The sequence below is a fragment of the uncultured Bradyrhizobium sp. genome (assembly GCF_936943645.1).
Lineage (GTDB): Bacteria > Pseudomonadota > Alphaproteobacteria > Rhizobiales > Xanthobacteraceae > Bradyrhizobium.
This window is the reverse complement of the sequence record NZ_CAKZJO010000056.1, coordinates 166082-223752: the sequence shown is the minus strand read 5'-3', so window position 1 is coordinate 223752 and position 57671 is coordinate 166082. Positions and strand designations below refer to the sequence as shown.

Annotated in this window: 47 protein-coding genes (2 of these 47 running past the window's edge); 31 read left to right on the top strand and 16 right to left on the bottom strand. The window is 64.5% G+C overall.

Annotation, left to right across the window (positions count from 1 at the left end; all coding sequences use genetic code 11):
• Positions 1 to 500 carry the beginning of an MFS transporter gene (locus Q0743_RS16295; RefSeq protein ID WP_298242529.1) on the bottom strand. The gene continues 688 nt to the left of window position 1, outside the view, so 500 of the gene's 1188 nt are visible here — the first part of the coding sequence; the start codon lies at positions 498 to 500; its stop codon lies off the left edge, out of view.
• A 52-nt stretch (positions 501 to 552) separates the two neighbouring features.
• On the opposite strand from Q0743_RS16295, the gene Q0743_RS16290 reads away from it, so the two are divergent.
• Positions 553 to 1392 (top strand): helix-turn-helix transcriptional regulator, encoded by an 840-nt coding sequence (locus Q0743_RS16290; RefSeq protein ID WP_298242528.1) that lies wholly within the window; start codon positions 553 to 555, stop codon positions 1390 to 1392.
• A 281-nt stretch (positions 1393 to 1673) separates the two neighbouring features.
• Complete coding sequence (locus Q0743_RS16285) at positions 1674 to 3026, top strand: malonyl-CoA decarboxylase (RefSeq protein ID WP_298242527.1); 1353 nt, start codon at positions 1674 to 1676, stop codon at positions 3024 to 3026.
• 212 nt (positions 3027 to 3238) lie between these two features.
• Here the strand turns inward: Q0743_RS16285 and tarD are convergent, their stop codons facing one another.
• The 5 genes from tarD to Q0743_RS16260 form a co-directional block, all read right to left on the bottom strand.
• The gene (gene tarD / locus Q0743_RS16280; RefSeq protein ID WP_298242526.1) at positions 3239 to 4408 is read right to left on the bottom strand and encodes a D(-)-tartrate dehydratase; all 1170 of its coding nucleotides are present in this window, start codon (positions 4406 to 4408) and stop codon (positions 3239 to 3241) included.
• Positions 4409 to 4634: 226 nt separating this feature from the next.
• Positions 4635 to 4877 (bottom strand): DUF3297 family protein, encoded by a 243-nt coding sequence (locus tag Q0743_RS16275; protein ID WP_008559805.1) that lies wholly within the window; start codon positions 4875 to 4877, stop codon positions 4635 to 4637.
• Between the two features lie 11 nt (positions 4878 to 4888).
• Complete coding sequence (locus Q0743_RS16270; protein ID WP_298242525.1) at positions 4889 to 5365, bottom strand: glutathione peroxidase; 477 nt, start codon at positions 5363 to 5365, stop codon at positions 4889 to 4891.
• A gap of 2 nt (positions 5366 to 5367) precedes the next feature.
• Positions 5368 to 6768 (bottom strand): amidase family protein, encoded by a 1401-nt coding sequence (locus Q0743_RS16265; protein ID WP_298242524.1) that lies wholly within the window; start codon positions 6766 to 6768, stop codon positions 5368 to 5370.
• Between the two features lie 238 nt (positions 6769 to 7006).
• Positions 7007 to 7264: a hypothetical protein gene (locus tag Q0743_RS16260; RefSeq protein WP_298242523.1), complete on the bottom strand. Its 258-nt coding sequence runs from the start codon at positions 7262 to 7264 to the stop codon at positions 7007 to 7009.
• 255 nt (positions 7265 to 7519) lie between these two features.
• Between Q0743_RS16260 and pqqA the strand changes: the two genes are divergently transcribed.
• The 10 genes from pqqA (at position 7520) to Q0743_RS16210 (ending at position 17593) form a co-directional block, all read left to right on the top strand.
• Positions 7520 to 7600, top strand: coding sequence for a pyrroloquinoline quinone precursor peptide PqqA (pqqA, locus tag Q0743_RS16255; protein WP_007595659.1), 81 nt, complete (start codon positions 7520 to 7522; stop codon positions 7598 to 7600).
• 103 nt (positions 7601 to 7703) lie between these two features.
• A complete protein-coding gene (gene pqqB, locus Q0743_RS16250; RefSeq protein WP_298242522.1) occupies positions 7704 to 8633 on the top strand; it encodes a pyrroloquinoline quinone biosynthesis protein PqqB in 930 nt (309 codons plus the stop codon).
• Positions 8630 to 9409: a pyrroloquinoline-quinone synthase PqqC gene (pqqC, locus tag Q0743_RS16245; protein ID WP_298242521.1), complete on the top strand. Its 780-nt coding sequence runs from the start codon at positions 8630 to 8632 to the stop codon at positions 9407 to 9409. The genes pqqB and pqqC overlap by 4 nt, the downstream gene beginning before the upstream one ends.
• A gap of 12 nt (positions 9410 to 9421) precedes the next feature.
• A complete protein-coding gene (gene pqqD, locus Q0743_RS16240; RefSeq protein ID WP_298242520.1) occupies positions 9422 to 9733 on the top strand; it encodes a pyrroloquinoline quinone biosynthesis peptide chaperone PqqD in 312 nt (103 codons plus the stop codon).
• Complete coding sequence (pqqE, locus tag Q0743_RS16235; RefSeq protein WP_298242519.1) at positions 9730 to 10923, top strand: pyrroloquinoline quinone biosynthesis protein PqqE; 1194 nt, start codon at positions 9730 to 9732, stop codon at positions 10921 to 10923. The genes pqqD and pqqE overlap by 4 nt, the downstream gene beginning before the upstream one ends.
• Positions 10913 to 11896, top strand: a complete 984-nt coding sequence (gene pip / locus Q0743_RS16230; RefSeq protein WP_298242518.1) for a prolyl aminopeptidase — start codon at positions 10913 to 10915, stop codon at positions 11894 to 11896. Before pqqE ends, pip begins: the two co-directional genes overlap by 11 nt.
• Before the next feature lie 25 nt (positions 11897 to 11921).
• Positions 11922 to 12599, top strand: a complete 678-nt coding sequence (locus tag Q0743_RS16225) for a DUF4286 family protein (RefSeq protein WP_298242517.1) — start codon at positions 11922 to 11924, stop codon at positions 12597 to 12599.
• A 325-nt stretch (positions 12600 to 12924) separates the two neighbouring features.
• Complete coding sequence (locus Q0743_RS16220) at positions 12925 to 14724, top strand: FAD-dependent oxidoreductase (RefSeq protein ID WP_298242516.1); 1800 nt, start codon at positions 12925 to 12927, stop codon at positions 14722 to 14724.
• On the top strand, positions 14694 to 16541 hold the full coding sequence (locus Q0743_RS16215; protein WP_298242515.1) for a 2-oxoacid:acceptor oxidoreductase subunit alpha: 1848 nt from the start codon (positions 14694 to 14696) through the stop codon (positions 16539 to 16541). Before Q0743_RS16220 ends, Q0743_RS16215 begins: the two co-directional genes overlap by 31 nt.
• Entirely contained in the window at positions 16538 to 17593 is a 1056-nt protein-coding gene (locus Q0743_RS16210) for a 2-oxoacid:ferredoxin oxidoreductase subunit beta (RefSeq protein WP_298242514.1), read from the top strand. Before Q0743_RS16215 ends, Q0743_RS16210 begins: the two co-directional genes overlap by 4 nt.
• A gap of 117 nt (positions 17594 to 17710) precedes the next feature.
• On the opposite strand, the gene Q0743_RS16205 is transcribed toward Q0743_RS16210, so the two are convergent.
• Complete coding sequence (locus Q0743_RS16205) at positions 17711 to 18283, bottom strand: STM3941 family protein (RefSeq protein WP_298242513.1); 573 nt, start codon at positions 18281 to 18283, stop codon at positions 17711 to 17713.
• A gap of 204 nt (positions 18284 to 18487) precedes the next feature.
• Here Q0743_RS16205 and Q0743_RS16200 point away from each other — a divergent pair, with 204 nt between their 5' ends.
• The 6 genes from Q0743_RS16200 to Q0743_RS16175 all read left to right on the top strand — a co-directional run bounded on the left by Q0743_RS16200 (position 18488) and on the right by Q0743_RS16175 (position 21172).
• The gene (locus tag Q0743_RS16200) at positions 18488 to 19108 is read left to right on the top strand and encodes a hypothetical protein (protein ID WP_298242512.1); all 621 of its coding nucleotides are present in this window, start codon (positions 18488 to 18490) and stop codon (positions 19106 to 19108) included.
• A 40-nt stretch (positions 19109 to 19148) separates the two neighbouring features.
• Entirely contained in the window at positions 19149 to 19622 is a 474-nt protein-coding gene (locus Q0743_RS16195) for a DsrE family protein (protein ID WP_298242511.1), read from the top strand.
• A gap of 129 nt (positions 19623 to 19751) precedes the next feature.
• Positions 19752 to 20075 (top strand): helix-turn-helix transcriptional regulator, encoded by a 324-nt coding sequence (locus Q0743_RS16190; RefSeq protein ID WP_298242510.1) that lies wholly within the window; start codon positions 19752 to 19754, stop codon positions 20073 to 20075.
• Positions 20072 to 20503 carry an SRPBCC domain-containing protein gene (locus tag Q0743_RS16185; protein WP_298242509.1) on the top strand — a complete coding sequence of 144 codons (432 nt, stop codon included), beginning with the start codon at positions 20072 to 20074 and terminating at the stop codon, positions 20501 to 20503. Before Q0743_RS16190 ends, Q0743_RS16185 begins: the two co-directional genes overlap by 4 nt.
• Before the next feature lie 40 nt (positions 20504 to 20543).
• Positions 20544 to 20744, top strand: a complete 201-nt coding sequence (locus tag Q0743_RS16180) for a hypothetical protein (protein ID WP_298242508.1) — start codon at positions 20544 to 20546, stop codon at positions 20742 to 20744.
• Positions 20741 to 21172, top strand: coding sequence for a DUF1801 domain-containing protein (locus Q0743_RS16175; RefSeq protein ID WP_298242507.1), 432 nt, complete (start codon positions 20741 to 20743; stop codon positions 21170 to 21172). Before Q0743_RS16180 ends, Q0743_RS16175 begins: the two co-directional genes overlap by 4 nt.
• Before the next feature lie 181 nt (positions 21173 to 21353).
• Here Q0743_RS16175 and Q0743_RS16170 read toward each other — a convergent pair whose 3' ends face one another.
• From Q0743_RS16170 to Q0743_RS16150, 5 genes are all read right to left on the bottom strand, one after another.
• Complete coding sequence (locus tag Q0743_RS16170; protein ID WP_298242506.1) at positions 21354 to 22664, bottom strand: IS4 family transposase; 1311 nt, start codon at positions 22662 to 22664, stop codon at positions 21354 to 21356.
• 207 nt (positions 22665 to 22871) lie between these two features.
• Positions 22872 to 24410 carry a SpoVR family protein gene (locus tag Q0743_RS16165; RefSeq protein WP_298242505.1) on the bottom strand — a complete coding sequence of 513 codons (1539 nt, stop codon included), beginning with the start codon at positions 24408 to 24410 and terminating at the stop codon, positions 22872 to 22874.
• Positions 24407 to 25684 carry a YeaH/YhbH family protein gene (locus Q0743_RS16160; RefSeq protein ID WP_298242551.1) on the bottom strand — a complete coding sequence of 426 codons (1278 nt, stop codon included), beginning with the start codon at positions 25682 to 25684 and terminating at the stop codon, positions 24407 to 24409. Before Q0743_RS16160 ends, Q0743_RS16165 begins: the two co-directional genes overlap by 4 nt.
• A 31-nt stretch (positions 25685 to 25715) precedes the next feature.
• Positions 25716 to 27659 (bottom strand): PrkA family serine protein kinase, encoded by a 1944-nt coding sequence (locus Q0743_RS16155; RefSeq protein ID WP_194404070.1) that lies wholly within the window; start codon positions 27657 to 27659, stop codon positions 25716 to 25718.
• A 301-nt stretch (positions 27660 to 27960) separates the two neighbouring features.
• Positions 27961 to 28611, bottom strand: coding sequence for an STM3941 family protein (locus Q0743_RS16150; protein ID WP_298242504.1), 651 nt, complete (start codon positions 28609 to 28611; stop codon positions 27961 to 27963).
• Positions 28612 to 28917: 306 nt separating this feature from the next.
• Between Q0743_RS16150 and Q0743_RS16145 the strand changes: the two genes are divergently transcribed.
• Genes Q0743_RS16145 through Q0743_RS16120 form a run of 6 tightly spaced genes read left to right on the top strand, consistent with a single transcriptional unit; the run spans position 28918 to position 36418 of the window.
• Entirely contained in the window at positions 28918 to 31767 is a 2850-nt protein-coding gene (locus Q0743_RS16145; protein ID WP_298242503.1) for a bifunctional transaldolase/phosoglucose isomerase, read from the top strand.
• A 12-nt stretch (positions 31768 to 31779) separates the two neighbouring features.
• Positions 31780 to 32778, top strand: coding sequence for a phosphogluconate dehydrogenase (NAD(+)-dependent, decarboxylating) (gene gnd / locus Q0743_RS16140; RefSeq protein WP_298242502.1), 999 nt, complete (start codon positions 31780 to 31782; stop codon positions 32776 to 32778).
• A gap of 27 nt (positions 32779 to 32805) precedes the next feature.
• Positions 32806 to 34317, top strand: a complete 1512-nt coding sequence (gene zwf / locus Q0743_RS16135; protein WP_298242501.1) for a glucose-6-phosphate dehydrogenase — start codon at positions 32806 to 32808, stop codon at positions 34315 to 34317.
• On the top strand, positions 34317 to 35066 hold the full coding sequence (gene pgl, locus Q0743_RS16130; protein ID WP_298242550.1) for a 6-phosphogluconolactonase: 750 nt from the start codon (positions 34317 to 34319) through the stop codon (positions 35064 to 35066). The genes zwf and pgl overlap by 1 nt, the downstream gene beginning before the upstream one ends.
• Entirely contained in the window at positions 35053 to 35583 is a 531-nt protein-coding gene (locus tag Q0743_RS16125; RefSeq protein ID WP_298242500.1) for a gluconokinase, read from the top strand. The genes pgl and Q0743_RS16125 overlap by 14 nt, the downstream gene beginning before the upstream one ends.
• A 22-nt stretch (positions 35584 to 35605) precedes the next feature.
• Positions 35606 to 36418 carry an HAD family hydrolase gene (locus Q0743_RS16120; protein ID WP_298242499.1) on the top strand — a complete coding sequence of 271 codons (813 nt, stop codon included), beginning with the start codon at positions 35606 to 35608 and terminating at the stop codon, positions 36416 to 36418.
• A 229-nt stretch (positions 36419 to 36647) separates the two neighbouring features.
• On the opposite strand, the gene Q0743_RS16115 is transcribed toward Q0743_RS16120, so the two are convergent.
• Together Q0743_RS16115 and malQ are read right to left on the bottom strand one after the other, a co-directional pair.
• Positions 36648 to 38447 carry a glycoside hydrolase family 15 protein gene (locus tag Q0743_RS16115; protein ID WP_298242498.1) on the bottom strand — a complete coding sequence of 600 codons (1800 nt, stop codon included), beginning with the start codon at positions 38445 to 38447 and terminating at the stop codon, positions 36648 to 36650.
• A gap of 31 nt (positions 38448 to 38478) precedes the next feature.
• Positions 38479 to 40440, bottom strand: coding sequence for a 4-alpha-glucanotransferase (gene malQ, locus Q0743_RS16110; RefSeq protein ID WP_298242497.1), 1962 nt, complete (start codon positions 40438 to 40440; stop codon positions 38479 to 38481).
• A 205-nt stretch (positions 40441 to 40645) separates the two neighbouring features.
• Between malQ and Q0743_RS16105 the strand changes: the two genes are divergently transcribed.
• From Q0743_RS16105 to treY, 6 genes are read left to right on the top strand one after another with little or no spacing between them, the layout of a single operon-like run.
• The gene (locus Q0743_RS16105; protein ID WP_298242496.1) at positions 40646 to 42592 is read left to right on the top strand and encodes a maltotransferase domain-containing protein; all 1947 of its coding nucleotides are present in this window, start codon (positions 40646 to 40648) and stop codon (positions 42590 to 42592) included.
• 11 nt (positions 42593 to 42603) lie between these two features.
• Entirely contained in the window at positions 42604 to 45897 is a 3294-nt protein-coding gene (gene treS, locus Q0743_RS16100) for a maltose alpha-D-glucosyltransferase (protein ID WP_298242495.1), read from the top strand.
• Entirely contained in the window at positions 45890 to 48037 is a 2148-nt protein-coding gene (gene glgB / locus Q0743_RS16095; RefSeq protein WP_298242494.1) for a 1,4-alpha-glucan branching protein GlgB, read from the top strand. Before treS ends, glgB begins: the two co-directional genes overlap by 8 nt.
• Before the next feature lie 3 nt (positions 48038 to 48040).
• Positions 48041 to 50119 carry a glycogen debranching protein GlgX gene (gene glgX, locus Q0743_RS16090; RefSeq protein ID WP_298242493.1) on the top strand — a complete coding sequence of 693 codons (2079 nt, stop codon included), beginning with the start codon at positions 48041 to 48043 and terminating at the stop codon, positions 50117 to 50119.
• Positions 50116 to 51870, top strand: a complete 1755-nt coding sequence (gene treZ, locus Q0743_RS16085) for a malto-oligosyltrehalose trehalohydrolase (RefSeq protein ID WP_298242492.1) — start codon at positions 50116 to 50118, stop codon at positions 51868 to 51870. Before glgX ends, treZ begins: the two co-directional genes overlap by 4 nt.
• Position 51871: 1 nt before the next feature.
• Positions 51872 to 54658, top strand: coding sequence for a malto-oligosyltrehalose synthase (treY, locus tag Q0743_RS16080; protein ID WP_298242491.1), 2787 nt, complete (start codon positions 51872 to 51874; stop codon positions 54656 to 54658).
• Positions 54659 to 54660: 2 nt separating this feature from the next.
• Here the strand turns inward: treY and Q0743_RS16075 are convergent, their stop codons facing one another.
• Positions 54661 to 54978 carry a polyhydroxyalkanoic acid system family protein gene (locus tag Q0743_RS16075; protein ID WP_298242490.1) on the bottom strand — a complete coding sequence of 106 codons (318 nt, stop codon included), beginning with the start codon at positions 54976 to 54978 and terminating at the stop codon, positions 54661 to 54663.
• A gap of 182 nt (positions 54979 to 55160) precedes the next feature.
• On the opposite strand from Q0743_RS16075, the gene Q0743_RS16070 reads away from it, so the two are divergent.
• Positions 55161 to 55325, top strand: a complete 165-nt coding sequence (locus Q0743_RS16070) for a DUF3309 family protein (protein ID WP_007595743.1) — start codon at positions 55161 to 55163, stop codon at positions 55323 to 55325.
• Positions 55326 to 55447: 122 nt separating this feature from the next.
• Here the strand turns inward: Q0743_RS16070 and ligD are convergent, their stop codons facing one another.
• Positions 55448 to 57671, bottom strand: partial view of a DNA ligase D gene (gene ligD / locus Q0743_RS16065; RefSeq protein ID WP_298242489.1) — the 3' portion only. Its footprint extends 455 nt past the window's final position; 2224 of the gene's 2679 nt are visible here — the last part of the coding sequence; its start codon lies beyond the right edge, outside the window; it ends in the stop codon at positions 55448 to 55450.

Below are 57671 nucleotides of genomic sequence, written 5' to 3'. Positions count from 1 at the left end.
ATGAAGGCAAAGCGCCAGCCGAGATATTGGCCGATCACGCCTGTGGCCAGCGCCGAGGAGGCAACCCCGAGATTGCCCCAGACGCCGTTGATGCCCATCTCGCGGCCGAGCCTCTCGGCGTAGGAGACGATCATGGCGGTGCCGACGGGATGGTAGATCGAGGCGAAGATGCCGATCGACAGCAAGGCGGCGCCGAGCTGCGCCGGGGTCTGGACGAGGCCGACCGAGATCATGGACGCCCCGATGCCGACGAAGAAGATCAGCATCATGTGGCGGCGGCTCCAGCGGTCGCCGAGCCATCCGGTCAGCAGCGAGCCGGCGCCGAAGGCCACGAAGCCCGGCGTCGCATACGGCAAGAGTTCCGAATAAGCCATGCCGAGTGCCGGGCCCATGATGATGACGGCCGCGGCGAAGATCAGCATCGAATAATGGTCGATGAAATGGCCTGCGTTGACGAAACTGATCACCCGGCTTGGACTGTTAAGACCTGGGCTGTTCATTCCCGAATCCTCTCCTGCTCCGAAATGAGTTATATGTCCTCCCCATGACGGGATGCTGCCAATGACTGTCTTGGAAACGCCAATCTTGGAAACGCCAAACTTGGACACGCCAATCCTGCGGGAGGTCCGCAGCAACCACCGCTCGCCCGCAGGCGTACATCTGGTGGCGCGCGACTATCCGAGAGGCATGCGGATCGAGCCGCACCTGCACCGCGAGGCGCAGCTGATCTATGCGGCGAAGGGCACCATGCAGGTGACGACGCCCGAGGGCCGCTGGCTGGTGCCGCCGGACCGGGCCGTCTGGGTGCCGGCCGGGCTCGAGCACGCCCTCGACCTGCTCGCCGACATCGAGATGCGCACGCTGTATTTCGACCTCGCCTGGCTGAAACGCGAGCAGCGCTACGAGGGGCTGACCAAAGAATTCGTGGTGCGGGTCTCGCCGCTGCTCAATCAGGCGATCCTCGCGCTGTTCGACGCGCGCAATACCGAGGAACGCACCGAGCTATTGGTGCGCCTCGTGATGCTGGAATTGCACCAGGCCGAGGATTCCGCGACCTTCGTGCCGCTGCCGCACGAGCCGCGCTGCCGCCGCGCCGCGCTGATCGTGCTGGACGATCCCACCGGCCTGCACGACATCGACACGCTGGCGCGCGAGGTCGGAACGTCGGCGCGGACGCTGTCGCGGCTGTTCTCGAGCGAAACGCAACTCAGCTTCAAGAGCTGGTGCCAGCGCGCGCGAATTGCGGCTGCAATCCAGCGGCTGTCCACGGATGCCAATGTCTCGGTGAAGCAGCTCGCGACCCAGCTCGGTTATGCCAGCGTGCCCGCCTTCTCGGCCGCGTTCCGTCAGGTGACGGGGCGGACGCCGACGGAGTTTGCGGGGAAAGCATAGCTCGTCGATACGAGCGCAGAACTCGTAGGGTGGGCAAAGCGAAGCGTGCCCACGCATTTTTTGTCATCGAGAGAGATCGTGGGCACGGCGCAAGGAGCGCCTTTGCCCACCCTATGGCAGCGGGGCGCTCGGAGACATCGTCCGCATCCAACGGCATGCCGGCATTCGCCAAACGCACGGCCCGACTAAAGTTGCCGCATTCCTCCGCTTGATTGTGATCGGCTTCCGCCCAAATCGCGTGTAAGCTTCCGCAGCGCACAAACCTTGACACGAAAGTCCCGATGGCCAACGCCTTCTTCTCCGACCTGCTCGCCACGATCTCCGAGCGCGGCCGCACGCTGCTTCGTCGCGGCGATTCCGCCGACACCAGACCGGATGCCGACGGGCTGCTCGAGCTCTGCGACGCGCTGCTGTCGGGCCGGGGCGAAGCATCGGGTATCGCCATCGCGCGCGAGGTGCTCGACATCTACCGGGAGCTGGATGCGGCGGGACGCCGCGCCTTCTTCGACGGATTGGTGCGCGATTTCGGCCCGGACCGGGAGCGCCTGTCCAAGGCCATCGAGACATGGCGCGCGGCGCCCAGCGACGAGGACGCGAGCTCCTTGCATTTCGCCTCGGAGCCGCGGCGGCAGGAGCTGATCCGCCGCCTCAACCGTGCCCCCGGCGGCACCGGCGACCTCGTCAACATGCGCGCCGATCTGCTCGGCATGATGAATGGACACACCGATCTCGCCGCGCTCGATCGCGACGTCTCGCATCTTCTCTCTTCGTGGTTCAACAGGGGGTTTCTCGTGCTGCGCAGGATCGACTGGTCGACCCCGGCCAACATCCTCGAAAAGATCATCCGTTACGAGGCCGTGCACGAAATCTCCGACTGGGACGATCTGCGCCGCCGCATCGATCCGGTTGACCGCCGCTGCTACGCCTTCTTCCACCCTGCGATGGTGGACGAGCCCCTGATCTTCGTCGAGGTGGCGCTGACCGAGACCATTCCCGGCGCGATCGCCCCGCTGCTTGCGGTCGATCGCCAGCATCTTCCGATCGACCGCGCGCGCACCGCCGTGTTCTATTCGATCTCCAACACCCAGCGCGGGCTGGGCGGCATCTCCTTCGGCAGCTTCCTGATCAAGCAGGTGGTGGAAGAGCTGCGTCGCGAAACGCCGAAGCTCGACACTTTCGTGACGCTGTCGCCGGTGCCGGGCTTCATGGCCTGGGTGAGGCAGGACAAGGATCTGCCGCTGTCGGACGAGGACCGCGAGACGCTGAAGCGCCTCGATGATCCCAAATGGTTCGAGAGCCCCGAAACGACCGCGTTGCTTCGCGGCGTGATCGAGCCGCTGGCCGCGCACTATTTCCTCAAGGCGCGCACGCCGAAGGGCAAGCTGATCGACTCCGTCGCCCGCTTCCATCTCGGCAACGGCGCAAGGCTCGAGCGCATCAACTGGCTCGGCGACCTCTCGCCGAAGGGGCTACGCGAATCCGCCGGCGTGATGGTCAACTACCTCTACCGCCTCGACGACATCGAGAAGAACCACGAGGCCTATGCCAATGACGGCGAGGTCGTGGCGTCGAGTGCGGTGAAGAAGCTGCTGAAGGGCGAGGGCCGGCGGCTACTGGATATGCGGTTGTCGTAGCGGCACGCTCGGGCCTCACACTCGGTCGTCGTCCCGGACAAGCGTAGCGAAGCGAAGCGCTGATCCGGGACCCATAGCCACAGGGTTGGCTTTGGCGAAGAGCCGGAGTGACCAGCTCGCGCCGTAACATCTCCCTGGGTTATGGGTCCCCGCCTTCGCGGGGACGACACCGAGTAAAGAGCGCCGCCGGTGCGCACCAAATCACTCAGCCCCTACTCCGCCAGCGCCTTCATCTCCTTGTAGAGATCGGACTTGCCTTCAAAGCCGATGCCGGCCAGCTCGGGCATGGTGATGTGGCCGTTCTCGACGCTGACGCCGTCCGGGAAGCCGCCGTAGGGCTGGAACAGGTCGGGGTAGCTTTCGTTACCGCCGAGCCCGAGGCCTGCTGCGATGTTGAGCGACATCTGGTGGCCGCCATGCGGGATGCAGCGGCTGGGGGACCAGCCGTAGGTCTTCAGGACTTCCAGCGTGCGCTGGTATTCGCACAGGCCGTAGGACAGCGCGCAGTCGAATTGCAGCCAGTCGCGGTCGGGGCGCATGCCGCCGTAGCGGATCAGATTGCGGGCGTCCTGGTGGCTGAAGAGATTTTCGCCCGTGGCCATCGGGCCGGGATAGAACTCGGCGAGCGCGGCCTGCAGTGCGTAGTCGAGGGGATCGCCGACCTCCTCGTACCAGAACAAGGGATAGTCGCGCAGCATCTTGGCGTAGGCGATGCCGGTCTCGAGGTTGAAGCGGCCGTTGGCGTCGACGGCGAGCTGCGCGTCCTTGCCGATCTCCTTGAGCACCGCCTCGATGCGGGTGCGGTCCTCTTCGATCGGCGCGCCGCCGATCTTCATCTTCACGACGTTGTAGCCGCGGTCGAGATAGCCGCGCATCTCCCCGCGCAGCATAGAGAGATCCTTGCCGGGATAATAATAGCCGCCGGCGGCGTAGACGAACACGCGCGGATTGGCGGTGAGACCGTGACGTTCGGCGAGCAGGCGGAACAGCGGCTTGCCGGCGATCTTCGCCACCGCATCCCACACCGCCATGTCGATGGTGCCGACGGCGACCGAGCGCTCGCCATGGCCGCCCGGCTTCTCGTTGGTCATCATCGCGCTCCAGACCTTGTCGGGGTCTAAATTGTCACCGGCCGCGTTGAGCAGCGACTTCGGATCGGCCTCCGTGATGCGCGCGGCGAAACGTTCGCGGATCAACCCACCCTGCCCGTAACGACCGTTCGAGTTGAAGCCGTAGCCGACGACGCGCTTGCCGTCGCGCACCACGTCGGTGACGACGGCAACGAGGCTCGTCGTCATCTTGGTGAAGTCGATATAGGCGTTGCGGATCGGCGATGAGATCGGCTTGGTGATCTCGCGGACGTCGACGATGCGGACGGACATGGGCGTGGCCTTTGGTGTTAAGAGGAAGTTCGTCGGACTGTCATTCCGTCATCCTGAGGTGCGAGTGGCGCGATGCAAAGCATCGCGCCGGGAGCCTCGAAGGATGAACGGCCGAGGTGCAGCCGGGCTGTCGCCCTTCGAGGGCCGCTGAAGGAGCGGCCACCTCAGGGTGACGATTTTGCATTTGGATGTGCCGCGCTCGTTCACTGCAATGACGGCTTCGCCGTCACTTCTTATCCCTGAAATACGGCTCCACCGGCCCGTGCACCTTGATGGTCAGCGGGTTGCCGTGGCGGTCCTTGGCGTTGCCGGCGGTGACGCGGACCCAGCCTTCGCTGATGCAGTACTCCTCGACATTGGTCTTCTCGATGCCCTTGAAGCGGATGCCGACGTCGCGCGACAGGATGTCCGCGTTGTAATAGGGGCTGTTCGGATCGACCGACAGACGGTCCGGAAATTCGTCGCTCATGATTATCTCGCTCACAACAGTGTTTCGATTTGATTGCGCAATCCTTCGGGCCGTGCGGTCGGCGCGTAACGCGCGATCACCTTGCCGGCACGGTCCACCAGGAATTTGGTGAAATTCCATTTGATGGAGGCGCCGAGAAGCCCGGATTGCTGCCGTTTCAGGTACTCATACAGGGGATGCGCATTGGCGCCGTTGACGTCGATCTTCTCGAACAGCGGAAAAGTGACGTCGTAGTTCGTCGAGCAGAACGCCTGGATTTCGTCCGCCTGTCCCGGCTCCTGCGCGCCGAACTGGTTGCAGGGAAAGCCGAGCACGGAGAAGCCGCGCGGCGAGAGATCGCGGTGCAAATCCTCCAGCCCGCGATATTGCGGCGTGAAGCCGCATTTGCTCGCGGTGTTGACGATCAACAGCACCTGCCCTTCGAAACGTTTCAGGGCAACCTCCTCGCCCGCAAGCGAGTTGGCCTTGAAGTCGTAGATCGCTGACATCGCTAACCCACGGGATCGATCGGCGACGGCGGCACGCCGCCCGCCTCGATCGCCTCGCCCGCGAGCAGGCAGAGATCTTCGCGATAGCGGCCGGACACGATTTGCACGCCGACCGGGGTCTTGCCGACGAGACCGGTGGAGACGACGAGGCCGGGCAGACCCATGAAGGGCGTCGCGATCTGCGGCATCTGCGCTTCCCAGACCCGCTCGAAGGACTCGGCATCCTTGCGGTCGAGATGATCGGGGAATGGCAGCTCGCCGGAGACCGGCGTCAGCACCACGGCGTATTTTTCGAAGAACATCATCCACTCGCGCGTGAACGTGGCGCGGCGGGTCAGCGCCTGTGCGTAGTTCGCCTGATCCATCGGCGTGACCTTGGCGCGGTTGCCGCGCAGGCAGGCCAGCGCGCCGGGATCGCCCTCGCGCTCGGCCATCTCCAGCTGCGCCTCGTAGCCGTCGCCGAGCCAGAGCTTGCGCTGCCACTGCACCGCCTCGCGCATCGGCGGCGTATTCTCGATCACCTCGACGGTCCAGCCCGCGCGCTCGAGCCGCTTGCCGGCGTCGGTCACGGCCGCCTTCACTTCCGGCGTGGTCCCAAGGCCGTCCGGATTGAGACAGATCGCGGCACGCTTCTCGCGCGCGGGACCTTGGAGCGGCGCCGGCACATACCAGGGGTCGCGGACGTCGCGGGCCGACATGGCTTCCAGCGAGATACGCAAATCGTTGATGGTGCGCGCCAGCGGGCCCGACACCGCCATGATCTGCGGCCCGATCGGGCGCTCCGGCAGCGCCGGATTGAAGGCGGGGATACGGCCGAGCGTCGGGCGCAGGCCGTGGACGCCGCAGGCATAGGCGGGATAGCGGATCGAGCCGGCGATGTCGGTGCCGTGGGCGATATGGCCGATGCCGGCCGCGACCGCCGAGCCGGCGCCGCCGGACGAGCCGCCCGGCGTCAGCGAGGCATCGCGCGGGTTCTTGGTGTCGCCGTGGATGAGATTGGTGGTGAACCAGCGATAGGAGAACGCCGGGCAGTTGGTACGGCCGAGCAGGATGGCACCGGCTTTGCGGAAATTGGCGACCACCGGATTGTCCTCGCGCGCGATCACGTCGCGCTGGAGCTTGAGGCCATTGGTGGTGGCAAAGCCCTCCTGGTCGACATTGGCCTTGATGGTGACGGGCACGCCGGCGAGCACGCCGGGGTCCTCGCCCCGCGCGATGGCGGCATCGACGGCGTCGGCCTGCCTCAACACGTCGTCCGGCCGGTGGTCGATCACCGCATTGAGCTGGGGATTGACGGCATCGAGCCGGGCGAGCCCGGCCTTGGCGGCCTCCCGGGCGGACACTTTTTTGGATTTGACGAGGGTGGCGAGGTCGGCGGCCGACAGGCGCCAGAGGTCTTGCATGGCTTGCTCCGTGTATCCGGCGTCTTTTAGCGCCGGGAACGCGGCAAAGCCATGCGGATTTCGCGGGGGTGAAGGGCGGGTTTGACGCGGGATGGCGCCTCATTCTCCGTCATTGCGAGGAGCTCGCGACAAAATTGCGGAGCAATTTTGCGCTGATGCGACGAAGCAATCCAGCGTCCCTCCGGGGAGGCAGTCTGGATTGCTTCGCTACGCTCGCAATGACGGGGAAGGAGCTGGGCTAGTGCCTTGTCGCCGACTCGTCCGGCATGTCCAGCAATGCCTCGGTGAAGGGAAACTCCAGCACGATCTCGCCTTCGGTGTCGGTCACCTCGATCACGGCGTCCAACAGGGCGCGCTGGGTGCCCTCGGATTTCACGACCTCCAGGATCATCTGGCGGGCGACCTCCCAGGCGCGATCGGGGTTGCGCAGGTCCTCGCCGTCAGGATCCACGATCAATTCGTCGCCGATGCGGGTGTTGAAGAAATATCTGGGCATGCCTGATCCAATGGGGTCGCCTGTAGCCGATTGGAAGCCGTTCTATACTCACAACTCGTTTATCCCGACAGGGATCACGACCTATCGGCAGTTTGCCTATGGCATCTTTACGGCCGCAATACGCTCTCTTTGCAGTGCAGCAATTCCGCAGGCCTACTACCTATGTCCGGGAAAATTTCACTGGCGAACTTCTCCGCCGGCATTAGTTTATCGAGTGGGCGGATACGTCCGAATTCGCAAAAATGGAGAGCCGAAATGGCATGGAAAGCCCCGAAGATCGTCGAAGTGCCCTGTGGCATGGAAATCAACATGTATGTGAGCGCCACCCGCAAGTAAGCCGGTCGGCAAACTCGCATTCTGCGCCGGTGGATCTTTCGGTCACGACTGCATTTGCGTCGGCCTGAGATCCACCGCGCGTGTTCCTTCCAGGAGACGGATTATGCTTCGCGTCGTCGTCCTGGGCGCCGCAGCCGGCGGCGGAGTTCCCCAGTGGAATTGCGGCTGCGAGGGCTGTCGGGCGGCCCGTAATGGCGGACCTGAGCTGCATCGGACGCAGGCCTCGGTCGCCTTCAGCGGTGACGGCGAGAACTGGTTCCTGATCAACGCCTCCCCCGACCTGCGTCAGCAATTGAATGCCACGCCGCAGCTGCATCCCAAGGCCGGGGCGCTGCGCCACACGCCGATCGCCGGCGTGATCCTCACCAACAGTGAAGTGGATGCGGTGGCGGGCCTGCTGTCGATGCGCGAGAGCTCACCGTTCACCATCTATGCGCATGAGAAGGTGCTGGCGATCCTTGCCAGCAACAGCATCTTCAACGTGCTGAACGAGAAGCACGTGCGGCGCCAGCCGATCGGAATCAACGAGCCGTTCGAGCCGCGCCTCACCGACGGCGCACGCTCCGGGCTGGAAGTGCTGCCGTTCGCGGTCTCGGGCAAGTCGGCCTGGTATCTGGAAGGCAAGGCGCATCCCGGCGGCGACGTCAGCGACGGCGATACGCTGGGCCTGAAGATCACCGACAAGTCGACCGGCAAATATTTCTACTTCATCGCCGCCTGCGCCGACGTCAGCGACGCCCTCAAGGCCGAGATCGACGGCGCTTCGCTGGTGTTCTTCGACGGAACGGTCTGGCAGGACGACGAGATGATCCGAGCCGGCCTCGGCCAGAAGACCGGCAAGAGCATGGGACATGTCGCGATGTCCGGCGAGGACGGCGCGATCGCACGGCTTGCCGATCTCACCCTCGACAGGAAGATATTTCTGCATATCAATAACTCGAACCCGGCGCTGCTGCCCGGCTCGCACGAGCGCAAGACCGCCGAGGCGGCGGGCTGGCAGATACCGGCGGATGGAACGGAGATCGTGCTGTGAATGCGGCGTCAATGACGGGAATGACTGCGCTCTCGATCGGCAAGGATTTGAAGCTCAATTCGGCCGAGGAGCTCGAGGCGACGCTGCGCCACATCGGGGCGACGCGCTATCACAGCCTGCATCCGTTCCATAAGCTGCTGCACGGCGGCAAGCTGAACAAGGGCCAGGTGCAGGCCTGGGCGTTGAACCGCTACTATTACCAGAGCACGATCCCGATCAAGGACGCGGTGGTGATCTCGCGCTTCCGCGATCGCGCCACGCGCCTGGAATGGCGCCACCGCATCGAGGACCATGACGGCGACGTCGGCAGCGAAGGCGGCATCGAACGCTGGATCAAGCTGACCGAGGGCCTCGGCCTCGACACGGCTTACGTGGAATCCACCGAAGGCATCCTGCCGGCGACGCGCTTCGCCGTGGAAGCTTACGTGCATTACTGCCGCGAAAAGAGCCCCCTGGAGGCGATCGCTTCCTCGCTCACCGAATTGTTCGCGCCGAACCTGCACGAAGAGCGCATTGCCGGCATGCTGGAGCATTACAACTTCGTCAATCCTGATATCATGAGCTACTTCAAGCGCCGCCTGACGCAGGCGCCGCGCGATGCCGGCTTTGCGCTAGACTACGTCAAGGCGCATGCGACGACGCCGGAGCAGCGCGCGCAGGTCTGCAACGCGCTGATCTTCAAGACCAACGTGCTGTGGGTGCAGCTCGACGCGCTCCAGCACGCCTATGTCGAGGGTAACATCCCGCCGGGCGCGTTCGTGCCCAAAGCGGGCTGAAGAGGAGCAGCAATGGCCGGGCCGCGGAACATCAGCGTCAGCGAAACGAGCCGTCCCGTGCTGCCGCGGCACGCCAAGCTGAAATATGACGAGACCCGCAAGGTCTGGGTGATCCTGGCGCCGGAACGCGTGCTGGCTCCTGACGAGATCGCGGTCGAGGTCTTGCAGCTCTGCAACGGTGAACGCAATGTCGGCGACATCGCCGATCAGCTTGCGGCGAAATACGCAGCTCCCCGCGAGGCGATCATGGCCGACGTCGTCGTCATGCTGCAGGATCTCGCCGACAAGGGCTTTCTCACCGAGATCAGGGAGAAGACGCCATGAGCGACGTGCTCCCGAACATCCCCCTCGAAACCAGCGACAGCCTCGCGGTGCTGGAGAAGCAGCGCTCGACGGCGGAGACCTTCGGCATTCCGCTGGCCGTGCTGCTCGAGATCACCCATCGCTGCCCGCTGCAATGCCCCTATTGCTCCAACCCGGTCGAGCTCGACCGCTCGGGCAAGGAGCTGACCACGGACGAGTGGAAGAAGGTGCTGAGCGAGCTCGCCGAGATCGGCGTGCTGCAGGTGCATTTCTCCGGCGGCGAGCCGACGGCGCGCAAGGACCTGGTCGAGCTCGTCAAGCATGCCAGCGACGCCGGGCTCTACACCAACCTCATCACCTCGGCCGTGCTGCTGACGCGGCAGCGGCTGAGTGAGCTTGCCGATGCCGGGCTCTGCCACGTGCAGATCTCTTTCCAGGGCATCGAAGAAGGCCTTGCCGATCGCGTCGCCGGTTACAAGGGCGGCCACCGCAAGAAGCTCGAAGTCGCCAAATGGACGCGCGAGCTGGATCTGCCGCTCACCGTGAACGCGGTGATGCACAGGCAGAATCTGCACCAGCTCCCCGAGATCATCCAGATGTCGCTCGATCTCGATGCCGACCGGCTCGAAGTCGCCAATGTCCAGTATTACGGCTGGGCGCTGAAGAACCGCGCCGCCTTGATGCCGACCGTTGCCCAACTCGATGAGTGCACGACCATTGTCGAGGAGGCGCGCGAGCGGCTGAAGGGCCGGCTGACCATCGACTATGTCGTCCCCGATTATTACGCCCTGCGGCCGAAGAAATGCATGGGCGGCTGGGGCCGGCAGTTCTTCAACATCTCGCCCGCCGGCAAGGTGCTGCCCTGCCATGCCGCGGAGAGCATCACCGGGCTGGAGTTCGAATCCGTGCGCTCCAACCATTCGATCGCCTGGATCTGGCAGAACTCGGAGGCCTTCAACCGCTATCGCGGCACCGGCTGGATGAAGGAGCCGTGCAAGTCCTGCGAATTCCGCGAGATCGATTTCGGCGGCTGCCGCTGCCAGGCGTTTGCGTTGACCGGCGATGCCGCCAACACCGATCCCGCCTGCGCGCTGTCGCCCCTGCACGAGACCATCTTCAAGCAGGCGGAGGCCGAGGCCGAGGGCGAGACCAGCCGCTTCCTCTATCGCAACTTCGCCGGCGGCACCCCGGAAGCCGAGAATGGGACCTGACGCCGACGCAGGCACAGCCAGACGCGCCGATCCCTTTGCGCCGCTGACCTCCGACATGCTCGACGTCGGCGACGGCCACGAGCTCTATGTCGAGAGCGTCGGCCGCAGCGACGGCATCCCCGCGGTCTATCTGCACGGCGGACCGGGCAGCGGCTGTCAGCCCGACCATCGCCGGCTGTTCGATCCCGATCGCTTCTGCGCGGTGCTGTTCGACCAGCGCGGCTGCGGCCGCAGCCGGCCCAAGGGCTCGCGCGCGCACAACACCACGGCGCATCTGATCGCGGACATGGAAAAGATCCGCGAAAAATTCGGCTTCGACCGCTGGATGGTGGTCGGCGGCTCCTGGGGCGCGACATTGGCTCTGGCGTATGCGCAGGCGCATCCCGAGCGCGTCTCCGGCATTGCGCTGCGCGCGACGTTCCTCGGCACGCGGGCCGAGGTCGAGACGGCGTTCACGGTGCGCCTGCCGCAATTCTATCCCGCGCTCTCCGAGGATTTTCTCAGCGTGCTGCCGCTGGAAGAGCGAGACCGCGCGGTCGAGGCCTATTATCGCCGCATCCTCGATCCTGATACTGCCGTCCACGGACCTGCCTCGCGCGCCTGGCACGACACCGAGCGCGCCCTGTCCGAGCACAAGGCGGCGAAGACGCGGCTCGATCTCGCCGCGCTGAACGTCTGGCGCACGCTGCCGGCGACGCCGTTCATGGAGGCGCATTATTTCGTCAATGACAGCTTCATGGGCGAAGACCAGTTGCTGCGGAACGCGGGCCGGCTCGAAGGCATTCCCGGCATTATCGTGCAGGGCCGCTACGACCTGTTATGTCCTCCCGAGACATCGCATGCGCTGGCGCAAGTCTGGCCGGGTTCCGAAATTCGGATCGTGCAAGAAGCCGGACATTCGCTCTATGATGGCGGCGTGAGGGACGCGGTGATGAAGTCGATCGCGGACCTTGCGTCGAAGGCCGCGCGCTAATGCGCGGAGGAAGGACAGCAAGAAAATGCCGCTCGCCGGGAAAGGCATGCTGCTGACGTCGATGAACATCGACGTTTCAGATGAGGCCGATTTCAACCGCTGGTACGATCGCGAACATCTGGAAGAGCGCGTCGCGATCGATGGGTTTCTCGAAGCGCGGCGCTATATCGCGCATGCCGCCAATCCCAAATATCTGTGCCTGTACTCGACCGCATCCTTGGACGTGCTCGACAGCCCCGCCTACCGGGCGCGGCTGGCGAACCCGACCGACTGGTCGCGGCAGACCATGGCGCGCTTCAAGGACATGCTCCGCGTGGTTGCGCGGATCACCGTCAGCAACGGCTCCGGACGCGGCGTTGCCCTCGGCGTGGTGCGGCTGCGGCCGACGCCCGACAACGCCGGCGCATGGCGTGATGCGCTGCAAGACAAGCTGGTGCCGCAGCAGCGCGACGGCATCATCTCCATGCACCTGCTGGAGAGCGAACCGGAATTATCCGGCGCAACGGCGGAAATTCCGGCTGCGCGCAACGGGGGCGCGCGCGACTGGTTCGTGCTGATCGACGGCACGCATGTCGGCGCGGTCTCGGCCGTGATCGCCGAACGCTTCACCGGCCCGACGGCTGCGCCGTTCCCGCTGCCCGTCTCGGTCGGCACTTACAGCCTGATGTGGGACCTCGCGAAGAGCGATCTTACGCGCGGCTGACGCGCGTTGCTCTCGTGTCCCGGACGCGCTGCAACGCGCAAGCGTTGCTGCGCAGCGCCGAAGAGGCGCTGCGTCCGGGGCACGAGACCTCCGACATGCGAAGAGAGCGATGCTGCACCGCACGCATCTCGCGTGCCGGCATTAATGCTGTCTGCGCGCAGCTCCCATGAAAGCGGGGACCTGCGAAACTTTGCCGTTGTACTTGGGAACGGTTCTAATAAGCTAACCCAATGACGTCATTCAGAAACCAGATCGACGCAGGTTAAGCGTCCGACAAGCTCAGAAGAGGCCGCGGGGTCTTTGAGCCTGCGCGGACAGGGTAGGAATGAAACCGACCGATATCGCGGCCCCCGACTACTTTCACAAAGTGGTCGATTGCCAATGGGCCTGTCCTGCACACACCCCGGTTCCCGAGTACATCCGACTGATCGCACAAGGCCGCTACAGCGACGCCTACATGATCAATTGGAAATCGAACGTGTTTCCCGGAATCCTGGGACGCACCTGCGATCGTCCATGCGAGCCGGCGTGCCGGCGCGGGCGCGTCGAGGAAACTCCGGTTGCGATCTGCCGCTTGAAGCGCGTCGCCGCGGACTTCAAGGACGACATCAAGCAGCGCTTGCCGCGCCCCGCAGCAAAGAACGGCAAGCGCGTCGCCTTCGTCGGCGGCGGCCCGGCCTCGCTGACCGTGGCGCGCGACCTGGCGCCGCTCGGCTATCACTGCACCGTGTTCGATGCCGATCCGGAAGCCGGCGGCATGATGCGGACGCAGATTCCCAAATTCCGCCTGCCCAATTCCGTCATCGACGAGGAGACCGGCTACATCCTGGGCCTCGGCGTCGAGTTCAGGGGCGGCCACCGCATCGAGAGCATGAAGTCGCTGCTCGCGGAGAAATATGACGCGATCTTCGTCGGCTCCGGCGCGCCGCGCGGCCGCGAGCTCGACATTCCCGGCCGGAAAGAGGCCGCCGCCAACATCCACATCGGCATCGAATGGCTGGCCAACGTGTCGTTCGGGCATACCGACAAGATCGGCAAGCGCGTGATCGTGCTCGGCGGCGGCAACACCGCGATGGATTGCTGCCGCACCGCGCGCCGCCTCGGCGGCGAGAAAGTCACGGTGGTCGTACGTTCCGGCTTCGAGGAGATGAAGGCCTCGCCCTGGGAGAAGGAGGACGCGATCCACGAGGATATCCCGATCCTCAACTACATGGTGCCGGTTGAATTCAAGCATGTTGCCGGCAAGCTCATCGGCGTCACCTTCCAGCACGTCAAAGCCGAATTCGACGCCAAAGGCCGCCGCAATCTGGTGCCTTCAGGCGACCCCGATCAGACCATTCCCTGCGACGACGTGCTGGTCGCGGTCGGCCAGGAGAACGCCTTCCCCTGGATCGAGCAGGATTGCGGCATCGAGTTCGACAAATGGCACATGCCCAAGGTCGATCCGAAGACATTCGTCTCGACCAACCCGAAGGTGTTTTTCGGCGGCGACGCCGCGTTCGGCCCGAAGAACATCATCTGGGCGGTCGCGCACGGCCATGACGCCGCGCTGTCGATCCACAAGATGCTGTCGGGCGAGGACATCACCGAGCGCCCGCTGCCCGACGTGCAGGTCTCGTCGCAGAAGATGGGCATCCACGAGTGGAGCTATGACAACGACATCTCCAACGACAAGCGCTTCAAGGTGCCGCATCGCGACAAGGTGATCGCGCTGAAAGACATCCGCGCCGAGGTCGAGCTCGGCTACGACGTCAAGCTGGCGCTGGGCGAAGCCGAGCGCTGCCTGAACTGCGACGTCCAGACGGTATTCTCGACCTCGCTCTGCATCGAGTGCGATGCCTGCGCCGACATCTGCCCGATGGACTGCATCACCTTCACCAACAATGGCGAAGAAGACGATCTGCGCCATCGCCTGAAGGCGCCCTCGCCGCATCCGGACCAGGATCTCTATGTATCCAGCGACCTCAAGACCGGACGCGTGATGGTCAAGGACGAGGACGTCTGCCTGCATTGCGGGCTGTGCGCCGAGCGTTGTCCCACCGGCGCCTGGGACATGCAGAAATATTTCATCGAGATGACTCACGCAGGTTCGACATGTCCGACAAGAAGCCGATCAGCAGCGTAAACGACTTCGTCGTCCGCTTCGCCAACGTCAACGGATCGGGTTCGGCCAGCGCCAACGAGATGTTCGCGCGCGCGATCCTGCGCCATGGCGTGCCGGTGTCCCCGCGCAACATCTTCCCCTCCAACATCCAGGGCCTGCCGACCTGGTACGAGGTGCGGGTGACCGAGGACGGCCATCTCGGCGCCCGCGGCGGCGTCGACATGATGGTCGCGATGAACCCGCAGACCTGGGACAAGGACGTCGCCGGCATCGAGCCCGGCGGCTATCTGTTCTACGATTCCACCAAGCCGATGCCGTCGACCAAATTCCGCGACGACATCACCGTGATCGGCGTACCGCTGACCGCCATCACCAACTCGACCTACACCGATCCGCGGCAGCGTCAGCTGTTCAAGAACATCATCTATCTCGGCGCGCTCTCGGCGCTGCTCGACATGGACGCGAAGCTGATCGAGCAGCTGATCGGCGAGCAGTACAAGGGCAAGGAGAAGCTGCTCTCCTCCAACGTCCACGCGCTGCATCTTGGCCGCGACTGGGCGCTGCAGAACCTGAAGTGCCCGCTGGGGCTGCGCATCAAGAAGTCCGACAAGGTCGGCGACCGCATCTTCATCGAGGGCAACAGCGCCGCCGCGCTCGGCGCCGTCTATGGCGGCGCCACGGTGTGCGCCTGGTATCCGATCACGCCGTCGTCGTCGGTGGCGGAAGCCTTCACCGCCCATTGCAAGAAGTACCGGCACGACCCCGAAACCGGCAAGGCGAAATACGCGATCGTGCAGGGCGAGGACGAGCTCGCCTCGATCGGCATCGTGATCGGCGCCTCCTGGAACGGCGCGCGCGCCTTCACGGCGACCTCCGGTCCCGGCATCTCGCTGATGACCGAGTTCATCGGCCTTTCATACTTCGCCGAGATCCCGGCCGTGATCATGAACATCCAGCGCGCCGGCCCGTCCACGGGCATGCCGACCCGCACCCAGCAATGCGACATCATCGCCTGCGCTTATGCTTCGCACGGCGACACCAAGCACGTGCTGCTGTTCCCGGAAGATCCCGCCGAGGCGTTCGAGTTCGCGGCCGCCGCGTTCGATCTCGCCGAACGTCTGCAGACCACGATCTTCCTAATGCTCGATCTCGACATCGGCATGAATCACCGGCTCTGCCGTCCCCTGAAGTGGGACGACGCCAAGCAGTATGACCGCGGCAAGGTGATGACGGCCGAGATGCTGGACGAGGGCCGCGACTTCGGCCGCTATCTCGACGTCGATGGCGACGGCATTCCCTACCGCACCTATCCCGGCACCCATCCGACCAAGGGCTCCTACTTCACCCGCGGCACCTCACGTGACCGCTATGCCCGCTATTCCGAGGAGGGCTCTGTCTACGCCGACAACATGCAGCGCCTGATGCGCAAGTTCGAGACCGCACAGGACCTCGTGCCGCGGCCGCTGCAGGCCAATGCGGAGCGGCCGACCAAATATGGCGTGATCTACTTCGGCTCGACCTCGCCGGCGATGGACGAGGCGATCGGCCTCCTGGAAGCGCGCGGGCATCAGCTCGACCGGATGCGTATCCGCGCCTTCCCGTTCCACTCCAGCGTCGCAAGCTTCCTGGCCGAGCACGACTTTGTCTACGTGGTCGAGCAGAACCGCGACAGCCAGCTGCGTCAGCTCATCGTCAACGAGAACGGCATCGATCCCGTCCGCCTCGTGCCGATCGTGCACTATGACGGCACCCCGATCACCGCCCGCTTCATCGCAAAAGCCATTGGCGACCACCAGGATCACCTCAAGGTGACCCCGCTCCGCAAGGCCGTGTCATGACCTACATTGCAAAGCCGAAATTCCATCATCCGGGGCTCAAGAAGAACGAGCTCGGCTACACGCACCGCGATTACGAAGGCAAGATCTCGACGCTGTGCGCCGGCTGCGGCCACGATTCGATCACGGCCTCGATCATCGAGGCCTGCTATGAGCTCTCGATCGAGCCGCACCGGGTGGCGAAGATCTCCGGCATCGGCTGCTCGTCGAAGACGCCGGACTATTTCCTCGGCAACTCGCACGGCTTCAATTCCGTGCACGGCCGCATGCCCAGCGTGCTCACGGGCGCCAACCTCGCCAATCGCGACCTGATCTATCTCGGCGTCTCCGGCGACGGCGATTCCGCCTCGATCGGCTTCGGCCAGTTCGCGCATTCGATCCGCCGCGGCGTCAACATGACCTATATCGTCGAGAACAACGGCGTCTACGGCCTGACCAAGGGCCAGTTTTCCGCGACCGCCGACCGCGGCTCGAAGTCCAAGAAGGGCGTCACCAACACCGACAACGCCATCGACCTCGTCGCCATCGCTCTGCAACTGGGGGCCACATTCGTGGCGCGCTCGTTCTCCGGCGATAAGACCCAGCTGGTGCCGCTGATCGCCGCCGCGATCCGCCACAAGGGCGCGTCCTTCATCGACGTCATCAGCCCCTGCATCGCCTTCAACAACCACGCCGGCTCGACCAAGAGCTTTGATTATGTCCGCGAGCACAATGACGCCGTGAACCGGCTTGACGTGCTGGTCGGCCGCGATCCGATCGCGGTGGACTATGCGCCCGGAACGGTGCAGGTGGTCGAGCAGCACGATGGCAGCAAGATCGCGCTGCGCAAGATCGACGCCGACTACGATCCGCATGACCGGTTAGGGGCCCAGACCTTCCTGGCACGGCACGCCGCCAAGGGGCAGATCGTCACCGGGCTTCTCTACGTCGATCCCGAGGCGGAAGATTTGCACGAGCATCTCAACACGGTTGAGACGCCGCTCAACACGCTGGAAGCGGACACGCTGTGTCCGGGTTCGGCGGTGCTGGACAAGATCAACGCCAGCCTGCGCTGAAGCATTCGCAGAATTCGTAGGGTGGGCAAAGCGCAAGCGTGCCCACCATTTCCATCGATCGCGTGGAAAGATCGTGGGTACGGCGCGTTGCGCCTTTGCCCGCCCTACGGCAGCGCTCTAATGGACAGGCTCCGGCTCCGTCGCTGGACGGGCCGTATAGGCCAGACGGCCGGCCTTCCAATATTGCGTGCAGGTCTCGAGCAGCGTCTCTCCGTCGATGGTCAGGCCGCCGGGACTGACGAGCACCCCCTCCGCGCCGATCGCCTTGTTCATCATCGAGACGATGCGCTTCAGCAGGCCGACGTCGAAACGACTGGCGATGAGCGGATCGAGCTTGAGCACGACGAGGACCTGACTGCGATACCGCCAGGCCGTTATGTCCCGCACGGATCTCCAGGAGATGGTGTCATCGGCGATGCGGGTGTCGCGGATCCCGACGCGGGTGATGAAGAGGACCGGCTGCCTGGACGAGACCAGCCGCCAAAGCGTCCTGCAGGTCGCGAACCCGAACAGAGCGACGCCCACATAGCAGGCCGTGACCTGGAATTCGGAGAGCGGCTTGGCGTGAAACAGGTTGAAGGCGACCGCTGCGCTCAGAAGCGTCAGCAGCAGGCCGCCGGCCAGCATCTTCAGGAGCCGCGGCACGGAATAGCCAATCGCAAGGTTGGGCAAGTTCTGACTCACGGACATTTTGACCGCCACCAGTCATCTGCAGCAACCGGGCGTTGCCGCCCCTCATCCTTCAGACCCTTAAGGCTGGAACCTTGCGCGAGGCTGCCCGCAAGGCGCGCGACCAGGAGCGCTTGAACGCGCCGCTCGCAGTCTGCGACTAACCGCCAGTCGGCTCCTCTGCTCGGTGCGAGCCCGACGACGGTTCAAACGCCCGGTGCGACCATGAAGCTTGCCCTCATCCTGCCGCTCGCCCTTGCCGTTGCCGCCGGCGTTGCCCACGCCGAGGAGGCCGACGACTTTCGCGCGGCGAACAAGGCCGAAGCCGAGACCTTCAACGCCCGAATGTATGCGGGCCCGCCGGGCGAGAAGGCCTTTGCCTGCTTTGTCCGCCGCTACGACGCCGAGCATCTGGCGCGCCATCCGAAGCAGAAGGTCGCGTCGATGAAGCTGCTGGTCTCGGCGGAATGGGACAAGGAGGACAAGCAGCTGCACAACTCCTTCCGGCTCGGTTTCAGATATCGTCATCGCTCGGGTGATTTCGACTCCAGCGGTTCATGCAGCCACACCGCGCTCACCAAGCGCGGCAACGAAGTCCGCCTTGGCTGCGGCGTCGACTGCGAGGGCGGCGGCATCGGCATTGCGCTGTCGAAGGACGACAAATCGGCCATCGTGCGGCTCGCGAGCGTCAGGGTCTGGCTGCACAACAGGCCTGATGACGAGGCCGAGCGATCGCTGGTCGCGGGCAGCGACGACGGGATTTTCCGTCTCGATCGCACCGAGAACAGCGAATGCATGGGGCTCGTGACCGATCGCAAGGAACTCGCCGCGCTGCGCCACAAGTGATATGCCTGCGGCGAGATGAGGCTCAGTCGAGGAGATCGCCATGAACCGCCGCAACATCCTGTGGACCGTCGTCTCGACCCTTGGCACAGCTCTTGGCACAGCTCTTGGCGCAGCGCTCGGCGCCTCCAGCGCGAAGGCCGCGACGGAAGCGGGCGCCGGCAACAAGCTGAAGGTCGTCTATCACCTCAGCGAGGCCGAGAAGGTCAATTTCGTGCTCGGCAACATCCAGAACCATATCGACGGCGTCGGCGGCCCCGAGCACGTCACGCTCGCGCTGGTGATCCACGGACCGGCGCTGAAGGCATTTCACGCTGGCCAGGCCAACCCCGATCTCAGCAAGCGCATCGGTGAATTCTCCAAGGATGGCGTCGAGCTCGCCGCCTGCGGCAACACCATGAAGGCGCAGAATGTCTCTCTGAAGGAGCTGCTGCCGGGCTTCGTCAGCGCGGAAAAGGGTGGCGTGGTCAGGTTGGCCGAGCTGCAGTCGCAGGGGTATCTTTACTTGCGGCCGTGAGAGCGCGCGCTGCCGTCCCACGGGAGAGAGGGCCGCGCGAACCACTATCACTTCTTCCCTGCAGCTCTTGACTGATCCATAACCCTTGAGTTATGAGTTAATCCATAACTTCCTGGTTATGGATCTCCCATGTCCACCGCCCCAGACCTCCTGTTCAGGACGCTCGCCGACCCTACGCGGCGGGCGATCTTCGAGCGGCTTTGCCGCGAGGGCGAGCAGACGGTCGGGGCACTGACGGCGACGTCGGGCGTTTCCCAGCCAGCGGTGTCAAAACATCTCGGCGCGTTGAAGCAGGCGGGCCTCGTGCGCGACCGGCATGAGGGACGGCAGACCCATTACAGCGCGCAGCCCGGCGCGCTCAATCCGCTGATCGACTGGACCAGCCAGATGGCCTCCTTCTGGCAGAGGCGGCTCGACGCACTCGACGATCTCCTGAAGAGGATGGACCAATGACTGAAACCTCAGGCCAGACACGCTCGGTGGTCGTCGAGCGCGAATTCGCCTTCCCGGCCGAGCGGCTCTGGCGCGCGCTGACGCAGCCGCATCTGATCGAGGAATGGCTGATGAAGAACGACTTCAAGCCTGATGTCGGCCATCGCTTCAATCTGCGCGGCGAATGGGGCGGCGTGCTGGACTGCGAGGTACTCACCATCGAGCCGCAGAAGACGCTCGCCTACACCTGGAATTTCTCGCACGAGGACGCCGCGTTCGACCTGAAAAGCGTCGTGACCTTCACGCTGACGCCGACCGGTGCGGGCACCCATCTGCGCGTCGAGCAGGCCGGCTTCAGCCCGACGCAGAAGCAGGCCTTTGGCGGCGCGCATGCCGGCTGGAAGCAGTTCTTCAACAAGCTGGACGAGCTGCTGGCGCGGGTCGGCTAGGCGCGTCCATTCCAACCCTTGCAAAGGAGGTCCGTTGACCATGTGGATTCGACAAACCCATCGCTGGCTGTCCATGGCCTTTACCCTCGCTGTCATCGCCAACATCGTCGCCATGATCATGCAGCTCGATGCCGCCTGGATCGGCTTCCTGGCGCTCGTGCCGCTGATCCCGCTGCTCGCGACCGGGCTCTATCTGTTCGCGCTGCCCTATCTCGGTCGGCGCGGCGAGGCGAGGTCATGAAGAAGGCGGTAGCGAAGAAGAGCGCCGCGAAGGCAGTGGACGGACCATCGCCCTCCAGGATGATCGATGGCCGGATCAAGGAGCTCGGCGACTGGCGCGGCGAGATGCTGGCGCGGGTCCGCGGCCTGATCAGAGAGGCCGTCCCTGATGTCGTCGAGGAATGGAAATGGCGGGGCGTGCCCGTGTGGGAGCACGGCGGCATCATCTGCACCGGCGAGACCTACAAGGAAGTGGTGAAGCTGACCTTCGCCAAGGGCGCCGCGCTGGACGACCCCGCAGGCCTGTTCAATTCCAGCCTTGACGGCAATGTGCGGCGCGCGATCGACATTCGCCAGGGCGAGAAGGTCAACGAGAAGGCATTGAAGGCGCTGATCAAGGCTGCGGCCGAGCTGAATGCGGCGAAGAAGAAGCCGGCGAAGAAGGCGTAACGGCGAACGATCGAGTTCCGCCAACGGCGACACTCTCTCCGTTCCCTCCCCCCTTGTGGGGCAGGGGCAGGGAGGGGGGCCGCACGGGGACTCTCTCCATCACAAAGCGCCTTCGGTGCATCGTTAACAACCGAGACCTCTTGCTGAGCCACCCCTCTCCCCAGCCCTCCCCCACAAGGGGCTAGCTTGAGCACAGATCTTCGGTGAGGAAGTATCCTTGCACAATGGCTTTGAAGCGTTCGAGGCCATCTCGCATGGTGATTGGACCGGTAGATTTGTCACTATGGTAGCCAGTCCAGCCGCCCAGGCGGGCGATGGTCCAGCCGGCCCAAGCAAGACTTTCGGATCGATGGGGGTTTTGCTGCTTGGCGGTGCGTCCCTGCAAGCGTGCTTGCAAGAGGGATAGAACCTGTACTTCGCGTTCATCGAACAGGTGTGATGCCGGCTGACTGTCATCAGTTGAGGCGCGCGCGAGCACGAGCTGCATGGTCTGGCATGCGGCGATCAGAGCGATTACGGCGAGTTTTTCCAGAGCCTGGCCATCGGCGAGGACGCTCTCCTCAAGGTCCAGGCCTTGGCGCTTCACGGTTCGGAACAGCTGTTCGATATGCCAGCGCTGGCGATACCAGCCGATCACCGTGAGAGCCTGTTCGACAGTTTCAACATCATGGGTGGTCAGCAGGCGCCACAGAACGGGCTCCTCGCCCGGAGGTGGATCAATCTCGCGGACTTCGATTGCGGACAGCTCGATTTGGCCCGGTGCGTTGGGATCGGAACAGGATACGGGCCTGCAGATGGTGACCTTTGCGAACCGCACACTCAATTGCGCTTGACGCGCCGGGCGCTTGTCCGCTCGCGCCGGCAGATCGAGCATAAAGCTATGCCGCTCAGGTAGCGCTGCCATGGTCGTGAACAGAGTGCCGCCGCCGACGACGGCACGATCCCGGCAGGCGCGGCTCAACAGATGCGTGCGGCGGTCCGGCAAGCGAGCCCATTTCTCGTAGATGTCGCCCTCTCGGTCGTCGATCACCGTGATCATCTCGGCCTTGGTCAGGCCCCATTTCGCCCGCCGCGGACCTTTCAGCCACCGATAGGATTCCTTCTCCTCAATCGGTTGCTTGCGGTAGTCGGCAGCCTTGGCTTTGAAGCGCCGCCACACCTGCACATCAGCCAAACCCAGACACTGACCCGTTTCGGCATCAACCGTCAGGACCGGATGCACGAACAGGCCGACGTCGCTGCCATTGCCGACCTTGCCAAGTCCGCGCTTGCGCCCCCGCTTGGCTTCGTAGTTGATTTCGCTGGTGTCCTGGATCGCCAGAACGTGTCGGCCGGCCACAATCGCATTCAGCCGCGCCCGCACACGGACCACCATCTTCTCGACCGTGACCCGATCGTTCATCAGAAAACGCCGAAATTTGACCTTTTCTGCACGGTTGTCCCCCAGCTTGCGCAGACAAACCGTCTGCCGCTCGCAGACACGGGCAAGCAACCGCGCGCCATTTTTTTAAGACGCGCGTCGCCGAAATAGCCGATATCCATAGCCATCGCTCACTCCAGAATCACGACGGCCTAGACAGAATCACACACGATTCATCCAGCGCAAGAGATCTGTGCTCAAGCTAGCCCACAAGGGGAGAGGGAACGCACCTTCACCGGTGCGCCAGTTGGGTTTCATCCCCGCATAAAGAAGCCGCCCTCACGCCACCGCGGCGGGAATCGGGCGCGGGCTCACCACATACTCGCGCAAAACCTTGTCGTTGGCGTCGACTTCGATCAGCGAGACGTCGTAGGTCCAGAGATCGGCGAGATGCTGCAGAACCCGCTTGGCGTCGGTCTCGTTGAGCTGCGAGCCCTTGATGACGTGGTGGTGCAGGATCAGCCGGCGGTCGCCGGAGAGATCGACGTCGACCACCTCGATATTGGCGTCGATGAAGCCGACATCGTGCTGCCGCGCCAGCTCGCGGCGAACGCGGCGGAAGCCGCGCTCGTCGTGGATCGCATCGACGCGGATGCCGGCGCGCTCCTCGGGATCGTCGTGCAGGTGGAACATGCGGAAGTGCCGCATCAATTTGGGACTCAGGAACTGGCCGATGAAGCTCTCGTCGCGGTAATTGGCCCAGACGTCGCGCAGCACGCCCATGACGTCGCCCTTGCCGGCGATGTCGGGGAACCACTCGCGGTCCTCGTCTTCCGGATTGGTGACGATGCGCTCGATGTCCTGCATCACGGCAAAGCCGAGCGCATAGGGATTGAAGCCGGAGAAGCGCGGGTCGTCGAATTCGGGCTGGAACACCACGTTGGTGTGCGATCCCAGGAATTCGAGGAAATTGCCGTCGGTGATGCGACCCTGCTGATGCAGCTTGGTCATGATGCGATAGTGGACGTAGGTGGCCGTCCCCTCGTTCATCACCTTGGTCTGGCTCTGCGGATAGAAATATTGCGCGATGTGGCGGACGATGCGCAACAGCTCGCGCTGCCAGGGCGCCAGCCGCGGCGCGCTCTTCTCCAGGAAGTAGAGCAGGTTTTCCTGCGGCAGGCCGAGCAGCTTGCGGCGGCGCTCGACTGACAGCGCAGAGCGGCTCTTGCTCTTGCCGGCCGGCACGGTGCGCCAGAGGTCGTTGAAGACCTCCTCCTCGTGCTGACGGCGGCGCCCTGCCCGCTTCTCCTCGGCGCGCAAATCCAGTGTCTTCTTGCCGGGATAGCGGTCGATGCCATGCGACATCAGGGCGTGCGCAGCATCGAGGGTACGCTCGACCTCGATGCGGCCGTAGCGCTCCTCGCACTGCATGACGTAGTTCTTGGCGAAGTCGAGATAGTCCAGAATTCCTTCCGCATCGGTCCACTGCTTGAACAGATAGTTGTTCTTGAAGAAGTGGTTGTGGCCGAAGGCGGCGTGGGCGATCACCAGGGTCTGCATCGTCGCCGTGTTCTCTTCCATGAGGTAGGAGATGCAGGGCGAGGAGTTGATCACGATTTCATAGGCGAGACCCATCAGACCCTTGCGGTAGGACGCCTCGTGATAGGCGAATTGCTTGCCGAACGACCAGTGCTTATAGAACAAGGGCATGCCGACCGACGAATAGGCATCCAGCATCTGCTCGGCGGTGATGACCTCGATCTGGTTCGGATAGACGTCGAGCCCGAGATCCTTCAATGCCACCGTCTCGCAGGCATCGGTGATGCGCTGCAAGGTGTGGAAATCCCAATCGGCGCCTTCGAACAATCGTTCCGTCATGGAGCGGCTTTCTCCTGAACAGTTTCGCGGCGCTGGAACAGGTCGTGGAACACCGGAAAAATCTCGCTGCGCTCGGAGACCTTGCGCATCGAGAGCGGTGCGCCGCTGTTGCGCAGGCGCTCGTAGAGACTCCAGAGCGAGGAGTCGGACAGGTCGAAGGCACTGCCGCCGGATTCCCCGACCTCGAGATAGGCAAAGAACTGACAGACCGGCAGGATCTTGTCGGTCAGCAGCATGCCGGTGAGCTCGCCGTCGGAATAGGAATTGTCGCCGTCGGAGGCTTGCGCGGCATAGATGTTCCAGTCCGCGGGACTGAAGCGCTCGCGCACGATCTCGTGCATCGCCTGCAGCGCGCTGGAGACCAGCGTGCCGCCCGAGGCCGGGCCGTAGAAGAAGGTCTGCTCGTCGACTTCCTCGGCGCGGTCGGTGTGGCGGATGAAGACGATCTCGACGTGCTTGTAGCGGCGCTTCAGGAACACGTAGAGCAGCATGTAGAAGCGCTTGGCGAGATCCTTCATGTGCTCGGACATCGAGCCGGAGACGTCCATCAGGCAGAACATCACCGCCTGCGCCACCGGCTTTGGCACTGTCTCGAAGCGGCGGTAGCGGATGTCGAGCGGATCGATGAAGGGAATGCGCTTGGTCTTCGCCTTCAGCTTTTCGAGCTGGGCGAGCAACACCTCGCGTTCGTCCTCGTCGGTGCAGGCGGCGATCGCGGCTTCCAGCTCCTCGATCTCGTCCTTGCGGGGACGCTTGAGCGCGATGCGGCGGGCGAGCGCGAGCCGCACCGTGCGGCTGACCGAGATGTTGGCGGGCGAGCCCGACGTGGTGTAGCCGGCGCGCTGGATGCCTTCGCTCTCGGTCTGCGCGATCTTGCGCTTGGCGAGGTCAGGCAGCTCGAGATCATCGAGGAAGAGATCGACGAACTCGTCGCGGGAGAGCACAAAGCGGAACGCGTCCTCGCTGTCGCCCTCGCCCGGACCGGAATCCTTGGCGCTGCCCTGGCCGGAGCGCTGGAGATAGTCGCCCTCGATGAACTTCTTGTTCCCGGGCAGCACCATGTCCCGCGTTCCGCCTTCGCGGCGGAAGCGCGGCTCGTGCATGCCGTCGAGGGGGATCGTGACTTCGCCCCCCTCCAGGACGTCCTTGATGTCGCGTTCCTGCGAGGTCTTCTTGACGGCGCCCTGCACCAGGGATTTGGCCCGACGCAAGAACCGCTGGCGGTTCTCAAGACTCTTGCCGCCCGGATTCAGGCGCCTGTCAATGATGTGAATGGGCACTTTACCATTCGCCTCCCACTCCGCCTCAACCGGCCTGCTTCACGCGCATGTACCATTCGACGAGCCGGCGAACCTGACGCTCGGTGTAGCCGCGCTCCACCATGCGTGCGACGAACTCGCCGTGTTTCTTCTCCGTCTCGCCGTCCTTCTTCGACCCGAAGGAGATGACCGGAAGCAGGTCCTCGACTTGCGAGAATATCCTCTTTTCGATCACGTCGCGAATCTTCTCGTAGGAGGTCCAGGTCGGATTTTTGCCGCCGTTCTGGGCCCGGGAGCGTAACGAGAATTTGACGACCTCGTTGCGGAAGTCCTTGGGGTTGGCGATGCCCGCCGGCTTCTCGATTTTCGTCAATTCCTGGTTCAAAAGTTCGCGATCGAGCAGCTGACCGGTGTCGGGATCCTTGAAGTCCTGGTCCTCGATCCAGGCGTCCGCATAGTCGACGTAGCGGTCGAACAGGTTCTGGCCGTAATCCGAGTAGGATTCCAGATAGGCCTTCTGGATCTCGTTACCGATGAACTCGGCGTAGCGCGGGGCAAGGTCGGCCTTGATGAATTCGAGATATCGCTTTTCGACTTCCTCGGGCAGCTGCTCGCGGCGGATCGACTGCTCCAGCGCGTACATCAGGTGCACGGCATCGGCGGCGACCTCCTGCGGATCGTGGTTGAAGGTCGCAGCCAGGATCTTGAAGGCGAAGCGGGTGGAGACGCCGTCCATGCCCTCGTCGACGCCGGCGGCGTCGCGATATTCCTGGACGCTGCGCGCCTTCGGATCGGACTCTTTCAGGCTTTCGCCGTCGTAGACCCGCATCTTGGCGAACACCGTGGAATTCTCGTGCTTGCGCAGGCGCGACATCACCGAGAACCGCGCCAGCGTCTCCAGTGTCGAGGGCGCGCAGGGCGCCGAAGCGAGCTCGGAGCCCTGGATCAGCTTCTCGTAGATCTTCTGCTCTTCCGTGATACGCAGGCAATAAGGCACCTTGATCACGCAGATGCGGTCGATGAAGGCCTCGTTGTTCTTGTTGGACTTGAAGCTCGCCCACTCGGCTTCGTTCGAGTGCGCCAGGATTACGCCGGTGAACGGGATCGCACCGATGTTCTCGGTGCCGATATAGTTGCCTTCCTGCGTCGCGGTGAGCAGCGGATGCAGCATCTTGATCGGCGCCTTGAACATCTCGACGAACTCGAGCACGCCCTGGTTGGCGCGGTTGAGGCCGCCGGAATAGCTGTAGGCGTCGGGATCGTTCTGCGCGTAGGTCTCGAGCTTGCGGATGTCGACCTTGCCGACCAGCGAGGAGATGTCCTGGTTGTTCTCGTCACCGGGCTCGGTCTTGGCGATCGCGATCTGGCGCAGCCGCGACGGCTGGATCTTGGCGACGCGGAACTGGGAAATGTCGCCGCCGAAGGCTTCAAGGCGCTTGTAGCACCACGGGCTCATCAGGCCGGTGAGGCGCCGGCGCGGAATGCCGTATTTCTCTTCCAGCATCGGGCCGAGCTGATCAGGATCGAACAGGCTGAGCGGTGACTCGAACACCGGCGAGAGCTCGTCGCCGGCCTTCAGCACGTAGATCGGATGCACTTCCATCAGCGACTTCAGCCGCTCGGCGAGTGACGACTTGCCGCCGCCGACGGGCCCGAGCAGATAGAGGATCTGCTTGCGCTCTTCGAGTCCCTGCGCCGCATGGCGGAAGAAACCGACGATGCGTTCGATGGTTTCTTCCATGCCGTAGAAGCCGGCGAAGGCCGGATAGGTGCGGATCGTGCGGTTCAAAAAAATACGGCCAAGGCGTGGGTCCTTGGCCGTGTCAATCGTCTGGGGTTCACCGATCGCTGCTAGCAGTCGTTCGGCCGCGTTCGCGTATTTCATGGGATCGCTTCGACACGATTCCAGATATTCCGCCATCGACATGTCGTGCTGGCTTCTCGCCTCGAACGACCGAGCGAAAGCGTTGAATAGAGAATCGTTGTACATGATCCCTCTCCGCGTGAGTTCCGCTACAAGCTGAAACGAAAGCAGTTACTGGACCGTTCCTCAGGCCGCTTTTCGAATCAGCGTGAGCACATGACGATCATTGGACACCCGGGTGCCGATACGACGCAACGCACAAGGTAGGCACTCGCTGAATTACGAACAGGCACTTGCCTGTAATTTGTGCGAATCTCTGTCTATCTTCGCTCATTTCCAGAATTTGTCACTCGCTCGCCACATCCGGGCGATACCGGGGCCTTGTCTCTCCGGCACCGCAACATAGGGCGATCCGCGCGCGGCGATCTTATGACGCTTGTACGGCGAAGCCTTGCGTGCCCCGTTCATCTTCCTGCTGCAATGCGGTGCGCGGCGTGCCGGCCGCGTGAGCGTCGCGGCAAGCCCGCAGCATTGTCTCAAAATCGGTCGCCAGCCCCTCCGACCGGATCACGATACGATCGTTCTCCGCACAGCGGGCCAGGTTGCGGATGCCGCGCAGCTGCCGCAGCAGAGCGGGCGTCGGCGTCAGCACGATCGTGTCGTGGCCGCGGCATTGTTCAGCCGAAATCTCCGCAATCGAGTCCCACGGCAGAAATTCATCGCCGATGCGGAGATCGCGGATGCCGTAGGGGTTGACCACCACCACCGCTCCCCGGTCGGTCGGGAGCATCCAGATCAGCCAGATCGTCAAGGAGGCGAACACCACGACGCCGGCAACCCCGGCCGTCGTGTCGTAATCACTGAGGTCATCCCACCAGTCGAAAGCGAAGGTCGCGCCGACCAGCGTCATGGCAAAGCCCGCCGCGACCAGCAGCCGCAACGTGGTGGTACATGGGCTGATTTCGAGATCGCGGGATGCGTCGACACCTCCGGCGGGCGCGGCCCGTGGCGTACCGTTGGCGACGGCGAAGGCAAGGCCGTCCGTTTGCGCGTGCATGCTTTCCCCCAGCATGGCCATTCGCGGCCGAGCCACGATGCATCAGGCGGATCGGATTCCGCTGATGAGCACTCCGCGTCGCCACAAGCTGCAGAACACAGTGGCCGACGCTACGCAACCAGACCCGGCCGAACGCTCGGCCAACGACTTTTTCCGCAACACCGGCTACTGCCGAACGGATCGCCTTGATCGCGACGGAGTTACACTGGAGGGTATGACGCCTGTACCCTTGATTGGTTCCCTCCCGGGAGCATGTAAGCTAGAGGATAGCGCGTCAGGACCGGCGCGGAAACCCCTCGCCCGCAGGCTTGGAGATAAATAAGCATCATGAATCCCGTCAAAGAACTGGAAAAGCACGGACAAGCCGTCTGGCTGGACTTCCTGGCCCGTGGCTTCATCGCCAAGGGCGACCTGAAGCGGCTGATCGACACCGACGGCGTCAAGGGCGTCACCTCCAATCCCTCGATCTTCGAGAAGGCGATCGGCAGCTCCGACGAGTACGACGCCCCGATCGGCAAGGCGCTGAAGCGCGGCGACCGGACCGTGGCCGACCTGTTCGAGGCCGTCGCGGTCGAGGACATCCAGAACGCCGCCGACGTGCTGCGCCCGGTCTATGACCGCCTCAAAGGCGGCGACGGCTATGTCAGCCTGGAGGTCTCGCCCTATCTCGCCATGGATACCGCGGGCACCGTGGCCGAGGCGCGGCGGCTCTGGAAGGACGTTGACCGCAAGAACCTGATGGTGAAGGTGCCGGCAACGCCCGAGGGCCTGCCGGCGATCGAGACGCTGATCGGCGACGGCATCAGCATCAACATCACGCTGCTGTTCTCCAAGGCGGTCTACCTCCAGGTCGCCGAGGCCTACATCGCCGGCCTCGAAAAATACGTCACCGGCGGCGGTGACCCCTCGCATGTCGCGAGCGTCGCGAGCTTCTTCGTGAGCCGCATCGACTCGGTCGTGGACAAACAGCTCGACGAAAAGATCGCCCGCGCCAACGATCCGTCCGAGAAGGAGCGGCTTGCCGCGCTCAAGGGCAAGGTTGCGATCGCCAACGCCAAGGTTGCCTATCAGGACTACAAGCGCCTGTTCTCGGGTCCGCGCTGGGACAAGCTTGCCGCCAAGGGCGCCAAGCCGCAGCGCATGCTGTGGGCCTCGACCGGTACCAAGAACAAGGACTACAGCGACGTCCTCTATGTCGAGGAGCTGATCGGCCCCGACACCATCAACACCGTGCCGCCGGCAACACTGGATGCCTTCCGCGACCACGGCAAGCCGCGCGACAGCCTGGAGGAGAACGTCGACGACGCGAGGCGCGTGCTGGAGGAGCTGGAGCGCTCCGGCATCTCGCTCGATGCCATTACCGAGGAGCTGGTCAAGGACGGCGTCAAGCTGTTCGCGGATGCCGCCGACAAGCTCTACGGCGCGGTCGCCCACAAGCGCGCCACCGTGCTGGGGCCGACGATCGACCACCAGTCTCTCTCACTCGGCGACGGGCTCGGCAAGGCCGTCGTCAAGAGCACCGAGGAATGGCGCGCAGCGGCCAAGATCCGCCGGCTGTGGCAGCGCGACAAATCGGTCTGGACCGGCGCCGACGAGGACAAATGGCTCGGCTGGCTCGACAGCGCCGCCAAGGCCGACGTCGCCGATTACGAGGACTATGCCGGCCGCGTGAAGGGCCAGAAATTCTCGGACGCCGTCGTGCTCGGCATGGGCGGATCGAGCCTCGGGCCCGAGGTGCTGGCCGAGACCTTCGGCAAGAAGCCCGGCTTCCCCAAGCTGCATGTGCTGGATTCGACCGATCCGGCACAGGTCCGGGCGATGGAGGCGAAGATCGACATCGCCAACACCGTGTTCATCGTCTCCAGCAAGTCGGGCGGCACCACCGAGCCGAACGCGATGAAGGACTATTTCCACCAGCAGGTTGCCAAGGCGGTCGGGCCCAAGGTGAAGACCGGCCACCGCTTCATCGCGGTGACCGATCCCGGCTCGTCGCTGGAGAAGGCCGCCAGGAAGCTGAATTACGCCCGCATCTTCCATGGCGAGCCCTCGATCGGCGGCCGCTATTCGGTGCTCTCGCCGTTCGGCCTGGTGCCGGCGGCAACGGCCGGCATCGACGTCAAGACCTTCGTCAAGCATGCGCTCTCCATGGCCCGCTCCTGCGGACCGGACGTACCGCCGAGTGAAAACCCCGGCGTGCAGCTCGGCCTTGCCATGGGCCTCGCCGGGCTCGAAGGCCGCGACAAGGTGACGATCCTGGCGTCGAAGAAGATCGCCGATTTCGGCGCCTGGGCCGAGCAGCTGATCGCGGAATCGACCGGCAAGGAAGGCAAGGGCCTGATCCCGATCGAGGGCGAGCCGCTGGGCGACCCTTCCGTCTACGGCAACGACCGCTTCTTCATCGACATTCGCATCGAGGGCGAGGCGGACGCGGCGCATGATTCGGCCCTTGCCGGGGTCGAGGCCGCAGGCCATCCCGTCGTGCGCATCGTCATGAAGTCGATCGACCATCTCGGCCAGGAGTTCTTCCGTTTCGAGATGGCAACGGCGGTTGCGGGCTCGATCCTCGGCATCAACCCGTTCGATCAGCCGGACGTCGAAGCGGCCAAGATCAAGACCCGCGAGCTCACGGCATCGTTCGAGAAGACCGGCGCGTTGCCGGCGGAGAAGCCGGTGGTGAGCACTGATGAGGCCGATCTCTACACCGATGACGCCAACGCCACGGCGCTGCGCGCCGCCGGCGCCAATGGCGATCTCGGATCCTGGCTGAAGGCACATCTGTCACGCTCGGGCGACGGCGACTATGTCGCCCTGCTCGGCTATGTCGCGCGCGACAAGGCCACGATCGATGCGCTGCAGGCCATGCGGCTCGAGGTGCGCGAGAAGCGGCATGTCGCGACCTGTGCCGAGTTCGGACCGCGCTTCCTGCACTCCACGGGGCAGGCCTACAAGGGCGGGCCCGACAGCGGCGTGTTCCTCCAGATCACCGCTGACGACGTCAAGGACTTGCCTGTGCCCGGCCAGAAGGCCAGCTTCGGCGTGATCAAGGCGGCGCAGGCGCGCGGCGATTTCGACGTGCTGACCGAACGCGGCCGGCGCGCATTGCGCGTGCACCTCAAGGGCGGGCTCAAGAAGGGGCTTGCGGCCCTCAATGCGGCGCTCAACGACGCGCTCACTTAAGGAATTTTGCCAATGCAACTCGGCATGATCGGCCTCGGCCGGATGGGCGGCAACATCGTTCGCCGCCTGATGCGTCACGGACATTCGACCGTGGTCTATGACAAGGACGCCAAGGCCGTCGCCGGCCTTGCCGCCGACGGCGCGGTCGGCTCGGCGACGCTCGAGGAGTTCATCTCGAAGCTCGAGCGCCCGCGCACGGCCTGGGTGATGCTGCCGGCGGGGCACATCACCGAGACCACGATCGAGACGATCGCCAAGGTCATGCAGGAAGGCGACGTCATCATCGACGGCGGCAACACGTTCTGGCAGGACGACGTCCGCCGCGGCAAGGCGCTGAAGGCGCGCGGTATCCATTATGTCGACGTCGGCACGTCGGGCGGCGTCTGGGGTCTCGACCGCGGCTATTGCATGATGATCGGCGGCGAGAAGCAGGTGGTGGACCGGCTCGACCCGATCTTCGCCGCGCTCGCACCCGGCGCCGGCGACATTCCGCGCACCGAAGGACGCGAGGGCCGCGATTCCCGCATCGAGCAGGGCTATATCCATGCCGGCCCCGTCGGCGCCGGCCACTTCGTCAAGATGATCCACAATGGCATCGAATACGGCCTGATGCAGGCCTATGCCGAAGGGTTCGACATCCTCAAGAACGCCAATATCGACGCGTTGCCGACGGACCATCGCTATGATTTCGATCTCGCCGATATCGCCGAAGTCTGGCGGCGCGGCTCGGTGATCCCATCCTGGCTGCTCGATCTGACCTCGACCGCGCTCGCCGACAGCCCGCAGCTCGCGGAATATTCCGGCTTCGTGGAGGATTCCGGCGAGGGACGCTGGACCGTGAATGCGGCGATCGACGAGGCGGTGCCGGCCGAGGTCCTGACCGCGGCGCTCTACACACGTTTCCGTTCACGGCGGGAACACACCTTCGCCGAAAAAATTCTCTCTGCGATGCGTGCAGGGTTCGGCGGCCACAAGGAGCCGAAGCAGCCGGGCGCGGCGAAGCCCAAATAAGACGCAACAAGCGAAGGCCAATCGTTCGTGACAAAAGACCCGCAAGCCAAGCGCAAGCCGGAAAATTGCGCCTTCGTCATCTTTGGTGTGACCGGTGATCTCACTCACCGCCTGGTGATGCCGTCACTCTACAATCTGGCAGCCGAGCACCTGTTGCCCGAAAAATTCTGCGTCGTCGGCGTGGCCCGCAAGAGCCAGTCCGATGACGAGCTTCGCGACAGCCTGATGAAGGGCCTGCGCCAGTTCGCGACGCGTCCCATTGACGACGACACGGCCAAACGACTGCTGGAATGCGTGACTTTCGTCGAGGCCGATCCGAAGGATCCGCCGTCGTTCGATCGCCTGCGCGAGCATCTGGATTCGCTGGAATGCGCGCAGGAGACTGGCGGCAACCGGCTGTTCTACCTCGCCACGCCGCCGGCTGCATTCGCGCCGACCGCGCGCCAGCTCGGCCGCACCGGCATGATGAAGGAGAACGGCGCCTGGCGCCGCCTCGTGATCGAAAAGCCGTTCGGCACCGATCTCGCATCGGCCAAGGCGCTCAACGCCGAGCTGCTGAAGATCATGGAGGAGCACCAGATCTACCGGATCGATCATTACCTCGGCAAGGAGACGGTGCAGAACATCCTGGTGCTGCGCTTTGCCAACGGCATGTTCGAGCCGATCTGGAATCGCAACCACATCGACCACGTGCAGATCACGGTGGAGGAGAAGCTCGGCGTCGGCCATCGCGGCGGCTTCTACGATGCCACCGGCGCACTCCGCGACATGGTGCCCAACCACCTGTTCCAGCTGATGTCGCTGGTCGCGATGGAGCCGCCGGCACGCTTCGACGCCCATTCGGTCCGCTCCGAGAAGGCGGAGGTGCTGACGTCGATCCAGCTGCCGAGCCGGGAGGATGCGCTGAAAAATTCGGTGCGCGCGCAATATCTCTCAGGCCGCATCGGCGACGACAATGTCCCGGACTACCGCAAGACCGAGGACGTCAAGCGCGGCAGCACCACCGAGACCTTCGTTGCGCTGAAGTTGATGATCGACAATTGGCGCTGGGCCGGCGTTCCCTTCTATCTGCGTACCGGCAAGGCGCTCGGCCACAAGCGCACCGAAGTAGCGATCAAGTTCAAGCAGGCGCCGTTGTCCATGTTCTCGGGGACCGACGTCGACCGCCTGTCGCAGAACTTCCTCACCATCGGTATCGCGCCGACCGAAACCATCGAGCTGCAGTTCAACGCCAAGATTCCGGGGCCGAGCATCACGATCGACGGCGTCGAGATGAAATTCAAGTACGGCGACTATTTCCGCGCCGATCCTTCGACCGGCTACGAGACGCTGATCTACGACTGCATGATCGGCGACAACATCCTGTTCCAGCGCGCCGACGGCATCGAGGCCGGGTGGCAGGCGGTGCAGCCGTTCCTGGACGCCTGGAAGAGCGCCGGCACCAATGGCATCGAGACCTATGAGGCCGGCAGCGACGGGCCGGCCTGTGCCGACGAGCTGCTGCGGCGCGACGGGCGAAGCTGGCGGAAGTTTTCGTGATGGCAACGGCTGGCCAGCCGAAGCTGATCGTCGAGGCGGACGCCGAGGCCCTCGCCTGCGCGGCGGCCGAGCGGGTGATGGCCCGGATTGCAGCCAATCCCGGCCGCATCGCGATCTGCCTGACCGGCGGATCCAGCCCGAAGAAGCTGTATCAGCTGCTTGGCAGCGAGGCCTTTTGCGGCAAGATCCCATGGCAGCGCGTGCATTGGTTCATCGGTGATGAGCGTTTTGTCCCGGAGAGCGATCCCCTCAACAACATGACGGTGGCGCGCGCGACGTTTCTCGATTCCAACGCGCCGGCCGGCCATGTCCATCCGATCCCGACCACGCTCGAAAACCCCGATCAGAGCGCCGCGGCCTATGCGCACGAATTGCAGTCGTTCTACGGCGCGGAAGGTCTCGATCCTTCGCGGCCGCTGTTCGACATGGTCCTGATGGGCGCCGGGCCGGACGGCCACACCGCCTCGCTGTTTCCCGGCTTCCCCGAAATCGAGGAGACCGAGCGCTGGGTCGTTGGAGTTCCCAGGGCCAATGTCGCGCCGTTCGTGCCGCGGGTCTCGCTCACCCTGCCCGTCCTGGCGTCGTGCTACGAAATGCTGTTCGAGATTGCCGGGCACGACAAGCAGGCGATCTTGACGCGCCTCCTCAATGGCGAGACTCTGCCGGCGTTACGCGCGCGCTCGAACGGTGAGACCGTCTGGCTGGTCGACAGGTGCGCGCTTCCGGAGGAATTTCGTGGGCGGCGTTGAAGCACCTTGTGCGTTGATCGTGATGGGCGTGTCGGGTTCGGGCAAGAGCACGGTGGCGGCGGCGCTGGGCCAGCGGCTCGGCTGGCGCTTCGAGGACGGCGACAGCTTCCATCCCGCCAGCAATGTCGAAAAGATGCGGGCCGGCCATCCCCTCACCGACGAGGACCGCTGGCCCTGGCTCAACGCCATCGCCGACGAGATCGCGCGGGTTTGCGAGAAAGGTGAGCATGTCATCATCGCCTGCTCGGCGCTGAAGCACACCTATCGCGACGTGCTGCTGCGCGGGCGCGACGATGTTCGCTTCGTCTTCCTGAAGGGCACCAGGGAGCTGATCGCCGAGCGGCTCGCGCACCGCAAGGGCCATTTCATGCCGCCCGGGCTGTTGACGAGCCAGTTCGAGACGCTGGAGCCGCCGGAGGCGGGCGAGCACGTCGTCACCGTCTCGATTGACGAATCCGTCGAGGCGATCGTGGATGGCCTGGTGCGGCAATTGAAGCTGGGCGGGGCGAAACGCTGAGAACCGAACCGAAGGTCCTGCCATGACGCAAATCTCACTCGTGGTGTCCGACGTCGACGGCACGCTGCTGACCAAGGACAAGACGCTGACGGACCGCGCGAAGTCCGCGGTGCAGCGCCTGCACAAGGCCGGCATCGGCTTCACCATCACCTCCAGCCGCCCCGCGATCGGCATGCGGTTCCTGATCGACCCGCTGGCGCTGTGGCTGCCGGTCGGCCCGTTCAACGGCTCCTCGATCGTCGATCCCGAGATGAGGCCGGTCGAGCAGCATCTCATCCCTGCAGGCGCGGCCGAGCGGTCCCTGCAGATCCTGCGCGAGTTTGGCGCCGACATCTGGCTCTTCACCGCCGACCAATGGCTGATCGACAATCCCAGCGGACGCTATGTCGCCCATGAGCAGCATACGATCCGCGCCGACCCGACTATCGTGACGGATTTTTCGCCCTATCTCGCCAGCGCCTGCAAGATCGTCGGCGCCAGCGCCGATGCTGCCGGCCTCGAGGCTTGCGAGAAGACGATGCAGAAGGCGCTCGGCGTCGAGGCCACCGCCGTGCGTTCGCAGACCTATTATCTCGACATCACCCCGCCCGGCTTCAACAAGGGCACATTCGTCGAAGCGATGGCCAAGCGTCTCGGAATTGCGACCAGCGCCGTCGCCACCATCGGCGACATGCAGAACGACCTCGCGATGTTCGCCGTCAGCGGCACCTCGATCGCCATGGGCAATGCCACCGACAACGTCAAGGACCAGGCCACCCACGTCACCGCGAGCAACGAGCAGGACGGGTTTGCGGAGGCGATGGAGATGATCTTGAAGCGGAATGGGGTGGGTTAGGGGCATTCGCAAGGGCGGGTTGAAGCGGCCAACTCAAATCTCTCACCGTTATCCTGAGGTGCTCGTCTTGCAACGCAGGACGAGCCTCGAAGGACGACGGCCCGGCTGCATCCCGGCCGCTCGTCCTTCGAGGCTCGCCAAGCGCCGCTTCGCGCCGCCCGTGCTCGCGCCTCAGGATGACGGGTCTGATATGGCGTCCTCACGGAAACAATCGACCTGATCTTGCCAGCTACTTCGACCGCTGCACGGCCGGCTTCTCGCTTTCCTGCCTCGCCGCCGACAGATTCTGCGCGGTGTTGATCAGCGCGATGTGGGTCAGCGCCTGCGGGAAATTTCCGGTTTGGCGCCGGGCGACTGAATCGTATTCCTCGGCCAGCAGACCGACGTCGTTGGCAATGCCGGCCACGCGATCGAGCAAGGCTTGCGCCTTGTCGAGATCGCCCGACAGCACATGGGCATCGGCCAGCCACAGGGTGCAGGCCAGAAACGCGCCTTCGAGCGGCGGTTGCCCCGGGGGCAGTTCGCGCGGATCATGCCGGAGCACGAAGCCATCGCGCACCAGGCGGGCCTCGACGGACCCGATGGTGCCGCGGATGCGCGGATCTTCCGCCGGCAGAAAGCCGACGGCCGGCAGCAGCAGCACGGATGCATCGAGCAGTTTCGAGCCGTAGGATTCGACGAAGGCGTTTTCCTCGGCGTCAAATCCCCTGTTGCAGACGTCGCGATGAATGGCCTCGCGCAAGGCGCGCCAGTGCAGCAGCGGCGCCTTGAAGCCGAAGGTCTCGGCGCTCTTGATGCCGCGGTCGAAGGCGACCCAGGTCATGACCTTGGAGAACACGTAGTGCTTGGGCTCGCCGCGTCGCTCCCAGATGCCGTGATCCGGCCGGTCCCAGACTTCGGCGAGATGGTTGAGCACGGCGCACTCCAGCGCCCAGCTCTCCTCGTCGAGCTTGAGCTTGGCCATGCGCGACTGATGGAAGGCGTCGATCAGCTCGCCATAGACGTCGAGCTGAAGCTGCGCATGCGCGGCGTTGCCGACGCGCACCGGCTGCGCCCCCTCATAACCGTCGAGCCAGCTCGCTTCCCACTCCAGCAGCCGCCGCTGGCCCCAGATGCCGTACATGATCTGCATGTTCGCGGGCGAGCCTGCGGCCGCGCGGAGCAGCCAATTGTGCCAGGCCAGGGCCTCCTCGGTGTAGCCCGAGTTCATCAGCGCCAGCAGCGTGAAGGTGGCATCGCGCAGCCAGCAGAAGCGGTAGTCCCAGTTCCTGCTGCCCCCGAGCTTCTCGGGCAATGACGTGGTCGGCGCCGCGACGATGCCGCCAGTCGGACCAAAGGTCAGCGCCTTCAGCGTGATCAGCGAGCGCACGACGAGATCGTGGTAGTCGCCGTCCCGGGTGCAATGACCGCACCAGTCTTTCCAGAATTTTTCGGTCTCCTGCAGCGCGACCTCCGGATCAATCGGCTCGGGCGGCGCGAGATGCGAGGGACCATAGGTCAGCACGAACGGCATGGTCTCGCCGGCCGTCACTTCGAAGTCGGAGACAGTTGTCAGATCCTCGCCACGCGTCTTGGCCGGCGTGCGCAGCACCGTCATGTCCTGGCCAGCGATGGCCATCAGGGAATGATCGATCCGCCGCACCCAGGGAATGTCCACGCCGAAGCCGAAGCGGATCACGAGCTCCATCCGCATCTTGACGGTGCCTTCGAGGCCGCGCACCAGCCGCACGATGTCCGACGCCTTGCCGCGCGGCGGCATGAAATCGATCAGCGCGACGGCGCCGCTCTTGGTCTCGATGCGCGTTTCCAGGATGAGGGTGTCGCCGAGATAGCGGCGCGACGTCCTGATGACGTCCTCGCTCGGCGCGATCAGCCAGCGGCCGTTCTTGTGGGTGCCGAGGATGGCGGCAAAGCAGGCGTCGGAATCGAAGGCCGGCCAGCACAGCCAGTCGATCGAGCCGTCGCGCCCGACCAGCGCCGCGGTCTCACAATCACCGATCAGCGCGTAGTCTTCGATCCTCTGGGACAATGTCGTGCGAGCCTGGAAATCCCCCAGCCGATCAACTGCCGCCGGGCAACGAACGTTCCCGCGTCGCCGCTCGCAAGGCCGTGAGGTCGACCTTCGATGCGATCTTGTCGAGCGCGACGGGAAGGCGCTGGCGCCAGTTCGGGTGCTCGTCGATGGTGCCGGGAATGTTGGGCTGGTCGATTACGCCGAGCAGATCCTCCATGGATACCGCGAGCAGCCGCGACGGCGTGCGCGATAGGAAGGCGAGCACTGAATAGAGGTCGTTGGCCTTGATGCCGTTCTGGCGCAGGATCTCGTCGAGCCGGCCGAGCGCGTCCCAGCGCGCCTGGTCGTTCTCGCCGGGATCGAGCCCGAGCGAGCGTTTCATCTTGAGGTCGCTGAACGAGCGCCAGCCGGCATAGGTCGACAGATCGTGCGTGTTCAGCGTGACCAGCGCGTTCGGCCGGTAATGATCGACGTTGCGGAAATGGCCGGCATCGTCACGCTCGAACATCATGACGAGATAGGACCAGATGCCGAAATCCTGCATCATCTCGCGAAAACCTTCCGGCACGGTGCCGAGGTCCTCGCCGATCACGATGCATTTGTGCGCCGCGCTCTCGCGCGCCACGGCGCCAAGCAGCGCCTCGAACGGCATCTGCACATAGGCGCCGTTATCAGGCTTGAAGCCACGCGGCACCAGATAAAGCCGCTTCAAGCCGAGCACGTGGTCGAGCCTGATCGCGCCGGCATGGCGCATCGACGCCGCCAGCATGTCGGCGAAGGGCACGAAGGATTGCGCTTCCAGGCCGCCGGCGTTGAAGCCGGCAAGGCCCCAATCCTGGCCGATGGTGTTGAGCACGTCGGGCGGCGCGCCGACGGCGAGATGACGGGAGATCGCCATCTGCTCGTTCCAGGCATCGAAGCCGTTGGACTGCACGCCGACGGCAACGTCGAGATAGAGCCCGACCCGCATGCCGAGCTGGCTGGCAAGCTCCTTGGCGGCGTGCAGCTGGCTGTCCGCGGTCCATTGCACGAATTCGACGAATTCGACCTCGCGCTTGTCGGGACCGTTGCGCAAGCCCGCGCATTTGGCCTCGTCCGGTTGCTGCCATTCCGCGGGCCATTCCCACCAAGGGCCGGTGAAACGATGACGCAACACCTCGAAACAGGCAAAGCGCGACAGCAGCGGCGCGCGGGCGGCGCGGAAGGCGTCGAACGCCTTGCGGCGCGCCTCGCTCGCGCTTGTCACGAAACTGTTGAAGGCGGCCCGCAAGGCCAGCCATTTCAATGCCGCCATGTCCGCATAAGGCACGCGATCGCCTTCGCGCAGACGGGCGGCGGTCGCGACCGCGTCGGGCACGAGGTCCGGCGAGAATTCGGCAATAGCCTCGACGTCGATATAGAGCGGATTGAGGAACAACCGGCTGTTCGGCGAATACGGACTGCAATCGGCCGGGTGGTCGTCGAACAGGACGTGCAGCGGATTGAGCCCGACGCCGTCGGCCCCGAGCTGCTTGGCGAGCCGGACCAGATCGGCAAGATCGGTGAAGTCGCCGATGCCCCAATTGCGGTTCGAGCGGACGCTGTAGAGCTGCACGGCGAGCAGCCAGCCGCGGTCGAAATCGCCGCCAAAGGCCCGCTCCGGCGCCACGATCATCGGCACCTCTTCCGTCCCACCCCCGGCATCGGTCAGAGTCAACCGGTGATACCCGAGCGGCAGGCCGGCGGGCCAGGCGATCACGGGCTCGCGGGTCTCGCCTTGCGCGATCACCTTGCCGTTTCCGGCCAATGTCCATTTCAGCGGCGGCGCGCCGACGGTCGCCAATTCCGTGCGGGGGTGTCCGAGCGCGCGAACCACCACCGGCCCGGCGACGAAGCGGTACACCCGCTTCTCCGGCAGGGCATCGAGGATGGATTTGAGAGCCACGGGATCGGTGACCCGCAGCTTTCCGAGGGCATCGATGAATTCGGATTGAACGCCCTTGATCCGGGCTTGAGCTAAAAGATCCATTCGGCACGCAGCTTGCAGGCCACCCGCTTGCCGGGGGCATCGATTTTAACGAGGCGACGGAAGACGTTAGTCGGGGTCAACTCACAAACCATGCCTGCCGTTCCCAGGGGGAACTAATGACACACAAGCGGCTTTCTATATAGGTATCAAGCGTAGGTTCCCGACAAGGGAAACGGGCCCCTGCTTTCTTGTCAATGGCATCACCGTGAACAAGACAATTCAAACTGTCGAAAGTGCCGCAGCCGGCAGCGCTTTCCTCATCGAGGACGTCTATCCCGCGATCGATGGCGGCCGCTTTGCCGTGAAGCGGATCGCGGGCGAGCGCGTCGAGGTCTGGGCCGACGTCTACCGCGACGGCGAGGCCGTGGTCAGCAGCGCGCTGCTGTGGCGCCCTGAGCAGGACCGGGACTGGCGGCAAGAACCGATGACCCATCATGGCAACGACCGCTGGTCCGGCGCGTTCACGCCCACCGAGCCGGGCCAATATCTCTACGCGATCGAGGCCTGGACCGACGAGTTCGCCACCTGGTCCCATGCGGTGCTGCGCAAGCAGCGGGCCGGCGCCGATGTCAGCCTCGATGCGATCGAAGGGGCCAGCCTCTTGACCAAGGCACATGGCGCGCAGCAGGAAGCCGCGGCAATCATCGTCAGACAATGCGAGGATTATCTTCAGACCGGCGATGTCACCTCGCTGCTTGCGACCGAACTCGGCGATGCCATGGCCGAGAGCCAGTCCCGGCCCGACCTGACCCGCTCACAGCCGTTCCCGCTGATTATCGACCGCGACAGAGCGCGATTTGGCGCCTGGTATCAGATGATGCCGCGCAGCCAGAGCCGGACTCCCGGACAGCATGGCACGCTCCGCGACTGCATCGCGCGTGTCCCCGATATCGCGGCGATGGGTTTTGACGTGCTCTATTTCACGCCGATCCACCCGATCGGCCATAGGAGCCGCAAGGGCCGCAACAATGCGCCGGTGGCCACCGACGGTGAACCCGGCTCGCCCTACGCGATTGGCGCCGCCGAGGGTGGCCACGATGCGCTGCATCCCGAGCTCGGCACCATCGAGGACTTTCGCGCGCTGGTCGCGACCTGCCTGGAATACGGCCTCGAGCTGGCGCTCGACTTCGCCGTGCAATGCTCGCCGGACCATCCCTGGCTGACGCAGCATCCGGAATGGTTCAAATGGCGGCCGGACCGCTCGGTGCGGACGGCGGACGGCCCCTACTCCGACATCGTGATCCCCGATTTCGCCTCGGTCGACCGCATCGGCCTGTGGAACGCCTTTCGTGACGCCATGCTGTTCTGGATCGACCATGGCGTCACCATCTTCGCCATCGACAATCACGACACCGCGCCGCTTGCGTTCTGGGACTGGCTGATTCGCGACATCCGCCGGCGGCATCCCGAGGTGATCCTGTTCTCCAAGACCTTTGCGCGTCCGAAGCTGATGCAGGGCCTCGCCAAGCTCGGCTTCGCGCAGTCTTTCACTTACTTCCCCTGGCGCACCTCGCGGTGGGAGCTGGAGCAATATTTCGGCGAGCTGACGCGCTATCCCGCGCGCGACTTCTATCGTCCAAACCTGTTCGTCAACACGCCCGACCTGCTGCCCTATCATCTCCAGAGCGGAGAGGCCTGGGCATTCAAATCGCGCGTTGCGCTGGCGGCGACGTTGTCGGGCAGTTACGGCGTGTACAGCGGGTTCGAGCTGTTGGAGCACGAGGCCATCCCCGGTCGCGAGGAATACCTCGATTCCGAAAAATATCAGATCAAGCAGCGCGACTGGGACAAGGCCGGCAACATCAAGTCCTACATTGCCGCGCTCAACCGCATCCGCAACGACAACGGTGCGCTCCAGCAAACGGCGAATTTGCGCTTTCTGGGCGTCGAAGACGGCGAGACGATCGCCTTCGTCAAGGAGGCGGCCGAACCCGCCAACATTGTTCTCGTCGTGATTGCCCTCTCGGGCCACGCGCGCGAGTTCTGGCTGCCGCTCGGCGACGTCACCGTTGACGCCGGCGGGCAGCGACACCATGTGACGACACTCGAAAACCTCCTCACCGGCGAGCAGTCCCGCATCGAATGGGGCGGGATCAGGTTGCGTATCGATCCCGACCGCGATCCGGCGCTCCTGTTCCGCTGCTTGGCGTAAGGGGTCACGCCATGAACGTTCTATCTTCCGTCGACACCAAGAAAGCCGAGGCTGCCGAGATCGTGGACGAGCTCTGGTACAAGGACGCCATCATCTACCAGCTCCACGTCAAGGCCTTCGCCGACAGCAACAACGACGGCATCGGCGACTTCGCCGGCCTGACCGAGAAGCTGCCTTATCTGCAGGAGCTCGGCGTCACCGCGCTGTGGCTGCTGCCATTCTATCCGTCGCCGGGCCGCGACGACGGCTACGACATCGCCGATTACGGCTCGGTCAATCCCGATTTCGGCACGATGAAGGACTTCAAGCGCTTCATCCAGGAAGCGCAGAAGCGCGGCTTGCGCGTCATCACCGAGCTCGTCGTCAACCACACCTCGGACCAGCACAAATGGTTCAAGCGCGCGCGGCGCAGCCATCCAGGCTCCAGCGCCCGCAACTGGTATGTCTGGAGCGACACCGACCAGAAATACCAGGGCACGCGCATCATCTTCACCGACACGGAGAAGTCGAACTGGACCTGGGATCACGAGGCCGGCGCCTTCTACTGGCACCGCTTCTTCTCGCACCAGCCGGATCTGAACTTCGACAATCCGCGCGTCGTCAGCGCGCTGATCCAGGTGATGAAGCGGTGGCTGGATGCCGGCGTCGACGGCTTCCGACTCGACGCCATTCCCTATCTGTGCGAACGCGACGGCACCAACAACGAGAACCTCCCCGAGACGCATGCGATCATCAAGCGCCTGCGCCATGAGCTGGACTCCTACTCCAAGGGCAAGCTGCTGCTGGCCGAGGCCAATCAATGGCCGGAGGACGTGCAGGAATATTTCGGCCGTGGCGACGAGTGCCACATGGCTTACCACTTCCCGCTGATGCCGCGCATCTACATGGCGATCGCGCAGGAAGACCGCTTCCCGATCACCGACATCCTGCGCCAGACGCCGGATATTCCGGCGAGCTGCCAATGGGCGCTGTTCCTGCGCAACCATGACGAGCTCACGCTCGAGATGGTCACCGACGTCGAGCGCGACTATCTCTGGACCACCTACGCCAACGATCCGCGCGCCCGTATCAATGTCGGCATCCGCCGGCGTCTCGCGCCGTTGATGGACAACGACCGCCGCAAGATCGAGCTGATGAACTCGCTGCTGCTGTCCTTCCCTGGCACGCCGATCATCTATTACGGCGACGAGATCGGGATGGGCGACAACATCTATCTCGGCGACCGCAACGGCGTGCGCACACCGATGCAGTGGAGCCCCGATCGCAACGGCGGCTTCTCGCGCTGCGACCCGGCCCGCCTCTACGCACCGCTGATCATGGATCCGGTCTACGGCTACGAGTCGGTGAACGTGGAGGCGCAATCGCGCAGCCTATCCTCGCTGCTCAGCGCTACCAAGCGGCTGATCTCGGTACGCAAGTCGACGCTCGCCTTCGGCCGCGGCACCATGACCTTCATCCGCCCGGCCAACCGCGCCGTGCTGGCCTACGTTCGGCAATACCGCGACGAGGTGATCCTGTGCGTCGCCAACCTCTCGCGCGCGGCGCAGGCGACCGAGCTCGACCTGTCGCCGTGGAAGGACCGCATTCCGCAGGAGATGCTTGGACGCACGCGGTTCCCGGCGATCGGCGAGCTGCCCTATATGATCACGCTGGGGCCGTATGGCTTCTACTGGTTCCAACTTCAGGAGCGCGACAAGTCCGAACCGGTGACGCCGCGCGCGGTGCCGGAATTCGAGACGCTGGTGGTGCCGGTGAACTCCAACTGGGTGTCGCTCGCACGCGAGCGCAGCGTGTTCGAACGCGACGTGCTGCCGGGATTCCTGTCGCGGACGCGGTGGTATCCCGAGCACAATCCCAAGCACATCAATACCACGCTGACCTCGGCGGTGCCGTTCAGCGACATCGGCGACAACAGGCCCTGGATCGCGTTCTTCGAGACGACGCGGGACGACGTCACGACGCGGTACGTGCTGCCCATGCAGATCGAGTGGGTACGCTTCGACCGCGAGCGCTTCAACCCGAAGGCGCTCGCCGCCGTCCGCCAGGGCGCGCGCGAAGGCACGCTGCTCGACGTTGCCACCGACCAGATCTTCATCGGCCTGTTCCTGCGAGGTCTGTCGCAAAACCTGGTGGTGGACGAGAACAATCTGCGGCTCGAGTTCAAGTCAACCAGCCGGTTCGCCGACTATTCCATCAAGGAGCCCGAGCGCATCCGTGCCATCGAGCAGTCGAACAGCACGGCGCTGGTCGACAACCAGTACGTCGCCAAGATCTACCGGCGGCTGGAAAGCGGCATCAGCCCCGAGATCGAGATCGGCCATTATCTCACCGAGGTCGCGCGCTTTGCCAATACGCCGGCGTTGCTCGGCAGCGTCGAGCTGCTCGAAGGCGATCGGCGCAGCGCGCTCGGCGTGCTGCATGCCTTCGTCGAGAACCAGGGCGATGGCTGGACCGTGACCACCGGCTATCTCGATCGCTATATCGACGAACAGCGCGTGCTGGCGGTAGGTGAAGCACCGCGCGAGACCCAGGAGCAGACGCTTTATCTGCACTTCATCGCGCAGATCGGCAAGAGGCTCGCCGAGATGCACGTCGCCCTGGCCGCGGCCAAGGAGAACGAGCTTGCTCCGGAGCCGATCAGCGCTGCGCATGTGGAACGGCTCGTGTCCGGTCTCAAGGCGCGGGCCGAGCGGGTTCTCCAGCGACTGGCCGCCAGCCGCGACGGCCGGCGGGAGACGGACCGGCCGCTGATCGACCAGCTCATATCGGTGCGCGCGACCCTGCCCGACCACCTCAATGCGCTCTTGCCTTCCGGGATCGGGGGGTTGAACATCCGACATCATGGCGACTTCCGCCTCGGGCAAACTCTGATCGTGAAGGACGATATCTTCATCATCGACTTCGACGGCGATCCGCGCCTGCCGCTGGCCGACAAGCGCCGTAAGGCGCCTGCCGCGCGCGACGTCGCCGGCCTGATCCGCTCGATCGATCTTTCGGTCAACGCAGCCCAGAACCGCGCGCTCACCGGTGCCTCCGACGAGCAAGGCCGACTCACGGCCGCGCTCCACGAATGGCGCGAGCGGGCCGTCGCAACCTTCCTCTCCGCCTATCGGGAAGCCACGACCGATCGGCGACTGTGGCCGGAGAAACGGCAATCCGCGGAAGGCCTGTTAAGGTTTTTCCTGCTTGATCAGGCGTTCGAAGAAGTAGAGTACGAGCTGTCCCACCGGCCTGAGGGGCTCCATGCGCCGCTGACCGGACTGCTTCGCATTCTGTCCAGCACCGAGAGCGAAGCCCATGCCTAAATTGCCTGCCGAGGCCTATGCCATCATCGAGGGCCGCCACTCCGACCCCTTCCACTATCTCGGGCTGCATCCCGAGGGCGGCAGAAGCGTGGTGCGTGCGTTCTTGCCCGAGGCTTCCAATGTCGAGGCAGTCGGCGAACACGGCGAGGTCGCCTCGCTCGACCGCGTGCACGATGCCGGGCTGTTCATCGGGGCCCTGCCCAACGGCTCGAAGCACTACCAGCTGCGCGCAAAGTTCGGCAACAACGTCGTCGAATTCGAGGACGCCTATCGTTTTCCGCCGATCCTGACCGATTTCGATCTCTATCTGCTCGGCGAAGGCACCCATCAGCGTCTCTATGACAAGCTCGGCGCGCACCCGATGCGGCTCGAGGGCATCGACGGCATCGGCTTCGTCGTGCTGGCCCCGAATGCGCGACGCGTGTCCGTGGTCGGCGATTTCAATTTCTGGGACGGACGGCGCCATCCGATGCGGGTGCGCGGCGCCGGCTATTGGGAATTGTTCATTCCGCATGCCAAGTCCGGCGATCACTACAAGTTCGAGATCATCGGCCCCCACGGTCATCTGCTGCCGCTGAAATCCGACCCTTTGGCATTTGCCAGCGAGGTCCGGCCGAAGACGGCCTCCATCGTGTTCGACGAGGCGCATCTGCCGCGCCCGCGCCCCGCGCCCGACGGCATCAACGCGCTGTCGGCGCCGATGTCGATCTACGAGGTTCATCTCGGCTCATGGCGCCGCAAGAACGGCGATGAATGGCTGACCTATCGCGAGCTGGCCGAGCAATTGCCGGCCTATGCCCGCGACATGGGCTTCACCCATCTCGAATTCCTGCCCGTCAGCGAGCATCCGTTCGACGGCTCCTGGGGCTATCAGCCGACCGGCCTCTATGCCCCGACCAGCCGCTTCGGGACCCCCGAGGATTTCGCCGCGCTGATCGATGCCTGCCACCGCGAGGGCGTCGGCGTCTTGCTCGACTGGGTGCCCGGCCACTTCCCGGACGATCCGCACGGCCTCGGCAGCTTCGACGGCACCGCGGTCTACGAGCACGCCAACCCGCTCCAGGGCCGCCACCTCGATTGGGGCACGCTGATCTATAATTACGGCCGCACCGAAGTGACCAACTTCCTGGTGTCGAACGCACTATTCTGGATGGAGCGTTACGCCATCGACGGCCTGCGCGTCGATGCGGTGGCGTCCATGCTCTATCTCGACTACAGCCGGCCGCCCGGCGCATGGATTCCGAACCAATATGGCGGCCGCGAAAACATCGAGGCGATCAATTTCCTGCGCCGGTTCAACACCGAGGTCTTCGCCCGCTTCCCGCAAGCGACCACCGCGGCCGAGGAGTCCACCGCCTGGCCGCAGGTGTCGCGTCCGGTCGAATTCGGCGGACTCGGCTTCGGCTACAAGTGGAACATGGGCTGGATGCACGACACGCTGAACTACATCAGCAAGGATCCGATCCACCGCAAATACCATCACGGCGAGATCCTGTTCGGCCTGCACTACGCGTTCTCGGAAAACTTCATCCTGCCGCTGTCGCATGACGAGGTCGTGCACGGCAAGCGCTCGATCCTCGGCCGCATGCCCGGCGACGAGTGGCAGCGTTTTGCCAACTTGCGCGCCTATTACAGCTTCATGTTCGGCCATCCCGGCAAGAAGCTCCTGTTCATGGGCGCGGAAATCGCGCAGAGCCGCGAATGGAATCACGACCAGTCGCTCGACTGGCACCTGCTCGAATACAAATACCATTCCGGCATCCAGGCACTGATCCGCGACCTCAACCGGCTCTACCGCGCGGTGCCGGCGCTGCACCAGATGGATTGCGACCAGGCCGGTTTCGAATGGCTGATCACTGACGACGCCAACCGCAACGTGTTCGCCTGGCTACGCAAGGGGGTGGACGAGCACGCGCGGTGTCTCGTGATCATCAACTTCTCCCCCAACGTCTATCGAAACTATCGCGTTCGCGTGCCCTTTGCCGGAAAATGGAAGGAAGTGTTCAATTCGGACTCCGCCCATTATGGCGGCAGCAATGTCGGGAACATCGGCGAAGTTCATGCCGTTGAAGGCAAGGCGCCCGAGCTCCGCCTCACCATTCCACCGCTCGCCGCGATCTTCCTCGTTCCGGAAAGTTGACACATGCGCCTCACTGCTGGATCGCCCGCACGCCTCGGCGCAAGCTGGGACGGACGCGGCACCAATTTCGCGCTGTTCTCCGCCAACGCACAGAAGGTCGAGCTCTGCCTGTTCGACACCCAAGGCCGCCGCGAGCTCGAGCGCATCGAGCTGCCTGAAAGAACCGAGGACGTCTGGCACGGCTATCTCAACGACGTCTCCCCCGGTCAGCTCTACGGCTATCGGGTGCACGGCCCCTACGAGCCCGAGCACGGCCATCGCTTCAACGCCAACAAGCTGCTGCTCGACCCCTATGCCAAGCGTCTCGCGGGGCGTCTGGTCTGGAGCGATGCGCACTTCGCCTATCGCACCGGAAGCCCGCGCGAGGACCTGTCGTTCGACCGGCGCGACAACGCGCGCGGCATGCCCAAGGCCGTCGTGGTCGACGAGACCTTCAACTGGGGCCGCCGCGAGATCCGCCCCAACATTCCCTGGGAAGACACGATCATCTACGAGGCTCACGTCAAGGGCCTGACCCAGAAGCGCGACGACGTGCCGCCGAACCTGCGCGGCACCTATGGCGGCCTGTCCTCACCGGCCATGATCGAGCATCTGAAGAAGCTCGGCGTCACCACGGTCGAGCTCCTGCCGGTGCACAGCTTCGTCGACGACCGCATCCTGGTGGAGAAGAAGCTCGCCAATTACTGGGGCTACAACTCGCTGTCCTTCTTCGCGCCCGAGCCGCGCTATGCCCAGGACAACGCCCTGGACTCCTTCCGCACCACGGTGGCGCGGCTGCACGATGCCGGCATCGAGGTGATGCTGGATGTCGTCTACAACCACACCGCCGAGGGCAACCATCTCGGTCCGACGCTGTGCTATCGCGGCATCGACAACGCCTCCTATTACTGGCTGAACCGCGAGAACCCGCGCTATTACGACGACTTCACCGGCTGCGGCTCGTCGGTCAACCTCACCCATCCGCGCGTGCTCCAGATGGTGATGGACAGCTTGCGCTACTGGGTCGAGGTCTGCCATGTCGACGGCTTCCGCTTCGACCTTGCCACCACGCTCGCGCGCGGCCCGAACGGGTTCGATCGCGGCATCTCCTTCCTGACCGCGATCCGGCAGGATCCGGTGCTGGCAACCGTCAAGCTCGTCGCCGAGCCCTGGGATCTCGGCCTCGGCGGCTACCAGGTCGGCGCATTCCCGTCGCAATGGTCGGAATGGAACGATCGCTATCGCAGCGCCATGCGCCGCTACTGGAGCGGCGAAGGCAGCCTGATCGGCGACATCTCCAGCCGGATGACGGCGTCTTCCGATCTGTTCAACCACGACGGACGGCGGCCGCGCGCCAGCATCAACCACATCACGGTGCATGACGGCTTCACGCTCGCCGACCTCTTCAGCTACAACGAGAAGCACAATGAGGCCAACGGCGAGGACAATCGCGACGGCTCCAACGACAACCACAGCAACAATTGCGGTGTCGAGGGGCCGACCGACGATGCTCAGATCCTCGGCCTGCGACGCCAGCTTCGCAAGAACGTGCTGGCCTGCCTGATGCTGGCGCAGGGCGTTCCCTTGATCCTCGCCGGCGACGAGGTCGGCAACTCGCAATCCGGCAACAACAACGCCTATTGCCAGGACAACGAGATCGGCTGGGTCGGCTGGGACAATCTCGGCAAGGAGGGCGACGACATGGTCGATTTCGTCGCCCATCTCGCCGATATCCGCCGCCGGTTCTCGCAGCTTCGCAGCCACCGCTGGCTCGACGGCCGTCCCGCCGACGGTGTGTCCTACGGCGCGCTGTGGCTGACGCCTGCCGGCGACGAGATGACCGAGAGCGACTGGACATTCCCGGATGGGCGGTTTCTCTCCTATGTGATGGGGCCGATGGAACCCGGTGGGGCCGCGATCTTTATCGTACTGAACGCCGCCCCCGAAGAGATCGCATTCAAATTGCCCAAAATGACCGAATACAAGAGCTGGCAGCAGATCCTGAATACGACGGATGCCAAGCCGAACACGATCGACTTCCCGCCCGGAATCGACAGCAAGGCGCCGCCGCGCTCCGTGCTCGCCTTCGCGGGGGCGCTATGAGGCCATCCTTCGGGGCGAGGCCGACGAAGGACGGCGTTTCGTTCCGCCTGTGGGCGCCTGCCGCCCGCCGTGTCGACTTGCTGCTCGGCCGAAGACACGCGATGCAGCGCCGGCAGGATGGCTGGTATGTCACCGAGATTGCCGGGCTCACCGCCGGCACCCCCTACAAGTTCAGGATCGACGACGAGATCGACGTGCCCGATCCGGCTTCGGCTTTCCAGCCCGAAGATGTGTTCGGCCCGAGCGAGGTGATCGATCACGATGCCTATCCCTGGCGTGCGCGCGATTGGCGCGGCCGCCCGTGGGAAGAGACGGTGCTGATCGAGACCCATGTCGGCACGTTCACGCCGAAGGGCTCTTACCGCGCCATGATCGAAAAGCTCGATCATCTCGCCGCAACCGGCATCACCGCGCTGGAATTGATGCCGCTGGCGGATTTCGCAGGGCGCCGCGGCTGGGGCTATGACGGCGTGCTGTGGTACGCGCCCGACAGCGCCTATGGCCGCCCCGAGGACCTCAAGACGCTGATCGACGAAGCGCATCTGCGCGGGCTGATGGTGTTCCTCGACGTCGTCTACAATCATTTCGGCCCCGAGGGGAACTACCTCGGCCGCTATGCGCCGACCTTCTTCACCGATGCGCATACGCCCTGGGGCAGTGCGATCGACTATCGCGTGCCGCAGGTGCGCGCGTTCGCGGTCGAGAACGCGCTGTCCTGGCTCACCGACTATCGTTTCGACGGCCTGAGGCTGGATGCCGCCAACCACATCATGGCGATCCCCGGTGAGCAGTCGATGCTGCAGGACCTCAGCGTCGCCGCCGGCGAGCTCGCCAAGGCGACCGGGCGGCACATCCATCTCGTGCTGGAGAACGGCGACAATCGCGCCAGCCTGCTCGACGCCGCGCAGCAGCCGCCGAACGGCAAATATCGGGCGCAGTGGAACGACGATTACCACCACGTCTGGCACGTGATGCTGACCGGCGAGCTCGCCGGCTACTACGCCGACTACCAGACGCCGCGCATGGACCTCGCGCGCGCGCTCGCTTCCGGCTTTGTCTATCAGGGCGAGGTATCGGAGTTCTGGGGCAAGAAATCGCGCGGCGAGCCGAGCGGTGAGCTGCCGCCGGCGACTTTCGTCAACTTCCTGCAGAACCACGATCAGATCGGCAACCGTCCGTTCGGCGACCGGCTCGAAAGCCTGGCTTCGCCGCAGCAGATCGAAGCGGCGCTCGCGGTGACCCTGCTGGCGCCGATGGTGCCGATGCTGTTTCAGGGCGAGGAATGGGGCTCGACGGTGCCCTTCCCGTTCTTCTGCGATTTCCAGGGCGGGCTCGCCGACGCCGTGCGCAAAGGACGCAAGCAGGAATATGCCTGGGCTTACGAGAAATACGGCGACGAGGTGCCAGATCCGCTCGATCCGGCCACGCTGCGATCGGCCGTGCTCGACTGGACCGGCCGCACCGAACAGCAAAATGCACGGCTTGCGCTGGTCAAGGAGCTGCTCGCGCTTCGCGCCAAGGAAATCATGCCGCGGCTCGAGGACGCGCGTTTTGGCGATGCCGAGGCAGCCGACAGCGGCCTGCTCACGGCGCATTGGCGGATGGGCGACGGCACGACGCTGCGGCTCGTCGCCAATCTCTCCGACAAGGACATCGCGCGTCCCGACGGCGCGACGGGCACACCAATCTGGGGCGAGGTGAGCGGCGACCGGCTGCCGCCGTGGTCGGTGATCTGGCATCTCGGAGGTTAGCATGCCTCCTGCCATTCCTCTTGCAACTTACCGGCTGCAGCTCACCGCGGATTTCGACTTCGACAAGGCCGCGGCGATCGTCCCCTATCTGAAGGCGCTGGGGATCACTCATCTCTACGCCTCGCCGGTGATGAAGGCGCGCAAGGGCTCGACCCACGGCTACGACACCGTCGATCACAGCCAGTTCAATCCCGAGCTCGGCGGCGAGGCCGGCTTTACCCGGCTGAGCGAGGTGCTCGAGGCGCACGATCTCGGGCTCATCATCGATTTCGTGCCGAACCATGTCGGCGTGCACTTCGCCGACAATCCGTGGTGGCTGGACGTGCTGGAATGGGGCCAGGCCTCGCCGCACGCTGTCTCCTTCGACATCGACTGGGACCTCTTGCCCTACCGTGCCCGCGGCGGCGTGCTGTTGCCGATCCTGGGCGCATCCTACGGCGAGGCGCTCGAGCGCGGCGAGATCGAGCTGCGCTATGATCCGGATCAGGGCAGCTTCTCCGCCTGGTATTTCGAGCATCGCCTGCCGATCGCGCCGGAGCGCTACGGCGAGATCCTGCGCATGATCGTGAAGGAAGCGGGTGCCGCCGAGACGGAGGCCGGCAAACGTCTGCTGTCGCTCGCAGCGCGCTATACCGGACTGCGCCGTCCCAATCGCAAGGAAGCTCCCGCGTTCAAGACCGAGCTCAGGCAGATCGCGGGCGCCGCCGATCTCATCGCAGGCGGCCTTGGCGCCTATCGTGCCGGCAAGGAGCGTCCCGCGCAGACGCTGGCGCTGCATCACCTGCTGGAGCGTCAGCATTACAAGCTCGGGCACTGGCGGCTCGCCTCCAGCGACATCAATTATCGCCGCTTCTTCGACGTCAACGGACTCGCCGGCCTGCGCGTCGAGGACCCCAGCACCTTCGCCGCCACGCACCGGCTGGTGAAGCAGCTCGTCGTCGACGGCAAATTGCAGGGCATCCGGCTCGATCACATCGATGGCCTGCGCGACCCCGCGCAATATTGCCAGCGGCTGCGCCGGCTGGTGCGCGACGCGCAGGGCAATTCAAAGCCGTTCTACACCGTGATCGAGAAGATCCTGTGCGAGCACGAGCGCCTGCCGCACTTCGCCGGCGTTCAGGGCACCACCGGGTATGAATGGATGAACGTCATCACCCAGGTGTTGGTCGACGCCAAGGGATTGGCGGCACTGGACGAGACCTGGCGGCAGATCAGCAACCGGCCGCCACAGCTAGCGCCTTACGTCAAGGACGCCAAGCGGCGTGTGCTGGAGACGCTGCTCACCAGCGAATTCACCGTGCTGACGCGCCTGCTCGCGCGCATCGCCAACGGACATTACTCGACCCGCGATTTTTCCGCCGACAGCCTGCGCCAGGCGCTCGAACTCTACGTGCTGCATTTCCCGGTCTACCGCACCTATCTGACCAACAGCGGGCCGACCGCCGCCGACCGCAAGCTGATCGACGACACCATTGCGCGCGCCCGCGCGGAATGGTTCGCAGCCGACGAAGGTATCTTCGACTTCCTGCGCGATGCCCTGACCATGGACCTGCTCAAGCCCGGCCGCCCGCCGCACAGCGCGCCGCGCGTGCGCCGCTTTGCGCTGAAGGTACAGCAATTCACCGGGCCGGTGATGGCGAAGTCGCTGGAGGACACCGCGTTCTATCAATTCCACAGGTTGCTGGCGCTGAACGAGGTCGGCGGCGATCCCGCCAGCACCGGCCTCGCCGTTCCCGCTTTCCACGAGGCCATGCAGGCCCGGGCCAGGGAATGGCCGCTGGGGATGACGGCGACCGCCACGCATGACACGAAGCGCGGCGAGGATGCGCGCGCGCGGATCGCAGCACTCAGCGAAATTCCCGGCGAATGGACCAGCGCAGTTTCGCGCTGGAAGGTGTTGAACGCGCCGCACCTCGCGCTCCACGGCAATCTACGCGCGCCATCAGCGACGTTCGAATACATGCTCTACCAGACGCTGCTCGGGGCATGGTCGCTCCAGGAGCCGGTCGATGCAGGCTTCGTCGAGCGTATCCAGGCCTATGCGCTGAAGGCCGCGCGCGAGGGCAAGGAAGAGACCAGCTGGCTCAATCCGCATGAATCCTACGAGAACGGCGTCAAGCAGTTCATCGCGAAGATTCTCGATCCCGCGCTGTCGGGAGAATTCCTGGATTCGCTGCAAACGCTGGCCCGGCGCGTGGCGTTGCTGGGCGCGCTGAACGCCATGAGCCAGCTCACCCTCAAGGCGACGCTGCCCGGCGTGCCCGACTTCTACCAGGGTACCGAGTTCTGGGACCTGTCGCTGGTCGACCCCGACAACCGTCGTCCGGTCGAGTTTGGCGCGCGGCACACGGCGCTCAGCGCGCTGGGCGATCCGGATTGGGCAGGTCTGATGAAGAGCTGGCCGGACGGCCTGATCAAGCTCGCCTGGACACGCCGCCTTCTCAAGCTGCGCAACGAACTCGCCGACGTCTTCGCTCAAGGTGACTACCAGCCGCTGGCGGTGAGCGGCGCACATGCCGACCATGTCATCGCCTTTGCGCGCCGCCACGGCCGCACTGCCGCGATCGTGGTGGTCGGGCGTCACTTCGCACCGTTCACGCAAGCGGGCCGGGAATGGCCCGCACCGGAAGGCTTTGACGCCACCGTCGACCTGACCGGCTACAGCGCGCCCGGCCTTGCCAGCGGTGAATTGCCGCTCGCGCAGGCCTTCCGGGAGTTTCCCGCTTTCGTCGTCGAGGCCCGCACGGCAAGTGCGATCAAGCCGGTGCGGCCGCGCGTGCGCGCCTGAAACTACTTTCCGCCATCCTTGGTCAACAGCAACTGCCCGCGCTTCTTGATCGTCGCCTGCGCCATCTCGGCGAAGCGCTGCAGCAGCCAGGGCAGCACGACCTGAACCTTGACGTGGTCGTCCGCGACATCGACCTGCCCCGTCGCGATCTGCCCGAGCGCGCGAATGCGAAAGGCCATGCTGTCGCCGGTCCAGCGCTCCTCCTCGACCTGCATCACGGGAATGCTGGCAGCGGCGCGGCCAAGCCCGGTCTTGAGCCGGCGTACCGCCTCCTCCCGGCCGAGCCGATGCGGGATGGAGACGACGAGTGGTGCTGACATGGCGGTGCCCCGTGGTGATTGATCCTCTCATAATCATGCCGGGCGCACCTACAAAGGTTCCATGCAAGTTGAGCCGCCGGCCCGTGTTTCAAGGCCGGAACTTTAAAACCTGCGGCAAGTTGCCCTCGCACCACGGGACAGGTTGCAACGACCCTTTCAACGAAGGGCTGGAGGAGATTCGCATGTCTATCGGTACGATCATTCTGATCATTCTGGTCATCGCCCTGCTTGGCGGCTTCAGCGGCATCGGCGGCGGCCCGTTCTATGGCACCGGCTATTACGGCGGCGGCGGCCTCGGGCTCGTCATCGTCATCCTGCTGATCCTGCTGCTGCTGGGTCGGATCTAGGCGAGATCTCGGAGGGTGGGCAAAGGCGCAACGCGCCGTGCCCACCTACTCGTCGTAAGGAAAAAAGATCGTGGGCACGCTTCGCTTTGCCCACCCTACGGGCGCATTGACGGCGCCCGGACCTATGTCTTCCCCGCCAGCTTCTTCACCGCCGCCTTAATCGACGCAGCCGCGTCCTCATACCCTTCCCACGCCTTCGAGCGCGCCAGCAGGCCCGGTACTGTCCGCACCGTATATCGCTTCGGATCGAGATCGCTCTTCACCTGGGCCCACGTGACGGGCATCGAGACCGTCGCCCCCGCGCGGGCCCGCGGTGACAGCGGCGCAACCGCCGTCGACATCCGGTCGTTACGGAGATAGTCGAGAAAGATCTTTCCGCTGCGCAGTTTCTTGGACATGTTGAGCAGATAGCGCTCTGGATCGTCGTCGGCCATCCACTGGCAGATGCCTTGCGCGAAGGCCTTGGCTTCCTTCCAGCTCACCTTGTCGCGGGCGCCATGCAGCAGCGGCACCACCACGTGCAGGCCCTTTCCGCCGGTGGTCTTGCAGAAGCTCGCCATGCCGATGTCGGTCAGCCGTTGCCGCATCTCCTTGGCGGCATCCACGACATCGGCAAAAGCGACGTCCGGCGCCGGATCGAGATCGAACACCAGCCGGCCCGGCGTGTCGTAAGCATCAGGTGCGCAATTCCACGGATGCAGCTCGACCCCGCCGATCTGCGCGACCGCGGCGAGCCCCTCGACGCGGTCGATCTGCAAGTAAGGTTTGCGATCGCCGGAGACCTTGGCCAGCTCGAGCAGGTTGGAGGTGCCCTGCATGGCGTGACGCTGGAAGAATGTCTCGCCGCCGATGCCGTCGGGCGCGCGCACGATCGAGCACGGACGGCCCTTCAGATGTTCGATCATCCAACTGCCGACCGCTTCGAAATAGCGGGCAAGGTCGAGCTTGGTCACGCCTTCGCCGTCACCGCCGTCCGGCCACAGCTCCTTGTCGGGCTTGGAAATGACGACGCCCATCACCTCCGCGCCGGCGTCGTTGGACCGCTTGGCCGCTTTCGCTGCGCGCTTGCGCGCCTTGGGTTCTGCGAGTTCGGTGGCGACGGGCGTCTCCGCCTCGACCTCTTCGGCGGGCTTATCCTGCCGCAGGCCCTTGAACGCGGCCTGGCGGATATTGCCGTCGGCGGTGAAGCCGGCGAACTCGATCTCGGCGACGAGCTCCGGCTTCAACCAGTGCACATCGCGGCTCTTCTTCGGCGCATTCTTGCCGCCGAAGGGACTTTCCTTGGCGGCCATGGCCTTCAGCGACGGCATGATCCGCTTGACCTTGTCGGCGCCGAAGCCGGTACCGACCATACCGACGAAGGCGAGATGATCGCCGCGATGCACGCCCGCCATCAGCGAGCGGAATTTGCCGTTGGTGGTCTTGTAGCCGCCGATCACGACCTCGTGGCCCGCACGGCATTTGGCCTTGGTCCAGCTCTCGGTGCGTCCGGATCGGTAGGGCGCGTCCAGCTTCTTCGACACGATGCCTTCGAGCTCGAGCTTGCAGGCCGACTGCAGCACTGCATCGCCGCCGCTCTCGAAATGCTCGACATAGCGGATCTGGCTTGATTTCCGCTTGCGGACCGCCAGCAGCTCCTTCAGCCTCGCCTTGCGCTCGCCGAGCGGCAGACGACGAAAATCGAGACCCTCCGCGAACAGGAGGTCGAAAGCAAAGAAGATCAGCTCGTCGGTCTTGCCGTCCGACAACGCAGCCTGAAGCGAGGAAAAATTCGGCGCGCCGTTGTGGTCGAGCGCGACGATCTCGCCGTCGATCACGACGTCCGGCAGCGAACCCGCCTCTTTCGCGATCGCCGCAAACTTGCCGGTCCAGTCAAGCCCCTTGCGCGTCTTCAGCGTCGCCTCGCCGTCCTCGACCCGAAGCTGCACGCGATAGCCGTCGAACTTGATCTCGTGGCACCAGCCTTCGGCGGCCGGCGGCCGCTCCACGATCGTGCAGAGCTGCGGCGCCACGAAATCCGGCATCTCCGCGACCTTCCTGGCGTTCGTCGCCGTCGTGGCTTTCTTCACCGCTTTGCTCTTGACGGCCTTGCCGGCCTTCAGCGCCGTGCGCGGCGCCGGCTTGACCGTGCGCCCCTTCGCCTCTTCGGCGCGGTTGGATTGCCAGACCGCGTCGGCTTTGCTCTTGGCGCTTTTCGCCAGCATGAACGGCCTTGGCGCACGGCCCTTGCCCTCGGCGATCTGCTCCATCGCGCGGCCGGAGGCGACCGACTTGTCCTCCTTAAGAATGTCGTTGTCCTTGCCTTCGCGGACGTATTCGTCGCGATGCTTGATCAGGAGCCAGTTG

Excerpts from the sequence above, each read along its gene's own strand:
- Q0743_RS16290 (WP_298242528.1), top strand. The coding sequence starts at position 553 with ATGCTGCCAATGACTGTCTTGGAAACGCCAATCTTGGAAACGCCAAAC.
- Q0743_RS16285 (WP_298242527.1), top strand. The coding sequence starts at position 1,674 with ATGGCCAACGCCTTCTTCTCCGACCTGCTCGCCACGATCTCCGAGCGC.
- tarD (WP_298242526.1), bottom strand. The coding sequence starts at position 4,408 with ATGTCCGTCCGCATCGTCGACGTCCGCGAGATCACCAAGCCGATCTCA.
- Q0743_RS16275 (WP_008559805.1), bottom strand. The coding sequence starts at position 4,877 with ATGAGCGACGAATTTCCGGACCGTCTGTCGGTCGATCCGAACAGCCCC.
- Q0743_RS16270 (WP_298242525.1), bottom strand. The coding sequence starts at position 5,365 with ATGTCAGCGATCTACGACTTCAAGGCCAACTCGCTTGCGGGCGAGGAG.
- Q0743_RS16265 (WP_298242524.1), bottom strand. The coding sequence starts at position 6,768 with ATGCAAGACCTCTGGCGCCTGTCGGCCGCCGACCTCGCCACCCTCGTC.
- Q0743_RS16260 (WP_298242523.1), bottom strand. The coding sequence starts at position 7,264 with ATGCCCAGATATTTCTTCAACACCCGCATCGGCGACGAATTGATCGTG.
- pqqA (WP_007595659.1), top strand. The coding sequence starts at position 7,520 with ATGGCATGGAAAGCCCCGAAGATCGTCGAAGTGCCCTGTGGCATGGAA.
- pqqB (WP_298242522.1), top strand. The coding sequence starts at position 7,704 with ATGCTTCGCGTCGTCGTCCTGGGCGCCGCAGCCGGCGGCGGAGTTCCC.
- pqqD (WP_298242520.1), top strand. The coding sequence starts at position 9,422 with ATGGCCGGGCCGCGGAACATCAGCGTCAGCGAAACGAGCCGTCCCGTG.
- pqqE (WP_298242519.1), top strand. The coding sequence starts at position 9,730 with ATGAGCGACGTGCTCCCGAACATCCCCCTCGAAACCAGCGACAGCCTC.
- pip (WP_298242518.1), top strand. The coding sequence starts at position 10,913 with ATGGGACCTGACGCCGACGCAGGCACAGCCAGACGCGCCGATCCCTTT.
- Q0743_RS16225 (WP_298242517.1), top strand. The coding sequence starts at position 11,922 with ATGCCGCTCGCCGGGAAAGGCATGCTGCTGACGTCGATGAACATCGAC.
- Q0743_RS16220 (WP_298242516.1), top strand. The coding sequence starts at position 12,925 with ATGAAACCGACCGATATCGCGGCCCCCGACTACTTTCACAAAGTGGTC.
- Q0743_RS16215 (WP_298242515.1), top strand. The coding sequence starts at position 14,694 with ATGTCCGACAAGAAGCCGATCAGCAGCGTAAACGACTTCGTCGTCCGC.
- Q0743_RS16210 (WP_298242514.1), top strand. The coding sequence starts at position 16,538 with ATGACCTACATTGCAAAGCCGAAATTCCATCATCCGGGGCTCAAGAAG.
- Q0743_RS16205 (WP_298242513.1), bottom strand. The coding sequence starts at position 18,283 with ATGTCCGTGAGTCAGAACTTGCCCAACCTTGCGATTGGCTATTCCGTG.
- Q0743_RS16200 (WP_298242512.1), top strand. The coding sequence starts at position 18,488 with ATGAAGCTTGCCCTCATCCTGCCGCTCGCCCTTGCCGTTGCCGCCGGC.
- Q0743_RS16195 (WP_298242511.1), top strand. The coding sequence starts at position 19,149 with ATGAACCGCCGCAACATCCTGTGGACCGTCGTCTCGACCCTTGGCACA.
- Q0743_RS16190 (WP_298242510.1), top strand. The coding sequence starts at position 19,752 with ATGTCCACCGCCCCAGACCTCCTGTTCAGGACGCTCGCCGACCCTACG.
- Q0743_RS16185 (WP_298242509.1), top strand. The coding sequence starts at position 20,072 with ATGACTGAAACCTCAGGCCAGACACGCTCGGTGGTCGTCGAGCGCGAA.
- Q0743_RS16180 (WP_298242508.1), top strand. The coding sequence starts at position 20,544 with ATGTGGATTCGACAAACCCATCGCTGGCTGTCCATGGCCTTTACCCTC.
- Q0743_RS16175 (WP_298242507.1), top strand. The coding sequence starts at position 20,741 with ATGAAGAAGGCGGTAGCGAAGAAGAGCGCCGCGAAGGCAGTGGACGGA.
- Q0743_RS16165 (WP_298242505.1), bottom strand. The coding sequence starts at position 24,410 with ATGACGGAACGATTGTTCGAAGGCGCCGATTGGGATTTCCACACCTTG.
- Q0743_RS16155 (WP_194404070.1), bottom strand. The coding sequence starts at position 27,659 with ATGTACAACGATTCTCTATTCAACGCTTTCGCTCGGTCGTTCGAGGCG.
- Q0743_RS16150 (WP_298242504.1), bottom strand. The coding sequence starts at position 28,611 with ATGGCCATGCTGGGGGAAAGCATGCACGCGCAAACGGACGGCCTTGCC.
- Q0743_RS16145 (WP_298242503.1), top strand. The coding sequence starts at position 28,918 with ATGAATCCCGTCAAAGAACTGGAAAAGCACGGACAAGCCGTCTGGCTG.
- gnd (WP_298242502.1), top strand. The coding sequence starts at position 31,780 with ATGCAACTCGGCATGATCGGCCTCGGCCGGATGGGCGGCAACATCGTT.
- pgl (WP_298242550.1), top strand. The coding sequence starts at position 34,317 with ATGGCAACGGCTGGCCAGCCGAAGCTGATCGTCGAGGCGGACGCCGAG.
- Q0743_RS16120 (WP_298242499.1), top strand. The coding sequence starts at position 35,606 with ATGACGCAAATCTCACTCGTGGTGTCCGACGTCGACGGCACGCTGCTG.
- malQ (WP_298242497.1), bottom strand. The coding sequence starts at position 40,440 with ATGGATCTTTTAGCTCAAGCCCGGATCAAGGGCGTTCAATCCGAATTC.
- treS (WP_298242495.1), top strand. The coding sequence starts at position 42,604 with ATGAACGTTCTATCTTCCGTCGACACCAAGAAAGCCGAGGCTGCCGAG.
- glgB (WP_298242494.1), top strand. The coding sequence starts at position 45,890 with ATGCCTAAATTGCCTGCCGAGGCCTATGCCATCATCGAGGGCCGCCAC.
- glgX (WP_298242493.1), top strand. The coding sequence starts at position 48,041 with ATGCGCCTCACTGCTGGATCGCCCGCACGCCTCGGCGCAAGCTGGGAC.
- treZ (WP_298242492.1), top strand. The coding sequence starts at position 50,116 with ATGAGGCCATCCTTCGGGGCGAGGCCGACGAAGGACGGCGTTTCGTTC.
- treY (WP_298242491.1), top strand. The coding sequence starts at position 51,872 with ATGCCTCCTGCCATTCCTCTTGCAACTTACCGGCTGCAGCTCACCGCG.
- Q0743_RS16075 (WP_298242490.1), bottom strand. The coding sequence starts at position 54,978 with ATGTCAGCACCACTCGTCGTCTCCATCCCGCATCGGCTCGGCCGGGAG.
- Q0743_RS16070 (WP_007595743.1), top strand. The coding sequence starts at position 55,161 with ATGTCTATCGGTACGATCATTCTGATCATTCTGGTCATCGCCCTGCTT.